Source organism: Pseudoprevotella muciniphila (assembly GCF_003265305.2).
In the GTDB taxonomy this organism is placed as follows: Bacteria; Bacteroidota; Bacteroidia; order Bacteroidales; family Bacteroidaceae; genus Alloprevotella; species Alloprevotella muciniphila.
The window spans coordinates 1,845,488-1,903,158 of sequence record NZ_CP033459.1; the positions used below are offsets into that span (position 1 = coordinate 1,845,488).

49 protein-coding genes (2 of these 49 running past the window's edge) are annotated in these 57,671 nt (G+C 47.2%); 20 read left to right on the plus strand and 29 right to left on the minus strand.

Annotation, left to right across the window (positions count from 1 at the left end):
* On the plus strand, positions 1 to 1,251 hold the 3' portion of the coding sequence (locus tag C7Y71_RS07450; RefSeq protein WP_111897944.1) for a LamG-like jellyroll fold domain-containing protein. Its footprint begins 1,209 nt before the window's first position; only the last 1,251 of its 2,460 coding nucleotides appear in the window; the start codon falls outside the window, past its left edge; the stop codon is at positions 1,249 to 1,251.
* Between the two features lie 79 nt (positions 1,252 to 1,330).
* Here the strand turns inward: C7Y71_RS07450 and C7Y71_RS07455 are convergent, their stop codons facing one another.
* The 5 genes from C7Y71_RS07455 to C7Y71_RS07475 all read right to left on the minus strand — a co-directional run bounded on the left by C7Y71_RS07455 (position 1,331) and on the right by C7Y71_RS07475 (position 6,173).
* Positions 1,331 to 3,376, minus strand: a complete 2,046-nt coding sequence (locus C7Y71_RS07455; protein WP_111897945.1) for a TonB-dependent receptor — start codon at positions 3,374 to 3,376, stop codon at positions 1,331 to 1,333.
* A gap of 68 nt (positions 3,377 to 3,444) precedes the next feature.
* A complete protein-coding gene (locus C7Y71_RS07460) occupies positions 3,445 to 4,245 on the minus strand; it encodes a helix-turn-helix domain-containing protein (RefSeq protein WP_146739369.1) in 801 nt (266 codons plus the stop codon).
* Between the two features lie 202 nt (positions 4,246 to 4,447).
* The gene (locus C7Y71_RS07465; RefSeq protein ID WP_111897947.1) at positions 4,448 to 5,074 is read right to left on the minus strand and encodes a DUF4878 domain-containing protein; all 627 of its coding nucleotides are present in this window, start codon (positions 5,072 to 5,074) and stop codon (positions 4,448 to 4,450) included.
* A 28-nt stretch (positions 5,075 to 5,102) separates the two neighbouring features.
* Positions 5,103 to 5,711 carry a YiiX/YebB-like N1pC/P60 family cysteine hydrolase gene (locus C7Y71_RS07470; protein ID WP_111897948.1) on the minus strand — a complete coding sequence of 203 codons (609 nt, stop codon included), beginning with the start codon at positions 5,709 to 5,711 and terminating at the stop codon, positions 5,103 to 5,105.
* 15 nt (positions 5,712 to 5,726) lie between these two features.
* Positions 5,727 to 6,173, minus strand: coding sequence for an SH3 domain-containing protein (locus C7Y71_RS07475; protein WP_111897949.1), 447 nt, complete (start codon positions 6,171 to 6,173; stop codon positions 5,727 to 5,729).
* A 175-nt stretch (positions 6,174 to 6,348) separates the two neighbouring features.
* Between C7Y71_RS07475 and C7Y71_RS07480 the strand changes: the two genes are divergently transcribed.
* On the plus strand, positions 6,349 to 7,842 hold the full coding sequence (locus C7Y71_RS07480; protein ID WP_193215868.1) for a beta-N-acetylhexosaminidase: 1,494 nt from the start codon (positions 6,349 to 6,351) through the stop codon (positions 7,840 to 7,842).
* 104 nt (positions 7,843 to 7,946) lie between these two features.
* Entirely contained in the window at positions 7,947 to 8,753 is an 807-nt protein-coding gene (locus tag C7Y71_RS07485; RefSeq protein WP_111897951.1) for a DUF3298 domain-containing protein, read from the plus strand.
* 93 nt (positions 8,754 to 8,846) lie between these two features.
* Here the strand turns inward: C7Y71_RS07485 and C7Y71_RS07490 are convergent, their stop codons facing one another.
* The 17 genes from C7Y71_RS07490 to ruvB form a co-directional block, all read right to left on the minus strand.
* Entirely contained in the window at positions 8,847 to 9,443 is a 597-nt protein-coding gene (locus C7Y71_RS07490) for a DUF3109 family protein (RefSeq protein ID WP_111897952.1), read from the minus strand.
* A gap of 45 nt (positions 9,444 to 9,488) precedes the next feature.
* Positions 9,489 to 10,151, minus strand: coding sequence for a uracil-DNA glycosylase (gene ung, locus C7Y71_RS07495; protein ID WP_111897953.1), 663 nt, complete (start codon positions 10,149 to 10,151; stop codon positions 9,489 to 9,491).
* Positions 10,152 to 10,166: 15 nt separating this feature from the next.
* Positions 10,167 to 12,059, minus strand: a complete 1,893-nt coding sequence (gene speA, locus C7Y71_RS07500; protein ID WP_111897954.1) for a biosynthetic arginine decarboxylase — start codon at positions 12,057 to 12,059, stop codon at positions 10,167 to 10,169.
* The gene (locus C7Y71_RS07505) at positions 12,056 to 12,592 is read right to left on the minus strand and encodes a shikimate kinase (protein WP_111897955.1); all 537 of its coding nucleotides are present in this window, start codon (positions 12,590 to 12,592) and stop codon (positions 12,056 to 12,058) included. Before C7Y71_RS07505 ends, speA begins: the two co-directional genes overlap by 4 nt.
* Positions 12,593 to 12,605: 13 nt before the next feature.
* Positions 12,606 to 14,930, minus strand: a complete 2,325-nt coding sequence (gene topA, locus C7Y71_RS07510) for a type I DNA topoisomerase (RefSeq protein ID WP_111897956.1) — start codon at positions 14,928 to 14,930, stop codon at positions 12,606 to 12,608.
* A gap of 195 nt (positions 14,931 to 15,125) precedes the next feature.
* A complete protein-coding gene (locus C7Y71_RS07515; RefSeq protein WP_111897957.1) occupies positions 15,126 to 15,575 on the minus strand; it encodes a GatB/YqeY domain-containing protein in 450 nt (149 codons plus the stop codon).
* Positions 15,576 to 15,597: 22 nt separating this feature from the next.
* Positions 15,598 to 16,821 carry a cell division protein FtsZ gene (gene ftsZ, locus C7Y71_RS07520; protein WP_111897958.1) on the minus strand — a complete coding sequence of 408 codons (1,224 nt, stop codon included), beginning with the start codon at positions 16,819 to 16,821 and terminating at the stop codon, positions 15,598 to 15,600.
* An 11-nt stretch (positions 16,822 to 16,832) separates the two neighbouring features.
* Positions 16,833 to 18,137: a cell division protein FtsZ gene (gene ftsZ / locus C7Y71_RS07525; RefSeq protein WP_226943599.1), complete on the minus strand. Its 1,305-nt coding sequence runs from the start codon at positions 18,135 to 18,137 to the stop codon at positions 16,833 to 16,835.
* A gap of 75 nt (positions 18,138 to 18,212) precedes the next feature.
* Complete coding sequence (gene ftsA / locus C7Y71_RS07530) at positions 18,213 to 19,808, minus strand: cell division protein FtsA (RefSeq protein WP_111897960.1); 1,596 nt, start codon at positions 19,806 to 19,808, stop codon at positions 18,213 to 18,215.
* A gap of 95 nt (positions 19,809 to 19,903) precedes the next feature.
* Positions 19,904 to 20,803 (minus strand): cell division protein FtsQ/DivIB, encoded by a 900-nt coding sequence (locus C7Y71_RS07535; RefSeq protein ID WP_111897961.1) that lies wholly within the window; start codon positions 20,801 to 20,803, stop codon positions 19,904 to 19,906.
* Positions 20,790 to 22,172 (minus strand): UDP-N-acetylmuramate--L-alanine ligase, encoded by a 1,383-nt coding sequence (gene murC, locus C7Y71_RS07540; RefSeq protein ID WP_111897962.1) that lies wholly within the window; start codon positions 22,170 to 22,172, stop codon positions 20,790 to 20,792. The genes C7Y71_RS07535 and murC overlap by 14 nt, the downstream gene beginning before the upstream one ends.
* Before the next feature lie 57 nt (positions 22,173 to 22,229).
* Positions 22,230 to 23,360, minus strand: coding sequence for an undecaprenyldiphospho-muramoylpentapeptide beta-N-acetylglucosaminyltransferase (gene murG / locus C7Y71_RS07545; RefSeq protein ID WP_111897963.1), 1,131 nt, complete (start codon positions 23,358 to 23,360; stop codon positions 22,230 to 22,232).
* A 232-nt stretch (positions 23,361 to 23,592) separates the two neighbouring features.
* Complete coding sequence (locus C7Y71_RS07550; RefSeq protein WP_226943415.1) at positions 23,593 to 24,045, minus strand: YqaA family protein; 453 nt, start codon at positions 24,043 to 24,045, stop codon at positions 23,593 to 23,595.
* A gap of 10 nt (positions 24,046 to 24,055) precedes the next feature.
* A complete protein-coding gene (locus C7Y71_RS07555; protein WP_111897965.1) occupies positions 24,056 to 24,973 on the minus strand; it encodes a hypothetical protein in 918 nt (305 codons plus the stop codon).
* A 34-nt stretch (positions 24,974 to 25,007) separates the two neighbouring features.
* On the minus strand, positions 25,008 to 26,279 hold the full coding sequence (gene purD / locus C7Y71_RS07560) for a phosphoribosylamine--glycine ligase (RefSeq protein WP_111897966.1): 1,272 nt from the start codon (positions 26,277 to 26,279) through the stop codon (positions 25,008 to 25,010).
* A gap of 36 nt (positions 26,280 to 26,315) precedes the next feature.
* A complete protein-coding gene (gene ybeY / locus C7Y71_RS07565; protein WP_111897967.1) occupies positions 26,316 to 26,738 on the minus strand; it encodes an rRNA maturation RNase YbeY in 423 nt (140 codons plus the stop codon).
* Between the two features lie 26 nt (positions 26,739 to 26,764).
* A complete protein-coding gene (gene ruvB, locus C7Y71_RS07570; protein ID WP_111897968.1) occupies positions 26,765 to 27,805 on the minus strand; it encodes a Holliday junction branch migration DNA helicase RuvB in 1,041 nt (346 codons plus the stop codon).
* 543 nt (positions 27,806 to 28,348) lie between these two features.
* On the opposite strand from ruvB, the gene C7Y71_RS07575 reads away from it, so the two are divergent.
* From C7Y71_RS07575 to C7Y71_RS07620, 10 genes are all read left to right on the plus strand, one after another.
* The gene (locus C7Y71_RS07575; protein WP_111897969.1) at positions 28,349 to 31,324 is read left to right on the plus strand and encodes a SusC/RagA family TonB-linked outer membrane protein; all 2,976 of its coding nucleotides are present in this window, start codon (positions 28,349 to 28,351) and stop codon (positions 31,322 to 31,324) included.
* Between the two features lie 66 nt (positions 31,325 to 31,390).
* Positions 31,391 to 32,884 (plus strand): RagB/SusD family nutrient uptake outer membrane protein, encoded by a 1,494-nt coding sequence (locus tag C7Y71_RS07580; protein ID WP_193215869.1) that lies wholly within the window; start codon positions 31,391 to 31,393, stop codon positions 32,882 to 32,884.
* A gap of 90 nt (positions 32,885 to 32,974) precedes the next feature.
* Positions 32,975 to 34,240: a hypothetical protein gene (locus C7Y71_RS07585; RefSeq protein ID WP_146739372.1), complete on the plus strand. Its 1,266-nt coding sequence runs from the start codon at positions 32,975 to 32,977 to the stop codon at positions 34,238 to 34,240.
* A 209-nt stretch (positions 34,241 to 34,449) separates the two neighbouring features.
* Positions 34,450 to 35,286 carry a sulfite exporter TauE/SafE family protein gene (locus C7Y71_RS07590; RefSeq protein ID WP_111897972.1) on the plus strand — a complete coding sequence of 279 codons (837 nt, stop codon included), beginning with the start codon at positions 34,450 to 34,452 and terminating at the stop codon, positions 35,284 to 35,286.
* Positions 35,287 to 35,323: 37 nt separating this feature from the next.
* Positions 35,324 to 35,698 (plus strand): DUF1634 domain-containing protein, encoded by a 375-nt coding sequence (locus C7Y71_RS07595; RefSeq protein WP_226943416.1) that lies wholly within the window; start codon positions 35,324 to 35,326, stop codon positions 35,696 to 35,698.
* Between the two features lie 36 nt (positions 35,699 to 35,734).
* Positions 35,735 to 36,799, plus strand: a complete 1,065-nt coding sequence (locus C7Y71_RS07600) for an EpsG family protein (protein ID WP_111897974.1) — start codon at positions 35,735 to 35,737, stop codon at positions 36,797 to 36,799.
* 29 nt (positions 36,800 to 36,828) lie between these two features.
* Positions 36,829 to 38,193, plus strand: coding sequence for a lipopolysaccharide biosynthesis protein (locus C7Y71_RS07605; RefSeq protein WP_111897975.1), 1,365 nt, complete (start codon positions 36,829 to 36,831; stop codon positions 38,191 to 38,193).
* Positions 38,194 to 38,202: 9 nt separating this feature from the next.
* A complete protein-coding gene (locus C7Y71_RS07610) occupies positions 38,203 to 39,072 on the plus strand; it encodes a glycosyltransferase family protein (RefSeq protein ID WP_146739373.1) in 870 nt (289 codons plus the stop codon).
* 245 nt (positions 39,073 to 39,317) lie between these two features.
* The gene (locus C7Y71_RS07615) at positions 39,318 to 40,022 is read left to right on the plus strand and encodes a glycosyltransferase (protein WP_111897978.1); all 705 of its coding nucleotides are present in this window, start codon (positions 39,318 to 39,320) and stop codon (positions 40,020 to 40,022) included.
* A gap of 49 nt (positions 40,023 to 40,071) precedes the next feature.
* Positions 40,072 to 41,205, plus strand: a complete 1,134-nt coding sequence (locus tag C7Y71_RS07620; RefSeq protein WP_111897979.1) for an N-acetyltransferase — start codon at positions 40,072 to 40,074, stop codon at positions 41,203 to 41,205.
* Between the two features lie 352 nt (positions 41,206 to 41,557).
* Here C7Y71_RS07620 and C7Y71_RS07625 read toward each other — a convergent pair whose 3' ends face one another.
* The 7 genes from C7Y71_RS07625 to dapB all read right to left on the minus strand — a co-directional run bounded on the left by C7Y71_RS07625 (position 41,558) and on the right by dapB (position 49,754).
* A complete protein-coding gene (locus C7Y71_RS07625; protein WP_111897980.1) occupies positions 41,558 to 43,147 on the minus strand; it encodes a S41 family peptidase in 1,590 nt (529 codons plus the stop codon).
* A gap of 10 nt (positions 43,148 to 43,157) precedes the next feature.
* Positions 43,158 to 43,616: a pantetheine-phosphate adenylyltransferase gene (coaD, locus tag C7Y71_RS07630; RefSeq protein ID WP_111897981.1), complete on the minus strand. Its 459-nt coding sequence runs from the start codon at positions 43,614 to 43,616 to the stop codon at positions 43,158 to 43,160.
* 12 nt (positions 43,617 to 43,628) lie between these two features.
* Positions 43,629 to 45,683 carry a DNA topoisomerase IV subunit B gene (locus C7Y71_RS07635; RefSeq protein ID WP_111897982.1) on the minus strand — a complete coding sequence of 685 codons (2,055 nt, stop codon included), beginning with the start codon at positions 45,681 to 45,683 and terminating at the stop codon, positions 43,629 to 43,631.
* Positions 45,684 to 45,895: 212 nt separating this feature from the next.
* Positions 45,896 to 46,519 carry a WbqC family protein gene (locus C7Y71_RS07640; RefSeq protein WP_111897983.1) on the minus strand — a complete coding sequence of 208 codons (624 nt, stop codon included), beginning with the start codon at positions 46,517 to 46,519 and terminating at the stop codon, positions 45,896 to 45,898.
* Positions 46,520 to 46,548: 29 nt separating this feature from the next.
* The gene (locus C7Y71_RS07645; RefSeq protein ID WP_193215870.1) at positions 46,549 to 47,406 is read right to left on the minus strand and encodes a DUF3667 domain-containing protein; all 858 of its coding nucleotides are present in this window, start codon (positions 47,404 to 47,406) and stop codon (positions 46,549 to 46,551) included.
* A gap of 48 nt (positions 47,407 to 47,454) precedes the next feature.
* The gene (locus tag C7Y71_RS07650) at positions 47,455 to 48,918 is read right to left on the minus strand and encodes a S26 family signal peptidase (RefSeq protein WP_111898079.1); all 1,464 of its coding nucleotides are present in this window, start codon (positions 48,916 to 48,918) and stop codon (positions 47,455 to 47,457) included.
* An 80-nt stretch (positions 48,919 to 48,998) separates the two neighbouring features.
* Positions 48,999 to 49,754 (minus strand): 4-hydroxy-tetrahydrodipicolinate reductase, encoded by a 756-nt coding sequence (gene dapB / locus C7Y71_RS07655; protein WP_111897985.1) that lies wholly within the window; start codon positions 49,752 to 49,754, stop codon positions 48,999 to 49,001.
* A gap of 119 nt (positions 49,755 to 49,873) precedes the next feature.
* Between dapB and C7Y71_RS07660 the strand changes: the two genes are divergently transcribed.
* From C7Y71_RS07660 to C7Y71_RS07690, 7 genes are all read left to right on the plus strand, one after another.
* Positions 49,874 to 50,413: a hypothetical protein gene (locus C7Y71_RS07660; protein WP_146739374.1), complete on the plus strand. Its 540-nt coding sequence runs from the start codon at positions 49,874 to 49,876 to the stop codon at positions 50,411 to 50,413.
* Between the two features lie 58 nt (positions 50,414 to 50,471).
* The gene (gene guaA / locus C7Y71_RS07665; protein WP_111897987.1) at positions 50,472 to 52,013 is read left to right on the plus strand and encodes a glutamine-hydrolyzing GMP synthase; all 1,542 of its coding nucleotides are present in this window, start codon (positions 50,472 to 50,474) and stop codon (positions 52,011 to 52,013) included.
* Between the two features lie 4 nt (positions 52,014 to 52,017).
* The gene (locus C7Y71_RS07670) at positions 52,018 to 52,566 is read left to right on the plus strand and encodes a hypothetical protein (protein WP_146739375.1); all 549 of its coding nucleotides are present in this window, start codon (positions 52,018 to 52,020) and stop codon (positions 52,564 to 52,566) included.
* A 15-nt stretch (positions 52,567 to 52,581) separates the two neighbouring features.
* On the plus strand, positions 52,582 to 53,868 hold the full coding sequence (locus C7Y71_RS07675) for a protein kinase domain-containing protein (RefSeq protein WP_111897989.1): 1,287 nt from the start codon (positions 52,582 to 52,584) through the stop codon (positions 53,866 to 53,868).
* 431 nt (positions 53,869 to 54,299) lie between these two features.
* Entirely contained in the window at positions 54,300 to 55,733 is a 1,434-nt protein-coding gene (locus tag C7Y71_RS07680; RefSeq protein ID WP_111897990.1) for a zinc ribbon domain-containing protein, read from the plus strand.
* Between the two features lie 40 nt (positions 55,734 to 55,773).
* Positions 55,774 to 56,820, plus strand: a complete 1,047-nt coding sequence (locus tag C7Y71_RS07685) for a hypothetical protein (RefSeq protein ID WP_146739376.1) — start codon at positions 55,774 to 55,776, stop codon at positions 56,818 to 56,820.
* Between the two features lie 97 nt (positions 56,821 to 56,917).
* Positions 56,918 to 57,671, plus strand: partial view of a hypothetical protein gene (locus tag C7Y71_RS07690; RefSeq protein ID WP_146739377.1) — the 5' portion only. The gene runs 404 nt beyond the window's last position; only the first 754 of its 1,158 coding nucleotides appear in the window; the start codon lies at positions 56,918 to 56,920; the stop codon falls past the right edge of the window.

Genomic DNA, 57,671 nt, shown 5'->3' on the forward strand with positions numbered 1-57,671 from the left:
GACAATGCGCTCATCTGTAATGTCACTGGTAGAACCATCGGGCCTAATGCTAAATCCGATGCTGATAAAAACGTGATACCTTCGGATATGAGTGGTATGTCGCTCTCAATAGGCTTAAATCTTAATGCCAAATTCGATGAGACCATGATTTGGAACTATACACACAGTTTCGACGAAATAGCCAAACATCGTAATGGTACAATCGCAATGCCGGGTCCTGATAAGAAACTCAATAATGATTTGATGTGGACTAATTTGGCTTGGTATCGGTATGATTACCCTGATGATTTGGGATTTGATTTTTATTCGCAAGATGAGTGGCGCAATATTATGGCGCGTTGTTACGATGGCTATACCGGTTACAAAATTCGCATATCTGTGAAAGATCACGATGGCTGGCAATCCACCATTGCTGATGCGAACAAACGTAAGATTTTTGCAGCCGACTTGGCAAAGGAGTCAAAGTACTATGATGGTGTGGAACTTGATATGGAGTGGATGGATGGCCTGCAAACTAACCTCGGACTGCTTGCCGATGAGATTCTCGCTGTTTTGCCCAAAGGTAAGACTTTCATGATTTCCCATCACCAATATGGTGCTTACCAATTTCCCAAAAACAAGATTAACAAACTTGATGGTTATACATTCCAGCAATATGGACCACAAGGCGGTTGGGAAAGTATAGGTGCTTTCAAAAATGGGTACAATGCCTTCATCAACTATGGATACCCAAAAGACAAAATATATCTCTCTTATGCAACGACGTTGACTAATGGATTTATAAATGGTAAATATGGACGTGCACCGATAGGATACAATTGGGGCATTATAGGTGAAGATTATGTACCTGCCACCAATGGGGAGCGTGAGAGTGGCACTTGGAGTGACAATAAAGGCACATATACATTCTATTTCAGCGGACCTGTGAACGTTTACAATCGTGCCAAGTTCGTGCGCGACAATCAGATTAAAGGCCTCTTCTATTGGGACTTGGTCAACGACCTCTCCCCAAGTCATAAATACTGTTTGGCACGTAATGCCAACTATGCACTCAACGCCAACGTCGATCCGCGTGTTGAAAGCGTTACACCTAACTATCCTACGGCTATAAACAAGGTTGTCCTTGACAAGAATGAAAAGGCTGTTTTAGACAATAATGCTGCAACATACGACCTGCAAGGGCGACGTATCAATCCTTCTGCTAATTATAGAGGGATTGTCATTCAGAATGGCAAGAAGATCATGAAATAATTCTGCTGTTCGATATAGTTTTAGAATTCGACATTCAGGGCTGATGATTTCTATGAAGCATCAGCCCTGAATATTGTCGTCATTGACTGGTAAGGATGCCTGCTGCCACTTTCTCAGCCTGTATTTTCTGGTTAACGTCACGATACTTTCTGCCGTGCGAAAACCTCCATGCGAACGAAAGGGAATAGTAATTGCCCTGGTCGGAGTTGCTGTATCGGGAGGTGCCGGTTACATAGCGGTTGAGGTTTCTTGTGTGAAATATTTCGGGGTGCGCCCGGAATGGGTTCTGACAGTGGAGACTTATGTGGAAAGGACCTTTGTGGTAGGATGCCATCAGTTGCATGCTGAACCCTTCATGCGCTTTCTTCTCGCCTTCCAGCCATCTGTATCCGCTCGAAGCATTAGCCGATAGTGTCCAATGTCCGAGGTGTGCGTCAATCATAATGTCTCCGATAAAAGCAGTGTAGTTATGATGATAGTCGAAACCTTTGTTGTCATCGTTCATCAAGGAAAGGACTCCGGTGATGGAAAGTTTGTCGCGGATGATGTCGTACTTGGCATACTGTCCTAATGCAAAAACGTTGATATGTCGTTGGTTGTATTGCGATGTAATGAAGATGTTATCGTCTGTCCGGGCAACGGATGTCATGTTGCACTTGTTGTTCAACCTGACAAATCCTTCTATCCAGGCATAGAAGCGTGGGATGGAATAAGTTAGCCGCAACGTGTTTTCTGTTCTGTGTACAGGTTTCAGGTTGGGATTACCCTTTGTCATTTCGTAGGCGTTAGCCCGCAGGGTAACATTGTTCACCTGTGCAATCTGCGACATGCGTTCATCGTATTGGAAAACATAATTGAGTTTCAGACTTTCGCTGATAGGGTAGAGCAGTGATAACCGGGGGCGTAAGGTACAATTCTGTTGCTTGTATATGCCTTGATGATAATATCTGAAGTTGCACTCCAAGCCTGCTGTATATTGCATTCTCCAAATCTTGCCTGCTATTTGGGAGAAGATGCGTTGTGAACTGTGTCGTTGGTCAGAAATGCCGAGCGCATCGCCTGTGTAGCGATTGCCGGTATAGTTCTGTGTGTAGTTTACACCTGCAGAAAACACGAAAGGCTTGAGCCGGTTTTCGTAATTGATTTCTGTTTGGAGCGACCATACGTTTCCAATCACATGATAAGCGTACGGACCGCCTTCATCCTGATAGCTGTCGGAGGTGGTGTGTATGTGGGAAATGGAGGTGTTAGCGGTAATGCTTTGGTGTCTTCGGAAATCCTTTGAATAGTAGAGGTTCAGTGTGGGTTGCCTACTGCGCTTGTTGCTCTCATAATGGGTCCCTTCTGTGCTGATGCCGCGAATGATACTGTTTTGTTTATAATGGTTAGGTCGCAAATCGCTTACATAAGAAAGGCTTGTTTGGAGCACGTATGAAGAATCTGAAAGCGTATATAATAGGCGCGACATCTGTGTGGTAGTTCTGTGTCTTATCCCCATGCTCTCTCTGTTTATGCTGTGAATACTGCCATCGTTGAAGAGGTAGTTTGTAGTTGAAGATGAATGCACACCACGCTCGTCATTATAATTGGCAGAGACGTCTGCTCCCCATTCACTCTTTCCAACATTGATTCTGCCATACACATTGTCCCAAAATTTTCTTGTTGTAAGTGCGTGCGTCAGATTTGTACCACCAGAATAACCAGAAACGGCGCGTTTTGTAACAATGTTGATAGCATATCCTACGTTCTCGCCATATTTCAGTCCGGGTGTATCGGAGTATTCTATGCGAACCACAGCCTTTATGTCAAGTGCAAGCATATCGTTCATTGTGGATGGCACGTTGTTTATCCGAATATCAACGCTACCCCTATTGTCAGCGGCAGAAATAGAACGGTTTTGGGGGATGACACGTATGCCAGGGAGATTCAGAAATTTCAGCAGCATATATGCATCCGATGAGGCATCTTTCTCCTTGTTGGTAGGATAGAACCATTGTTCTCCGTTTTTCTGCACAATGCGCTGACCCCTTACTATGGCAACGCTTTCCTTGCCATTGTCCTCTTGTGCTATAGAAGGGAAGACAATGCCAAGACTTAAAAGAAAAATGATTGAAAAGTGTTTCATTGCTTTACATCCGCTATAATTTCACAGATGCAAAGATGAGAAGGTGTATTTAATTCAAAGTAAAGAAATTACTGACATTTGTCTGACATTTTCCCTACAAGACGATATGCCCTCCCGCGAATACACTCTATCTGCAGTTGTGAGTTCTGCTCCAGAGTTGGTTTAAGCCTTCTGATTAGAGTGTATAGTGTTTCGGATGCGTCGGGTTTGTTTGGCCAAAGCGCGTTGCAGATAGTGGTTTTTTCAATCTGGTGTGAAGGATTGAGAATGAGCATCTGCATGAGTTGTTGTTGCAGAGGGGTAAAATGTATCTCTTTTCCTGTGTTGTCATAAAAATTTTTGGCGGTTTCATCGAAGAAAATACCGCCATAGTTCGTGTAATGCGTTAAGGGCGACGGAGAAAACGCTCTCATCTCTGACGCTTTTCTCCTGAATAGAAACATGCTGCTCCAAAGCATGGCAGAAAGCAACAACATCAGAGACAGCCGTTGGTCGCTCATGTTGAGTATGGAGAGCGCAGAACATTCAGCGCGATACACAACCTTTTGTTCAGGGGTGGATCTTACAACAATCTGGCTGTCCTTGCGCAATGCCTCTATGGATATGTGCGCACGAAACTGTCGGATGGTGTCTGGTGTAATGACGTCGTTTTGTTGCTCCGACAGTGTTTGTTTCAGTGCGAAGTCCAACTCTTCGTAGGCAAGTCCTTTTGCGGTGTTGAAACTGCTGATGGCGGTAACGAGGCTCGAAAGAATTAAGCACAGAACAACTATGACGGCGTGGCGGCGTTTCAGCTTACAGGCCAGAGGCTTGCGAGAGGGAGTGTCTAACCACGATTTGAGTATGATTTCAATTTTTCGTTTATACATTGTAACACATTTTAGGGGCGACTTTTCTTTATGTTTGACACGTTTCAACCCGACTTTCTATGCAAAGTTACACATTTTCCTCTAATCGCCTTACAATTATGGCCTTCAATTGCCAAAATATGAAGACTCCTGAAAGAACAAAAACTGCCCGAGAAAACTCTCAGGCAGTGTAGTAGTCTTTAGGTTTTATAGAAAGTTGTTCTTAGTCCTTGAGGGCCTTTTCAATGCCCTTACCGGCTTCTTCGATAGCCTTTCCGGCTTCCTTTCCAGCTTCTTCAATTTTTTTGCCGGCATCTTCAACAGCGTCCTTAGCCTTTTCAGCACCTTCTTCTACTTTGTTTTTAGTAGAGTCGCCTAAGGCGTCGCCAAGTTTATTCAAGGCCTCGAGGGTTTCTGCTGCATCGTTGTTGCTGCTCTTGCTTTTATTCTTGTTGCCGTCAATCATCCACTTGTCCTTCTCCCAAATAAGATTAAGTGTTTGGGTTTCTTTTTTACCTTTCTTGGTAGTGGTAGTTACTTCAACTGTTGCCGAATCGCCATTGATGGTTTCCTTTCCTATTTCATAATTTGCAATGGGGTCTGCTTCCTCGCCCATGCCGCCTTCCATAACCTTCTTAACCATGGTGACGGTCATGCTTCTGGCACTTTCCTGGGCTTTCTCATCGCCGGCATAGGCAAACGAAATGTGGGAAGCATAGGCTTCATAGTCTTTTTGAAGAAGCGCTTTGTAGGCAGCATCTACTGTTTCGCTCGGAGCGGGTTTAGTGTCGCAGGAAGCCACGATAAATGCAGTAGCTATAATCATTAATACACTGAGAATTTTTTTCATAACTGTTTGTTTTTAAAAGGGTTGATAATTAGAATTTTATAACTGTTTTAAGTTGTTTTGATTCTGCAAAGTCGTAGGGAATTCTCACGCCGTCGTGCATGAACCCCGGCAGTTGGTAGTCGTGTTTCTGAACATCGCAGACGTCTGTACCTTCGCACTTGTACACATATTCCACCAATTCGCTGCAATACATCTGTGTGGTGTCCCGGTCGTTATAGTCGTTGTCGAACAAAGTGTGCCGTTTGTAGATGGCATAAGCATGTCTTGCAGCGCGTTGGGCGATGTTGGCATCATGGTATCGTCTCACTTCTCCTGACGTAGCCCTGTCGCTTAGGAAGAATGTCTCAGGCTTGTCTAACTTCACTCTTGCCGGGTCGCCGTCGAAATCTGCTTCGCCCGGTACAGCGTGAACAATCATCAGCTGTCCGGCTGAATCGACTACGATGCCCACGTGAGAATAAGCGCCTCCGCCCATCATTACCGCATGACTCTCAATGGATGTGCCCTCTCGCAGAACGATGTCACCGCACTGTAAATCAGCACCTTGAGGCAGGATTGAATGTGGTGGTTCTTTAGAACACGACACAGCAACCAACAGAGAGATGCATACGGTTATCAGCCAACTTCTCTTTGTCATGCTCAGATTAGAGGACTATTTGTATCCAATACCCTCGCAACTCTTGCAGTGAGCTTTCCCTGTAAAATTACAGCATGAGTGGTATCCCTCTCCATTGCAGTCGGGGCATTTTCTGTTGAAGACACCGACACCCTTGCACGCCCTGCATTTTGTGGTAGGTGCCAGGTATTGCGAAGCCACCCAGCCCTCGTACCATTGGTTGTACCACCCTGTATAATACACATGGGTAAAACCATTTCTTTTTATGCCATCAGTACCGACCACCTCTCCTTTATAGAGTTGAGCCTTTAGCCCGTCGCTGCCGTATGCTCCCGTGCAGTCGAGCACCCGATAATGCTTGCCAGGCCCTGTGCGTACGTTCACATTTTGACCTGTACTCTTAAGGTAATATATTGCTTTTTGTGCATTGACAGAAAAGCACGTCAGCGTAAGTACGCACAACAACAAAAATACTCTTTTCATGACGGATGGTTTTAGTGTTAGTTTTGCAAAAATACAAAAAAAAGTAAATGGAATAGATTTTGAGTATATTTTTGAAGAAGTATGGACAGGAAATATTGTAAACAAACCACCTGTAATTATACCTCTTTCAGAAAGTTTCTTTAATTTTGCTAAAATCAACTTTATTCATACGAAAATGAAGCATTTTATAGTAATTACCTTTGCTTTGCTTACTGCTTTTGTAAGTATCTCTGCGCAACATGTTATCCCGACAGTAGAATCCTTCAGTGTCGGTGAAATCGGTGTTTATGCCTTTCCGAACCGCCCACTTAAACTATATACTCACCGTATTGCTCAGCGTGCGGAAAATGTACTGCTTACAGATGCAATTGGTGGAAAAGTGTTAAAGAAAAGTATGAAACCCACAACGGCAGATGTGGTATTGCTCTATGATGCAAATTGCGAGACAGAGGCTTATGGTATAAAAATATCCCGAAAGGGTATAAAGATAACGGCATCCACGCATAACGGCTTTGTCTATGCCTTACAAACTCTGCGACAGTTGAGAAATGCAGATGATACATACAATTTCTGCACAATAGTCGACCGCCCAAGGTTGAAATACAGGTCGTTTATGATAGATAGTGGACGCCAATACCATAAAATAAGTACTATAAAACGCCTTATAAACATTTGCTCTGCATTAAAGATGAATTATTTTCACTGGCATCTTACAGAGGGACAGGGTTGGCGCGTGGAAATAAAGCAATATCCACGTCTCACTTCAGTGGGTAGTAGTGTAGCGAATGGTGCAGAGCAGCAAGGCTTTTATTCGCAGGATGAAATACGCGACGTCGTGAAGTTTGCAGCTGACAGAGGTGTTACAGTAATACCCGAAATAGACATCCCGGGACATTTCGAAGCAGCACTGAAGGCTTATCCACAGTTGGGATGTCAGAACGATAGCGTTACAATTCCTGAAAGTGGACTTACAGACCAAGTGATGTGTGCAGGAAAAGCCAGTTCGTGGAAGTTTGTTACGGAAGTGCTTGATGAAGTCTGCAATTTGTTCCCATCCCCCTATATCCATCTTGGTGGTGACGAAGCCTCGAAGAAACGCTGGAAAATCTGTCCGGATTGTCAACAAAAAATCGTCGAAAACCACCTTGCTGACGAAAACGAACTACAGTTGTGGTTATCAGCACAAATGGCTAATTATCTGATGAAAAAAGGACGAACCGTTGTGTTTTGGGAAGATATTTTGCATACAGAAGGAGTCTCGTTACCAGATAATATATACATACAGTGGTGGAACTACCTAAGAGGCAAAGAAACAGGACTCAAAGCCGCCATGCGTGCTGGTCGTCCAGTTATTGCCAGTACGAATCTGCATTGCTACCTCAACTTTCCTGAAACACCATGGAAAGGATATGCCAAGAACCGAACTTTCTCCCTTCAGGATGCGTATCTGAATAATGCAGCCGATAAGGCAGCTGCAGATTTTCCTGACACAGTTGTCGGCATGGAAACATGTCTGTGGACAGACTACAATCTGATCGAGGAACAACTCGACGAACGCCTCTTCCCTCGTATTTATGCTATTGCAGAGCAGATGTGGTCGAGAGGTAAACGACTGGAATTTAACGATTTTCAAAAATTGATTCCTAGTGGAATATTTATTTTGAAATAACTTAAATCTTGGTAATCAAAGGGAAAAATAAATAAATACAAGTAAAAAAACAAAAAATTGATTAACTTTGCCTTCAATATCAACAATTTTTGATTGAAAAAATAATGAAATTTCTCCGAAAAGTTGCTGTAATGGCTTTAGTTGCGTTATGTTCAGGCACAACGGTGTCGTGCATTTCTGGTGAAGACATCAAGACCAACGAATATGAGGATTCCATTGTGGAAAACCGTGCGCAAAAGGATTATCTGGTAAAAATCTTCATAGAATATCCGGAAAACGGGCCGAAGCAGCAAGTGCAAGCCATCAGGAAATGGATTGGTTCAATGCTTGATGTGCGTCAAGACTCTGCTTTAATTGATGGTGAGAGTTTTGTAAAGCAATTTATCAAAAATAATAAGTTTGCAGACAATGTGGCTGCTGTTTATCCGCTGGGATACACTTACACCGTGGACTGCCGCAAGACGAGCGAAACCGACAGATATGTAACCTATGTCATTGAAACTACGCAGTTTAAGAGTGGTGTGCGCAAGACAATACAGATTGATGGCAAAACATTCCTGAAACCTGAGGGGAAGCAACTTAATTCGGCAGAAATATTCAATTCACAATATGAAAGGCAGTTGGCAAATGTCATCTGCAAAGGGCTGATAGAAGATTGTCAGGTACCAGATTTTGAAGGATTGATGCAGAAGTTGGGTAGTAGTTGCTTGGAACCAAGTACTCAGACAGTTCTGAATCTTCCCAAGGCTGACCCATGGATAGAGGACGACGTGATTGTCTTCCAATACCAGGAAGGCGAGATAGGCCCCTTTACGGCAGGTACACCAAAGGCACGCATTGATATGGACGATGTGGAGGAATACTTCTCACCATCATTCAAGAAAGCCTGGAAAACCGCAGCGCGCGACTGATTCCTGTTGATATAGGAGTAGGTAAGAAATAACAAAGAAGCAGGATGCCTTAGCGGTTGTCCTGCTTCCTCGTTATGGCGAATTTACATGTCGTTATTCTATCCAACCTTCTGCCTTTAGGACATCTACTGTGGCAAGCAACTCGTCGTACCACTCTTTGCCAAACCGGCGGATAAGCGGGTCTTTGAGGAACTGATAGAGTCGCAGGTTAAGTTCTTTTCCTTTTCGCACAGCAGCATGGCATACGCTCCAACGATGGTAATTGATGCCTGTGAGTCCGTTGGAAAGACGTTTTTCGCGTATAGGGTAGAGATAGCACGAAATGGGTTTTGACCAATGTGTCCTACCCTCTCTGAACGCTTTCTCGGTAGCGCAGAAGCAACAGCCTTCTTTATTGTAGCAAGTGAAGACACAGTCCTTGCCATGAACAATGCTCGTTACCAAGTCGCCTTCGGAGTCGTTGTATGCCACACCTTGACGGTCGATGACGGCTTGTGCAGAAGCAGACAAATCTGTCCATACTTCTTCGAGCACATTCTCCAATTCTCCCACTTCCTCCAACGTGAGCGGAGCACCACTCTCACCTTCCACACAGCATGCCCCACCGCAAGCATCGAGGTCGCAGCAGAAGTATTTTGTCAGTATGTCGGGCGAAAGAATCACATCGCCCACTTGGAGCATAGGAAGCATAGTTGCTGTTTTTACGGGTGTGAATTGCAGGGGGGTAGGGGTGGTTTACCAGTGGATGGGGTTTATACCATTGCGCACAAGGTAGTCGTTGGCTAACGTGAAGTGGTGATTGCCAAAAAATCCACGGTAGGCACTCAAGGGAGAAGGGTGTGCACTCTGTAGCACATAATGCTTATTTCCGTCGATGAATTCGCCCTTTTTTTGTGCATAACTGCCCCATAGGAGGAAAACGAGATGTTCGCGCTCTTCTGCCAATTTCCTAACTACTGCATCAGTGAATGTTTCCCATCCATGTCTTTGGTGTGAACCGGCAAGATGTGCCCGGACCGTCAGTGTGGCATTGAGAAGCAGCACACCCTGTTCTGCCCATCGGCGCAATGAGCCGCTCTTGGGAACGGGTATGCCCAGATCGCTTTCTATCTCCTTGAAGATGTTTTGAAGAGAAGGCGGAAAAGGTACGCCATCTGCCACCGAGAAACACAATCCCTCAGCCTGATCCGGTTCGTGATAAGGGTCCTGACCGAGGATAACCACCTTTGTCTTCTCGAAGGGACAAAGGTCGAAAGCGTTGAATATCAGTCTGCCTGGAGGGTAGCACGTTGTCGTCCTGTATTCGCTGTGAACAAATTGCACAAGTTCGGCAAAATAAGGTTTGCTGAACTCGGTGGCAAGACGTTGCTGCCATGAGGGATGAATCCTGACGTTCATAAAAGCAGGGGTTGTTTATTCTATATATGTATAGCCGTAGAGGCCACTCCTATAGTTAGAGATGAACTCCTTACCTTCCTCGTTGCTGATGCGCCCTTCCTTAACAGCCTTACTTACCCATTTTTCAAGGCGTCGCACGAGTTTCTTCGGGTCGTATTGCACATATTCCAACACATCGGCAACTGTTTCTCCGTCTATGGTTTGGTCGATGCTGTAGCCGTCGCCGTCAACAGTGATGTGTACGGCATTCGTATCGCCGAAGAGGTTGTGCATATTGCCGAGAATTTCCTGATACGCACCAACCAGGAACACTCCGATGTAGTAGTGTTCGCCTTCCTTGATCTCGTGCAGTGGTATGTAGTTTTTCTGTTGGTCGTGGTTTACGTAAGCCGCGATTTTTCCATCGCTGTCGCATGTAATGTCCTGAATGGTCGCGCTCCGTGTGGGTCTCTCGTTAAGGTGTGAGAGTGGCATGATGGGGAATATCTGGTCTATGCCCCAAGCGTCTGGCAACGACTGGAACAAACTGAAGTTGCAGAAGTATTTGTCTGCCATGAGGCTGTCGAGTGTGCGTAGTTCGTCGGGCACGTGCTTTTGGTGGTGTGTCAGTTCGTCTACTTCGCGCGTTACGCTCCAGTAGAGACTTTCTATCAGTGCTCTTGTGCGGAGGTCGATGATGCCATGTCGGAACAGGTCAAGCGCTTCGGCACGAATATCTTCTGCGTCGTGCCAGTCTTCAAGCATAGATCGCGGTGAGAGTTTGTCCCAAATCTCTGTGAGGTCCTTTACCAGTTGATGGTCGTTTTCGTCGGGCTGGAAGTCCTGGTCCATTTCAGCCAACCGCACACTTTCGAGCACATCGAGTACAAGGACGCTGTGGTGTGCAGTGAGCGAACGTCCTCCTTCGGTGATGATGTTAGGGTGGGGGATGTCATTCTTGTTGGCTGCATCCACGAAATTGTAAACACAGTCGTTTACATATTCCTGTATGCTATAATTCACCGAACTTTGACTGTTCGATGAACGTGTGCCATCATAATCCACTCCAAGTCCGCCGCCGCAGTCAACGAATTCGATATCCCATCCCATCTTGTGCAGTTGAACGTAGTACTGTGCTGCTTCGCGCATGGCTGTGTTGATACGTCGAATTTTCGTAATCTGGCTGCCGATGTGGAAGTGTATGAGTTTCAGACAGTCGTGCAGGTCGTGAGCATCGAGCCATTGCAGCGCGTTGAGCAGTTCGCTGCATGAGAGTCCGAATTTCGAAGCATCACCTCCGCTTTCTTCCCATTTGCCGCTACCGCTTGAAGCCAGTTTGATGCGTATGCCGAGGTTGGGCTTGACACCTATTTTTTCTGCTGCGTGCGCTATGATTTGAAGTTCTGGCAATTTTTCAATCACAAGAAAGACGCGCTTGCCCATCTTTTGTGCCAAGAGCGCGAGTTCCACATAGTTCTGGTCCTTATGCCCATTACAGATAATAGGGCTGTCGCTGTCCATGTTTGTGGCAAGTACAGCATGCAGTTCGGGCTTTGTTCCACATTCCAATCCAAGATTATAACGCTTGCCATGACTGATGATTTCTTCTACCACAGGGCGCATTTGGTTTACCTTGATGGGATAGATGATAAAATGGTCGGCTTTGAAGTTGTATTCCTTCGAGGCTTTCTCAAAGCAGGCGGCAGTTTTCTCAATGCGACTGTCCAGTATATCCGGAAAGCGTAGCAGGACTGGTGCACTGATGTCTCGTTCGGACAATTCATCGACCAACTCCTGAAGGTCAATCTGTGTTCCGCCTTTTTGAGGAGTGACGTATGCATGACCCTGATCGTTGATGCCAAAGTAGTTCACACCCCAGCCTTTCACGTTATAGAGTTCTTCGGAGTCTTCTTTGCGCCATTTTCTCATAGTGTGTTGCTGTTTTCGAGTTGTATAATTTGGTTGGAAATGCTTTGTATTTTGTCGAAACTGTCGAGAGGATTGACATCGATGATGTGTTTTGCCTGCTCGTAAAAAGGTTCACGATAAGCCAATTGGCTGATGATGTATGCCTCCAGTTCTTCTCGGCTCTTACCCTCAAGGAGCGGGCGCTTGCCCTTACTTACTTTAAGGTGTTCCAGTATGGTGTTTGGCGAGGCCTTCATAAAAAAAGTCTCGCCCACACTGTTCATGTATGCCATGTTATCGTAAAAGCACGGTGTGCCACCTCCACATGCCAGCACAATGTTTTCAAACTCTGCCACTTCGTGGAGCATACGTTTCTCAAGGTCGCGGAAAAACTCTTCGCCATCCTCTGCAAAGATGGCTGCAACCTTTCTGTGATAACGCTCCTCAATGTACCAATCGAGGTCGTAGAACATGCGTCCGGTGCGTTTGGCTAAATCGCGGCCCACAGTGGTCTTACCCACACACATATAGCCAATCAGGATGGTACTTCTCATAACGTGTACCCCTTTATTTCTTTCTTTTCTTTGCAGCCTTGCTCCCTTCTGCCTTGATGATGTCCATGCATTCAGTCAGTGTCAGTTCGGCTGCTTTATCGTGCTTATTCTTGGGAATTTTGTAGTTATTCCCTTTATAGGCAATGTATGGTCCCCATCTGCCCTTGAGCACTTCGAGTTCGGGCTCTTCCTCGAATTTCTTAATGTGTCGCTCCCGCTCTGCCTGTCTTTTTGCCTCAACCAGTTCGATGGAGCGTTCTAAAGTGATGTTCATGGCATCCTCTCCCTTGGGCACGCTGACATAAAGGTCTCCCATTTTTATGTATGGTCCGAAACGTCCGCTTCCGATGATGACAGTCTCTCCTTCGTAATCGCCTAAATTACGTGGCAGTTTGAACAGTTCGAGTGCCTCTTCGAGGGTGATGTCGTTCATCTTCTGGTCGCGTTTCAGGGGCGAGAACAGCGGTTTCTCTTCGTCGCTGGCTGTACCGATTTGTACGATAGGACCGAATTTTCCGATGCGTACGCTGACAGGACGGCCGGTTTTTGGATCTATGCCGAGGTCGCGTTCGCCAACACGTTTTTCTGAACGCTTGTTTCCCACTTCTTCCACTACAGGGTCAAAATCATTGTAAAAATGCTTTATCATCTTGCCCCAATCCTCCTTACCTTCAGCCACGGCATCAAATTGCTTTTCGATGTCGGCAGTGAAGTTGTAACTCATTATGTGTGGAAAGTTTTCGAGGAGGAAGTCGTTTACTATAGTACCGATGTCGGTGGGAACCAAGCGCCCTTTATTGCCTCCGACTACTTCTTTTTTCTTGCTTTCTTTTATTTTGCCCTGACGCAATGTCAGCATAGTGTATTCGCGCTTGGTGCCTTCGCTTTCTCCCCGAACCACATATTCTCGGTTTTGGATGGTAGTAATTGTAGGTGCATAAGTTGACGGACGCCCTATGCCGAGTTCTTCGAGTTTACGGACAAGAGAGGCTTCGTTGTATCTTGTAGGAGGTTGAGTGAAGCGTTCCACAGCCGTAATTTCCTTTTCTTCAAGGGTTTCACCTTTTGCCATAGCGGGCAGCATGCGTGTCTCACTTTCATTTTCAGAACCCTCATCGCGACTTTCACTATAAACTCTGAGGAAACCATCGAAAGTGATGACTTCGCCTGTAGCCGTAAATTCGCCATCGAACGGAGCATTGCTTTTAGGAAGGATGCTGACAGTGGTGCGTTCCACTTGTGCATCCGCCATCTGACAGGCAAGTGTGCGTTTGCGAATAAGGTCGTAGAGTCGCTTTTCTTGCTGTGTACCTGCTATAGTGTCTTTGTCGATATAAGTGGGTCGGATGGCTTCGTGTGCTTCCTGGGCTCCTTTTGAAGTGGCATGGTATCGACGTGCCTTATGGTATTCTGCGCCCATGCTTTCCTCAATGAGTTTTGCTGTTGTATTAATGCATAGCGAAGACAGATTCATCGAGTCCGTACGCATATATGTGATGTGTCCGGCTTCATAGAGACTCTGTGCCACGCGCATGGTCAGACTTACGGAAAAACCTAATTTTCTAGCAGCCTCCTGTTGCAGAGTGGAAGTAGTGAATGGTGGGGCAGGACTACGTTTCAAAGGCTTCTTCTGTATATCGGTGATAGCGAAGGACGCATCCTTACAGTTTTCCAGAAAATCTTCTACTTCGGCTTTTGTAGAGAATGAGTGACTATATGTTGCTTTCACTTCCTGGCCATCGGGAGTGGTAAAGATAGCCGAAACGCGATAGGACGCTTCGGGTTTGAACGTTTCAATTTCGCGCTCGCGCTCCACGATGATGCGTACAGCCACACTCTGCACACGTCCGGCAGAGAGGTTGGGCTTCACTTTCTTCCAGAGTATGGGTGAGAGTTTGAAACCTACCAATCGGTCGAGCACACGGCGAGCCTGCTGGGCGTCAACCAGGTTGAGGTCGATGTGGCGGGGATGACTGATGGCATGTTCTATGGCTTGTTTCGTAATCTCATGGAATACGATGCGTTTGGCTGTCTGCGGATCTAATTTCAAAACTTCCGCCAGATGCCAAGAAATGGCCTCTCCCTCACGGTCTTCATCGGAAGCCAGCCAAACACAATCGGCTTTCTTTGCTTCACTCTGAAGTTCGCGGACAGTAGTTTTTTTCTCTTCTGGAATCTCATATTGAGGTTGGAACGTCTTGAGGTCCACACCGAAATTCTTCTTCTTCAGATCCCTGATGTGTCCTTTTGAGGAAAGCACCTTATAGTCCTTGCCCAGAAATTTTTCTATCGTTTTCGCTTTTGCCGGCGACTCTACGATGACCAGATTTTTTGGCATATTCTTTTAAAATAGGAGTATTTTCGAGGTGCAAAGATAGTGCAAGCAAAGAAAATTGCAAAACCAAAAATTTTTTTATTGTTTCTAAGTCTATAAATCTGGCGACAAAAAATCGATGCAAAACAAAGACTCCATCGGATGAGTACCGATGGAATCTTAAATATTGACTTAGTGGGAAGGTTTCTTTGTGTCAGTTTATTCGCTGAGGAGTTTCTTCACGGTGTCGGCTATTGCTTTGCCGTCTGCCTTTCCTGCCAGTTGTTTTGATGCAACACCCATCACCTTTCCCATGTCGCGTGGCGATGTTGCGCCCACTTGTGCTATGATTTCCTTCAGCGTGGTTTCGAGTTCTTCCTGCGAGAGTTGCTTCGGGAGGTATTCCTTGATGCAGTCCACCTGTGCCTGCTCCTCTTCTGCCAGGTCGGGGCGTCCCTGACTGGCGTAGAGGGCAGCCGTGTCTTCGCCCTGCTTTACGAGTTTGGCTATGATTTTCAGGGCTGCGTCATCGGGTAATTCGTCGTTGGCACCGGGTGCAGTCTTTGCCTCGATGAAGAGTTTCTTTACGTTGCGCAATGCCATGAGACGAACCTTGTCTTTCGCCTTCATAGCGGAAATAATGTCTTTGCTTACTTGTTCGAATAGCATATTATCCTAATGTTTATGATTATTATTCATCCAGTTCTACAGTACCTTCGCTGAGTGCTTTGCTCGTCGCCATGATTTTGTTGTACTGCTGAACTGTTCTCTTGTGCGTAGAAGTGTTGTCAACCAGTCCGTTGAGTTCTTCGTCGTCCAGTTCGTTCAGGTTATAGATGAACGTCTGATAGTGCGGTCGCTTGTTTTCGCCTATGTTGCCATAGTATTTTCCTATAGCATCGATGTTGACGGGTTTGTAGGCGCTTCTGGGCTCCATAGGTTCTTCATCCATAAATCCGCTGGCGAGTATGGTAACTTTCACTTTATCGTGGAGGCTCTTGTCGGTGGCGATGCCGTATTTTGTCTCGATGTGAGTATCGAAATTCTTCATGAATTCGTCAATCTCCTTCATTTCCGACATTTGGAGCGTGTATTCCTCTTCATCGCTGAAAGTAACGCTCATGAGCAGTCGCGATGAGCGGTAGTAGTTGTTGTTGTTCAGTAGCGGGGAATGTATGGCTTCGTGTATGGCATGTGTCAGACGTCGCTCGCCTGAGCCGTAGCCTGTTGTCATAACCGAGATGCCGCCATTGCGCAGCACGAAGTCCACATCCCGGAAGTCGAGTAAGATTTTGCCGCGCATATTGATGATATCCATAATGCTGCGCACTGCTGTAGTCAGAACATCGTCGCTTCGCTTGAAGGCATCCATCAGCGACATGTTGTTGTAGATTTCAAACAGTCGCTCGTTGACGATGACTATCAGCGAATCAACGTATTTCCTCATTTCTTCGAGACCCGTTATGGCCTTCTCTATTTTCTTTTGCCGTTCGAAGATGAAAGGAAGTGTTACGACACCCACTGTGAGCAATCCCATGTTGTGCGCCTCTCGGGCAATCACAGGAGCTGCACCGGTGCCAGTACCACCGCCCATTCCAGCGGTGATGAACACCATCTTTGTGCCGTCGTTCATGCAGTCTCTTATCTTCTCTACATCCGCTTCAGCCAGTTTTCTTCCGCGTTCGGGCACACCTCCCGCACCAAGTCCTTCACCCAACTGCAGTTTTTCCGGTATGGGTGAGTCCTCCAATGCCTTCCGGTCGGTGTTGCAAACCAGATAGCGGACTCCTTCTATTTGTCCCTCGCGGAACATGTGTCCCACGGCATTATTACCACCGCCGCCAACGCCGATGACCTTTATGATGCTCTCTGTCTGTGCATTCGCTAAGTTGATGACCAGATCGTCTTCTTCCATATCCTTTATTTTTAGAAGGTGATTACTGAAGGCGTTTCTGAAGCAGATACCGCCTCTTCTGTGGCAACGCGTTCTGCCTCACGAGATTTTTGCTTGATATCGCTCAATTGTTCCTTTGTGCGCTTGTAGGTGGGTGTTAGTTCCACGAGGCTGATAATTTCTTCGTTGTTGAGATCGTTGAGCCCGAAGAGGAAAGTACGCGCCCTATTGCGTTGTTTGCGTGCATCGGTAGGTTTGTAGTACTTCTCGCGGCGCTCGAGGTATTCTTCCAAACGCTCCTGACGACGGCGCTCGTCATCCTCTTCCTCCAGTTCTTTCTTTAATTGCATGCCTTCCACTGCATTGATGCCGAAGCCTGTGGCAAGAATAGTAATTTTAATCTTCTTCTCCAAAGTGGGATCTGTGGCAAGTCCCCATTTTGTTTCAACATCGTCATGGAATTTCGACATGAATTCGTGGATTTCGTTCATTTCTTCCATCATCAGTGTGTCTTTGTCGCTTTCTGCTGCAAAAGAAATGAAAATCAGCACTTTCTTTGAATTGAAAATGTCGTTATTGTTGAGCAGAGGAGAGTGAAGAGCATCCTCTATGGCATGTGTTACGCGGCCTTCGCCTTCGCCGTAACCTGTTGACATGATGGCTACACCGCCATCGCGTAATACGGTGCAAACATCTTGAAAATCAAGGTTGATGATGCCGTGCATCGTGATGATTTCGGCGATACTTCTGGCAGCGATGCTCAGCGTGTTGTCCGCCTTCTCGAATGCACTCAGCACATTCAAGTCGGGATAGATTTCGCGGAGACGTTCGTTGTTGATGACTAAAAGAGCGTCAACGTATTTGGCTATTTCTTCCACACCGTCGAGTGCTTGGTCTATCTTTTTAAAGCCTTCGAAAAGGAAGGGGATGGTTACGATGCCCACTGTCAAGATGCCTTTTTCCTTAGCACGTTGAGCAATGACAGGAGCAGCACCTGTTCCCGTTCCTCCACCCATGCCTGCAGTGATGAAAGCCATCTTGGTGCCATCGCTGAGCATATTGTCTATCTCGTTGATGCTTTCTTCGGCTGCTTGACGTGCACGTGCAGGACGATTTCCTGCACCCAGACCTTCTTTGCCCAACTGCAGTGTGTTGGGAACGGGCGAGTCGGCAAGCGCTTTGCTATCGGTGTTGCACAATACGAAGTTCACATCGTGAATGCCTTCGCGGTACATGTGGTTTACGGCATTTCCTCCACCTCCGCCAACACCGATAACCTTGATGATGCTGGGCGAAGAACTCAGCCCCTTAACGTCAATTAAGCCATCGGAAGGCATTTTATTTTTCTTTTCTTTATCTTGCATTGTTGTATTCGTTTTGTTGTGGTGAATGATGATATCCCCATAGAGGTATTATATTTCTTCGTCTTCCGAAGTGACTTTATTTATCGTGTCTTTGATCCTTTGCCAGAATGAGGGTTTCTCCTCTTTCCTTTCTTCTTCTTCTTTAGAATTAGAAGTATTTTCAGTCTCTCTGGTGGGATCCACTATCACAACCTTAGGTTTATCTTCTTGTTCTTTAGTTTCATCACTTGAAGTAGAAGGTCCTATAGTGGTGTTTTCACCTGTCGGAGTTGCTTGTTCTTTAGTAATTCCTTGAGCGACTAATCCTTTTTCGGCCCTTTCTCTCATGAATTTTTCAAATTCTTCATCGGTCATAGTTTCTTTACCAGACGAAGTAGAACTTTCTTCTGTAGGTTGAGTATTGGGTTTTGCTGGTTCAACAGGTGTTGTTGACTCTTGAATAGGCTCCTTTACTGTGAAAAGTTCCGTTTCTTTACCAATTTCGCCACCATCGCAGTTCTCTGTACCCTTGTCGAGCATAGCTATGACAGAATTGTAACTGAAGTCGGTGTTGAAGTCTGTAATCGACTTGTTCACGCGATATTGCAGTGTCATCTTCTGCTCTACGCGTACTTTGTCGAACTTGGGCATAACAATTTTGAAAGCCTCGGTAATGGCAGATGTGTTAGACACACCACCGCATACCACTATGCCTGCTACCAATTCGCCCGGACGGAGTTTTGAAATCTCCACTTGGTGGTTCACGTTGGCAATAATCTCTTCCAAACGCGCACTGACGATATTCTTCAACTCATTGATAGGGAAACTGCGTCCGTCCTCCAGAACGATAATCTCCGAAGAGTTCTCATCAATCTCTTCTATGGCGAAATCGTGTTTAAGTTTCAGGTTTTCTGCTTCTTCGAGGCTGATTTGAAGAGTCTGTGCGATATCGTTTGTGATATTCCATCCGCCTATGGGCAGTATGGCTGCATGGCGAAGGATGTTGCCTTTGAATACTGCAACACTCGTGGTCTGTGCACCCATATCGACGAATACACAACCGCTCTGGCGCTCGTTGTCTTTCAGTGTGGCATTAGCAAGCGCCAGGAATGAAACGGGTATTTCTATCACGTTAATGCCTATGTTATAGAACACATCCTCAATCTGCTTACGCACAGAGGCACGCGTAACTACGTTCAGAAATTGCCCTTTCAGATTGGAGGTCAGCGTACCCACAGGCTCTGTGCTTGACATGGTGCCCAACTGGTACTCTTGTTCGATGACATCAATGATTTCGTAACCCGCAGGCGCAGTTTGGATATTCTCGTCACGAAGTTCATCAATCATATCCTCTGTAACCTTCGTGGTCTCGGGAAAGGTTCGGTTTATGCAGTTGAGAAGGGTGTGCATACCCATACCGCCAATGCCCACGTAGGCCTTTGAGATTTGCCTGTTCAGTCGTTTCTCAAGTTTGTCTTTAATCGACTTGATGCATTGCGTCATCTTGTCGATGTTGAGAATTCTACCTTTGCGGATGAAACTTCCGCTCTCCTCTTGTGCAATGGCTAAAATCTGGATGGCGCCATCGGGCTGCTTTGTTCCTGCAACAGCCGTAATCTTCGATGAACCTATTTCCAGTGCCACTGTGAATTTTTCGTTTGCCATAGTTTTCCTTTTTTAGTTTTATTTTTTTCTAATTATTCCAGTCTTTTTCAGTTTCCAAACAAGGAGGATGCTGTCGGTCTGTACAGAAAGCAATTTTATGCCTTTTTGGGTTCCTTCTTGGCTGCGTTACCCTTTGCTTCAGGCTTTGTGGCAGGTGTGTTCTGCTCGGGTTGTTCGGTCTTTTTCTCCTCTTGTGCTTTTGCTTTCTCAGACTCGGTGTCCTTGAGGTTATCCTGCTTCACACCTCTTACTTGCGAGGGGTATTCTATGTTGATTATCTTATATTTGTTCCAACCCACTGTGGGAAGAATCTTTTTGTAGAACGACTTGAGATTTCTGAATTTTACCTCCAAATCATTGACAGAGCCGAGTTGAATGATATGATTTCCAACGCGTGGCACCAAGGATATGTCGCCCAGTGAGTCCACGTTGGCTTGAACAATCTGATCATTCCAGAAACCATCGTCGCGCAGGAAAATACCTAATTTCACGAGCGATTTCTTTGCAAAGTCGCGACTGACGTTGCCTGTTGCCGTAATAAGGTCGGCAGTGTATCCCATCGACTGCATAGCCCTCCCTTTGTCATCGATGTAGTAGTCGTCGCCATTGTCTGCCATAATGCGCATGATGGGTAGTCGCTGCGAAACGAAGATGTGGAACACACCATCGGGTGTCTTGTAGCAGGTAACGTCTTTAACGAAGGGATTTTTCTTCAGAAGCGTAGCGACTGGTTCGTTGCTGATGCTTTCAAGCGATTTGCCCTCCAATGTCATGTTTCCCTCTTGCATCAGTCGGCGAACCTCTTTTTTATCGATGAAACCAATATGTGCGCTGTCAACTATCTGTATATCCACGCTTTTGCAGATTTCGCCAGATTTCTGTCGTGCCACATTGATGAAAATATAAGCCAGATAGCCCACAATGACCAAACCGATGAAAATCTTCATCACCAGCCACCATTTGTCGAATCTCGAATTAGTACTACTTCCCGACATCTTCTTTCTCTTTTAGAATGTCAGTAAATTCAGCCATATAGTTGTCCACATCACCTGCTCCAAGAACAACGAGCACATCGAAGTCGCGCGAGCGCAAAATTTCGGGCAGTTGCTCCTTGTGCACGAGTTCTTTTTTCATATCCGGTCGCAACTCGTTGTAGATTATCTCGCTCGTGATACCTGGAATGGGCTCTTCTCGGGCAGGATAGATGTCGCATAGCAACACTTCGTCCACCAGCGACAGACTTTCTGCAAATTCCTTGTAGAAATCGCGTGTGCGGGTGAAGAGGTGAGGCTGGAAAATTGCCGTAATCTTCCTGTCGTTGAACACTTCTTTAATAGAGAGGATGCTCTGTCGTATCTCTTCCGGATGGTGCGCATAGTCCGACAGCAGAACGTGGCGGGAGTTCTTTATCTTGAAGTCGAACCTGCGGTCAACTCCTCCAAAAGTCGCCATGGCACTGCGAATTTCGTCGGCACTGCAGCCTGCAATCTGTGCCAAAGCCATGGAGGCTATCCCGTTGTCGATGTTGATACTGACAGGAACGCCCAATTCTACATTGCGTATATTTTCAATGGGTGATATAAGGTCGAACACGATGCGTCCATTGCCGATGCGTATGTTTTCGGCGTGGAAATCGCCTTCAGTGCGGCTATAATCGTATCGGCGGACTCCCTCTTGCAGGCGCTCCTCCATTTCAAGTCCGCGATGTACAATCAACGCACCACCAGGTTGGATGAGGCTACTGTAATGAGAAAAACTTTCAAGGTAAGCCTCCTTTGTGCCGTAGATGTCGAGGTGGTCGGCATCTGTGGCTGTGATGATGGAGGCGTAGGGGTGCAGATGGTGGAACGAGCGGTCGAATTCGTCGGCTTCTATCACTACGTAGGGTGATGTGGCAGATAACAGGTAGTTTGTGCCGTAGTTCTTCGTGATGCCACCGAGGAAAGCATTGCAGCCCACTTGGCTTTCGTGCAGCAGATGTGCTGTCATGGCAGACGTGGTAGTCTTTCCGTGGGTGCCGGCGCAGCAGAGACCACGCATCTGACGTGTCAGCGTGCCGAGCACTTGTGCGCGTTTCTGGATGTCGAAGTTGTTGGAGCGGAAGTATGTCAGTTCGGTATGGTCGCTTGGAATGGCAGGCGTGTAAACCACGAGCGTGTGCTCCTTGTCGCGGCAGGCTGCAGGTATTTGGTTTACGTCGTCCTCATAGTGAATCAAGGCGCCTTCCTTGCAGAGTTCTTCGGTCAGAGGGGACGGTGTGCGGTCATAGCCACCCACAGTGATGCCTTTTGAGAGGAAATATCGCACAAGGGCACTCATTCCGATGCCGCCTGCGCCAATGAAATATGTCGATTTGATATCCACGGTGTTTCTTTTGATGTTAGGATGTGATAGAATGGTGATTGGTACCAATACCCTTTATTAGTCCTGTGTCGCTTTGCGTGACAGGGCGAGTTCGATGGCGATGTCAGCGATGTCGGACGCTGCATTGGGTTTGGCGAGTTGAAGGATGTTCTTACCCAAAGTGGAGAGTCTCTCTGTGTCCTCCACTGTGTTGATGGCATTGGCTATCAACTTGCGTCGGGCGTCGGCATCCTTCACGTAGATGGCTGCATCTTGCTCCACCAAGGCGAGCGCGTTTTTCGTCTGATGGTCTTCTGCTACATTGGGAGAAGGCACCAGAATGCATGGCTTACCCAGCATACAGAGTTCGCTGATGCTGCTTGCTCCTGCTCGCGAAATGACGAGGTCGGCGGCAGCGTATGCCATGCGCATGTCGGAAATGAATGCGTTGGCATACAGATTGTCAGGTTGCTTCATTTCTGAGAGTTGCTTCTCTATTTTTTCGCTGTAGTACTTACCTGTCTGCCAGATAATCTGAACATTTTTCTGTTGACGGATGAGCGAAATGCTGCCCAATACGCTGTCGTTCAGTGTTTTAGCGCCCAGTGAACCTCCCACGATGAGAATGGTCCGCTTCGTGGGATCTAACCCAAAAGATTTTACCGCTTCTTCGCGCGACACACTTTGGTCGAGCAAGTTCTGTCGGACAGGATTGCCCGTGAAAACGATGCTCTCTGCCGGGAAGAAACGCTCCATGCCGCTATATGCCACGCAGATACGGTCTGCCTTCTTGGCAAGCAACTTATTTGTTACGCCTGCGTAGGAATTTTGCTCCTGAATGAGCGTGGGAATTCCCAATTTTGTGGCTTGGTCGAGGGTGGGGCCACTCGCATAGCCACCCACGCCGATAGCGATGTCGGGTGCAAACTTGCGGAGGATTTTCCGTGCCTGACGACGGCTACGCATCAGGTTCCAGATCACCTTGATGTTCTTCAGCATGTTCTTGCGGTCGAAACCTTGCACGGGAAGCCCCTTAATTTCGTAACCTGCGTCTGGAACGCGTTGCATTTCCATTCTGCCGAGAGCACCGACAAAAAGAATTTCTGTGTCGGGGCGTTTCTCACGAATGGCATTAGCGATGGATATTGCAGGGAAGATATGACCTCCCGTGCCACCCCCACTGATGATGACTTTCAAATTTTTACTCATATTTTCCTTTTTCCTTTTTTCCTTTTTTTGCTATCTCGACAGATAGCGTACAAAATTAGCACTTTTTTGCTAACAATCAGCACAATAAATGCAAAAAATTTTTGATATTTTTTTAACAGAGCACTAAATGAAAGATAAGCACCTTGTGAAATTTTTGGAAAAAAGTAGGAAACTTTGTCGAAAAATACAAAAAATCCCCATTTCATCGGGATTTTTCTGTAAAAGCAAATTTTTACCCCATCATGTCGGAAAGGAAAAGCACCACAAGATAGCGTGCCATCTTTCCCGCCGCAAATGCCGCTATGCAGCGCCATAGGTTTACGCGCATCAGCCCGAGCGAGACTGTTATCACGCTGCCCAAAAGTGGAATCCAGGCCAACAAACCGCTCCAGGCACCGTGTTTCTGTACGATTTCTATGCCATGCTCCATCTTTTCGGGTTTTATGTGGAGCAAGCGCCCAATCCATTTCGGATTGCCAAGAGTGCCTACCCAATAGTTGAACACAGCCCCAAGCGTATTGCCCAGACTACCCCAGATGAACAGTTCTGTGGCACTCACGCCGCATTGGTGCAAACCCACCATGACCACTTCGGAAGCAAATGGCGCCACAGAGCCTGCAAGTAGGGCAGCCACGAACATGCCTGGTCCGCCTATGCTGATTAAGAATTGTATGAATGCTTCCACTGTGGTGTTTTTATACCCTGGTGTAGATGGTGAGAATGACTGCGATGGCGAGTGTGCAGATGAAATACCAATTAACCAGCGTGCCGCGCGAGAGAGTAAGGTGATGCCCTATGATGGGTGCACTCGCTGCAATGAAGAGCCGCATAAAGCCATCGAAATGATGTGGCAAGAAGATTATCATCAGCAATAGTGCCACATTCTGTATGAAAATAGTGTAGATAAACATGCGTGTCTGCAGTTTGTCCTGATAGTATGTGCGGATATAGTCGAGCATCGATATAGAGGTATAGATAGCAGTGAAAATCAGCACGATGACCTCTTTGCGGGTGAGACCTGCATAACTGATGCCTCGCGGTGCCATCGCTGCAAGGAAGAAATCGAAGGCGCCTTCTGTCGTGCTCATGCAGAAATGCCATACAAAACAGAGCCAATAGGGTGTGAGCACACCGAGCAATGTAGCCACGAACGAACGCCATGTGAGCGAACGCAGTTGTATGCCCATCGAAAATATCATGAAAGGAATAATATAGAGCAGGGGCGGAAAGAACAGACTGCCGATACCCAGCACCACAAAAGCATGATACGCCAAGCCCTGACTCTTGCGACTTTGGAAAGTATAGCAAAGGATGATGTTGGCTATGACGAAGCAAAGTGTCGCTAACATGGCAGGCGACCAGTCCTGCAGGAAGGCGGCAATGGTCATCAAGACGATGAACGTGGTGCTCGCCATTCTGTTGCGCTGCCTGATGAGTGTGGCGCGATGGTTCCATTCCATAACAGCCACAGTGGTCACCATCGTTACCACCCAGCCCGTCCAGCGCGACCAGTGCGTGATGTCGCCGAAGAGCCAGAACATAGAGCCGATGACGCAGGCAACGGGCAAGGTTATCTGCGAATTGACTACGGCGTAGCGGATGCTGTATCTCATATAGAAGGGTGGTAGAATTTTGCGATAAAATGGACTATTTTGTTACATCCTTGCCTATGTCTCGGCGGTAGTATTTACCTTCGAATGAAATCTGAGCGGCACCTTTCAGCGACTTTTCAAGTGCTTCGTCAAGAGTGTTGCCATAACTGCTTACGGCAATCACGCGTCCGCCTGCCGTGACGAGGTGCCCGTCTTTCAGTGCTGTACCTGCGTGGAACACCACACTGCCTTCCACTTCTGCATTTTCGATGGAATACCCCTTGTTGTAGTTGCCAGGGTATCCACCACTGACAAGCATGACACATGCCACACTGCGGGGGTCGAAAGCAATGGCCTTCGTGTCGAGATTGCCGGCTGCAACACCTTCGAAGAGTTCCACAATGTCGCTCTCCAGGCGCAGCATCACGCTCTCCGTCTCAGGGTCGCCCATGCGGCAGTTGTATTCTATCACCTTCGGCTGCCCGTCGCAGTTGATGAGTCCGAAGAAGATAAAACCTTTATAGCCGATGCCTTCGCACTTCAATCCCTCTACTGTGGGGCGTATGATTTGGTCCTCCACCTTCTGCATCCATGTCTTGTCGGCAAAAGGCACAGGCGAAACAGAACCCATACCACCGGTGTTCAGTCCGGTATCGCCCTCACCGATGCGCTTGTAGTCCTTTGCTTCCGGAAGAATCTTATAGTGAGTGCCATCAGTCAGCGCAAACACACTGCACTCTATGCCGCTGAGAAACTCCTCTATCACTACGCGCGCTGACGCTTCGCCAAACATGCCGCCAAGCATCTCCTTGAGTTCTGTCTTGGCAGTGTCGTGGTCGGGCAGGATGAGTACCCCCTTGCCTGCACAAAGTCCATCGGCTTTCAGCACGATGGGTGGTGTGAGGGTGTTGATATAGTCGCACGCAACGGCATATTCCGTGCCGTCGAAAGTGCGGTAGGCGGCAGTAGGTATGCCGTGGCGCTGCATGAAGCCCTTAGCAAAGTCTTTTGAGCCCTCAAGTTGGGCGCCAGCCTTGCTTGGGCCGATGAATGCCACATCGCGAAGCAGGTCGTGGTGGCTGAAATAGTCTCCCAGACCATCCACAAGAGGCACTTCCGGTCCCACTACCACCATATCAATTTCCTGGTCGATGACAAACTGTGCTATGCCGTCGAAATCGCTGACGGAGAGGTTCACGTTGGTGCCTGTGGCAGACGTGCCGGCATTTCCAGGTGCGATGAACAGTTGTTCCGTTTTCTTGCTCTGTGCAATTTTCCAAGCCAGGGCATGTTCGCGTCCCCCGCTACCTAATAATAGTATTTTCATTCGTTTCCTTTTTTATAAACAACCGATATCGGTTATTTATTGGTGTAAATTCATTAATTTCAGGGCTTTGTTCTCGGCAGTCTCCATTATTTCCCGCTCTCCTGGTCCTTTGTCGTTGAGACCGCAGAGGTGGAGGATGCCGTGGATGATGACGCGGTGCAACTCTTCTTCGTAGGCTGTGCCCTGCTGCTCGCTGTTGCTGCGCACAGTGTCGAGACTGATGAAGAGGTCGCCACTGATGACGTCGCCCTCGCTGTCGTCGAAAGTGATGATGTCTGTGTAATAGTCGTGCTGAAGATATTGTCGGTTCACCTCGAGTATCTTGTCGTCACTGACGAAGATATATGCCACATCGCCCACCTTTTTGCCGTAAGTAGCAGCCACGCTGCGTATCCACCTCGTTGTGTCGCGGCGCTTTAATTTGGGAATGGCAATGTCTATGCTTTGATAACTGATCATGGTTTTGCAGAGGGTGGTGGGTTGTCCTAAAAGAGACTGCCTTGTATTGGTTCGCCGTTGAACCTGTTGCGGTGCAGGTGTTCGTATGCCAGGTCGGTAACTTCCCTGCCTCGCGGTGTGCGACGGATAAAGCCTTCCTTGATGAGGAATGGTTCATACACTTCCTCCAGCGTGCCGGGGTCTTCACCGATGGCAGTGGCGATGGTACCCAAGCCCACGGGCCCGCCTTTGAATTTATCGATGATGGTTGTGAGAATCTTGTTGTCGATTTCATCGAGACCATATTTGTCGATATTGAGTGCCTCCAAGGCATATTGTGCAATGTCTGTCTCGATGTTGCCCGTTCCCTTCACCTGTGCAAAGTCGCGCACACGGCGCAGCAGGGCATTGGCTATACGCGGTGTTCCGCGGCTTCGCCCGGCTATCTCTGCCGCTGCTTCGTCGGTGATAGGTACACCGAGGATGTGTGCCGACCGGGTCACGATGTGGCAGAGCGTGTCGGCATCGTAGTATTCCAGGTGCATGTTGATGCCGAAACGCGCGCGCAGTGGTGCTGTAAGCAGTCCGCTGCGTGTGGTGGCGCCTATCAGTGTAAACGGATTTAGGTCTATCTGTATGGAGCGTGCTGCCGGACCGCGGTCTATCATGATATCGATACGGTAATCCTCCATGGCAGAATAGAGGTATTCCTCCACCACGGGCTGCAACCGGTGAATTTCGTCGATGAAGAGCACGTCGTTGGGCTCCAGGGAGGTGAGAAGACCTGCCAAATCGCCGGGCTTATCGAGCACCGGTCCACTGGTGAGTTTGAAACCTACGCCGAGTTCGTTGGCTATAATGTTAGATAGTGTAGTCTTTCCCAGTCCCGGCGGACCATGTAGCAGTGTGTGGTCGAGCGGCTCGCGTCGCATCTTTGCGGCTTCCACAAAAACGCTCAGGTTACTCACCACGCTCTTCTGACCTGAAAAGTCGCTGAAGGACAAAGGGCGCAAGGCGTTCTCGAACTCCCTGTCGGTTGAGGGGGGTGAACCCTGCTGGCTGTGTATGTCGAAGGTGTCGTTTTGCATTGAACCGCAAAACTACAAAAAAATAGTGGTTTATATAGGCATTTTGAAGAAGAATTCACCACATTGTATATAGAAACAGTATATACTATAGATGCTATAATTATTATAGAAAAATACTAACATGTTTATTGCTTAAAAGTGTAAAAATGTTTGCACAATTTTACGAAATTTGTGTAATTTCAGTGTTTTTTATTTAAAAAATTGATAAAAAGTTAACTTTTGTTTGCACTTTTATAATTTTTTAGATATATTTGCAATTCATTCCACCCGTTTAACAACTTTTAAGGAGCGGTTATCTTTGGGAATCAGAGGAAAGAATTACAAAAATAAAACGTTTGACATACACAGCAAGTGCGCGTGGATTTGATGTTCTGCGTTTCGTAAAGCCAAATGAGCCGAACGGTGGTTGCTTTATGCTCGCCATGGCGAGAAAAACGTTTGTTTAAATTAAAAACGAAGGCTCTGATAAGTGCATGAAAATATGAGAATTAATATATTATTATAAATAAGGAGTACAATTCACACATTATAAACCAATACATTATGAAACAGAAATTGATGCTGTTTGCGGCCTTTCTCTTTATGAGTATAGGTCTTGCGTCTGCCCAGATTTCAACGGTAACTGGCGAAGTAGTCAGTTCTCATGACGGGCAGCCGGTACCAGGTGCGTCAGTTACTGTAAAAGGGACACAAGTTTCCTCTTTCACGGCAACTGATGGTACCTTCGTGATCCATAAAGTTCCTGCAGAGGCGAAAGCCCTCGTTATTTCATGCATCGGCATGAAGAGCACGGAAGTAACCATTGCAGAACATGTTAGTGTAAGGCTCGAGCCAATCGCTTCAGGTGAAGGTCCTGCGGTCGTTATCGGTTATGGTACGGCAAAGAAAGTGGGCACCGTAGTTGGTTCCGTAACCAAAGTGGTTACTGACCAGGTGAAGATTACCCCTGCTACCACTGCGATGGACGCCCTTCAGGGTAAGGCTGCCAACGTGCAGATTCTCAGCAGTTCGGGCGATGCCGGTGCGATGAATCAGGTCTCCACCACCATCCGTGGTGTCGGTTCGCTCACAGCAGGCAACGAGCCGCTCTTCGTAGTGGATGGTTCGCCTGTGGCTTCGTCCGTGTTCTACAAGATGAACCCTGCCGACATTGAGAGCTACACCGTCCTTCGCGACGCTTCCGCTACCTCTATCTACGGTTCGCGTGCTGCCAATGGTGTAATCTACGTTACTACAAAGAAAGGTTCACGCTATGAGAAGGCTACCGTAACAATCGGACAGTCGTTCGGTTGGTCACAACTCGCACGTAAGGTGGGTAACCCTATGAATAGTTCGCAGCTTCTCGACTACCAGCTGAAGAACGGTATCATTACGGGTGAAGAATACAACAATTATAAGGTACAGAACACCAATACGGATTGGGGAAAATACTTCTTCGACAACGCTGCTCCGATGTCGCAAACGACAGTAAGCATTAGCGGCGGTAACGAAAGAACGACCTACTACACTTCTTTCTCTTATTTGGACAAGGACGGTTTGACCCCTCGTTCATTATACAAACGATACACTCTGCGCCAGAACCTCGACTCACGTCCGCTGAACTGGTTGCACTATGGTGTGAACCTCGGCTTGAGTTACGACGAGCGTAACTCTGACGCTTACAACTCGACAGATAACTTCTCGCTGACTTCCGGTGTACTCGCAGGAACGCTTTATCCGCCTTATTATGATCCTTACAATGAAGATGGTTCGAAAGCGGATATCATTCCATTCGTCAATACATACAATTATTATTTGAGATATAAATACAATCCCGGCAAGAGCAACGAAGCCCGCATCAACGGTACAGCATTCTTGGAACTCACGCCGCTGAACGGTCTGACCGTCCGCTCACAACTGGGTCTTGACGGTGCTGATACACGCCGTAACACCTACAACATGCCTTCAAGCCCGATGAATACTGAAGAAGGACAGGGTTGGTCATACAAGAGTTTCGACCGCTTCTCTATGTGGACCATTACGAACACCATCGAGTATAAGTTCAAGATTGGCGAAAAGCACAACTTCACACTTCTTGCCGGTCATGAAGGTATCAAATACACCAACGATGGTTTCAGTGCTGACGTAGAAGGTCTGAGAGATGACCGTCTCCTTGAATTCGGAAGTGCTGCAGAAGCAAGTCTCAGCGATATGTCATCTTATACGGCGAAGTATGAATACCTCTCATTCTTCGGTCGTATTGACTATGGCTTCTCCAACAAGTATTTTGCCAATTTCACCATCCGTAACGACCGCTGCAGCCGCTTCGGTAAGAACAACCGTTCTGCTACATTCCTCAGCGGTGGTCTGATGTGGAACATGAAAGCAGAAAACTTCTTGAAGAACGTTGACTGGCTCGATGATCTCAAACTTAAAGCAAGTGTTGGTTCCACGGGTAACTCTGGTATTGGTAATTATGCAAGTCTCGGTACAGTAGGTACCGCACGTTACAACGGCAATCCCAACGCGTGGGTACTCAGCGCGCCCGGTAATGCTGACCTCGGTTGGGAAAAGCAAATACAATGGAACTTCGGTGTTACTGCACGCCTTTGGAACCGTATCAACCTTGAAGCCAACTACTATATCCGTCAGACCAAGGACATGCTCATGGAAGTTCCTGTACCATGGATTACCGGTTTCTCAGATAATAATCTTAACATAGGTGAAATGAAAAACAGCGGTATCGAATTCACTTTCGATGCTGATGTGGTACGCAGCAAAGGCTATGGCTTCAACCTGAACCTCTATGGTAACATTTCGTACAACAAGAACGAAATCACAAAGTTGTTCTATGGTTTGAATGAATGGATTATTCCGCAGACTGGTCTTGCATACGTAGTAGGTAAATCAGTGAACTACTATATGCCAGTACGCGCAGGTATCGACCCTGCAGATGGTCAGATTATGTGGTATGTACCGGATGAAAACGGCAAATTGACAGGTGAGACCACAAAAGTCTTCAATGAAGATGCTCTCAATGTAAACACTGGCAAACCTCGTTTCGCACCATGGACCGGTGGTTTCGGTCTCCGTGCTGCATGGCAAGGCTTTACCCTCAATGCAGACTTTGCATTCGTGCTTGGCAAGTGGATGCAGGATAATATCCAGTACTTCACACGCAACAGCCAGCAGGCTGCTGCCGGAGGCTTCAATCAGGATAAGGATATGCTCAATGCCTGGACAAAGCCCGGCGACATTACAGACGTGCCCCGCTTCGGTGTAGGCAACTATTTCGACACTTCTCTGCTTCAGAACGCTTCATTCTGCCGCCTGAAGAATCTGTCTCTCTCATACGACCTGCCCAAGGCTTGGATGGAGGCTACACGCTTCCTGACAAATGTTCGAATCACAGGAGCTATCCGCAACGCGTTCACTATCACCAAATGGAAAGGTTCTGACCCGGAACTTGATACTAACAGTGCTAAAACCCAGTTCCCGAACACTCGCGAATATACCATTGGCATAGAGGTTACTTTCTAAAAACAGAAAGTGAACCCGAACATGGGTCTTCAGAAAACAAAAACAATAAAGCAAAAAAAGAACAAAATGAAAACAAGTATATTAAAAGCAGTTCTTTGGGGCACTCTGGCATTGCCGGCACTCACCGCTTGCGAAATGGACCAGTTTCCCACGGACAGTATTCCTAACGAGGAGTCGTGGCAGGTATATCAGGATGCCGTGAACTTCAATCAGGGTCTTTATAGATATCTGCAAAGTGTAAGTTCTGTCGGATGGTATATGTCCGACATCCAGATGGACTACTTCCAGCCGGGAAAGGGATATGGCAACCGTATGGGTATGACTTACCGCTGGGAATTCCTCGCCACGGAAGACGATATGGAAAGCGTATGGTCCACCGCATACTCAGCAATAACCAATGCCAACAACTTCATCAACAATTACAGGAGTATCATCACGCCTGAAACTTCGGAAGACGAGGCTACGGCTCTTGAACAGTTTGCAGGTGAAGCCTATTTCATCCGTGCATACGCTTACTACGTACTGGCAACCCGCTTCTGCAAGGACTACAATGCCGCAACGGCACAGACTGACCTCGGTTTGCCAATTATGGAAACTGTTGACATCAATGCCCGTCCCGCACGTTCCACTATGCAGGAAACGTGGGATTTTATCAAGGGTGACCTTGACAAGGCTGACTCACTGATTACAGAGACTGATCCTACCGGTACTCATATTTCTCTGCCAGTTGTTGATGCCATGCGTGCACGCGTAGCCCTGCAGATGGACAACTACAGCGATGCTGTGAATTATGCCAAGCAACTCGTAGAGAATGACTACTTCGCACTTGCTTCTGACTCTGCTTCGTTTGCCAACCTTTGGATTAATGACGAAGGCGACGAAATCATTTTTGAACCGGCAGAAGATAATCAAGTGCGCCACACTTGGGGAGGTTTCTTCCAGTACAATGTGTCTCAGAGTGCTTTCTCGCCCGACTGGATTCCTTCACAGACCACTTACGATATGTATGAGGACGGTGACCTCCGTAAGTCGCAATGGTTTATGCAGGCAGACAAGGTTATTGAGAGCGATGTAGAATCTACGGCAGGTATCATGCTCTTCGCCAAGTATCCCGGTAATCCCGCACTCTTGAAAGCAGGTGAATCCACTCTGACCACCCGTGCCAACGCACCTAAGATGATCCGTGTCGCCGAAATGTACCTTATCCTTGCCGAGGCTTACGCACAGCAAGGTGATAACGAGAATGCGCGCAAATACCTCAACGATCTGCTCTCTTCCCGCGGTGCTTCAGAAGTTGAAGCCAGCGGTAACATACTCGCTGCCGTTAAGCAGGAATGGAAGAAAGAATTCATTGGCGAAGGTATGCGTATGACCTGCCTCAAGCGCTGGGGAGAAGGCTTCAGGCGTAATCCTGCTGCACAGGACGAATCTCTTATTGTGATGACCACTCCGGAATTGGGCGTGGCAGCCAATATCGCTGCAAGCAATATGCGTTGGGTATGGGAAATTCCTCAGAACGACCTTACCACCAATAAGAACCTCGTACCAAACTGGCAGTAATAAGCGACTGAAGGCGGGAGAGGAGCGCCTGAAAAGAGATTGCAATGCTCCCGCCTATATAAATAATCAAATCATAAAAACAAAAACGATATGAAAAAATATATAATGTCATTGGCAGTGGTTCTTCTCGCTGCGTTCGGACTGACATCATGTCACGACGATTTTAATGACACTCCGGAATATCCGTTTAACAATACTTACGGCGTTTGGCAGTCGCTTAATGCTGACAACGGCACGAACAACTATTACGTGGTTTGCACCAAGAGAAGCACAGGCGAAGATATCATCTACGTGGTTCGCCAGAACATAGCAACAGGCGAGGTACGCACCCTCTTTGTAGGCGATGTAGAACAATATGACAAGACCATCGGTCTGCTCACTGCAAGCGCACCGACATCCTATTTCGGTGATGGCGAAAACGGCACCGACTCGCTTGAAACAGTGGCTTATTTAGCAGTGCAGAGCAATGGTGTAACGAGAACACTGCAACTTATTGATGAAACTGGCATTGAGGTAATACAGGAAGTTACCCCGACGAACGTTCTGCCTACCATTGCAGGCTATTGGGATGCGTATGATGATGAAACAGGCAACATGATTATTCTCGACCTCTATGAGGACAGCACAGCCGTGGTTAATCTCAATGTAGGTGACAACTATGCCCTTGCTGATTATGAATATGGAAATGGACAGGGCTCGGTAACTGACGAGAATGGCAATACCGCTACACTCGCATTCAACAAAGACTATCAACTCGTGGCAACTGCGAACGGTGCAACTATGGTGGTAGATCCTTACACCAGCGAATCGCAGCCCGAACAGTTCGAGGCAGCAGGTTCTGCACTCATCGTTTGCCCGCAATGGACAGAAATCGAAGAACCGGCACGAGTACAGATTGAGGTTTCTACATCTATACCTAACCACTACCGTCTTGTTTCACCATTCTATGCAATGGAGCCCGACTATGCAGATGAAGGCTACCATATCGAGTTCTATTATGATGCAGCAACAGGCGAATTCACAATGGATGAAGGCATGTACTACATTGGTGAGAAATATCAAGGTAACGATGTATTCTTGTACTACTATCCTTCAACCTATCCACAATATAATTATCTTGAGAACGAAGGTAATGTCTTCGTGATTACCTCATTGTGGGGTCATGGAAATTCACTTTGGTCGCCAATGCCTATCACATTCATGTGGGACGATGGTTTCCCCGGTGCAGAAGCAACTCCGAAACTCCAGCCCGCGAAGAAGGCTCCAAGACGCCAGATGAAGAGAAGTCTCGGCAAGAAGGTGAAGACAATTTCTCCGAAAGTGCTCGACACACCTGTAAATATTACAGTGAAATAAGATTGTCGAACAGATAAATATCAAGCAAAGAGGTGAACGCTCATCGGAGGTGTTCACCTCTTTACGCATATTCAGGCAAACAGGTCGGAGTATTCGGAGTGTTCGGAGTGTTCTGAATAATCAGAGTGTTCCGATTTGTACTTCTCTTTAACAACTTTCTTTACTGTCGTCGGGCAGTTAAGATAGGTTTTTGTAATTTTGCAGCCGAAATGACAGTATTTGAATTCTCTATCATCCTCCTCATCGGTGCTTACTGCGCCGGTCTGCTCGGTTCGCTTACGGGGCTTGGCGGGGGCGTGATAGTCATTCCGTTGCTCACGCTCTGCCTTGGTGTGAACTTCCAGTATGCCATTGGCGGTGCGTTGGTGGCAAGCATAGCCACGAGCAGCGGGTCGGGCAGTGCCTACGTCAAGGAGGGCATTACGAACATCCGCCTCGGCATGTTCCTCGAGATAGCCACCAGTTTGGGTGCAGTGATAGGCGCTTTGGTGGCTGTATGGCTCAATAACAATATCATTGCCGTTATCTTCGGCATTGTCTTGATCATGACCGCCGTGAACCAGCAGCGCCGCAAGTCGGACCACGAAGGCGTGAAGGGTTCGGAAATGGCGCGCAGACTGAAACTATATGGCGAATACCCGCTCAAGGACGGCACGCTGAAGCCCTATGAACTCACTAATGTGGGAGGTGGGTTCAGCATGATGGTTGTGGCAGGTGCGCTCAGCGGCATACTCGGCATAGGCAGTGGGGTGCTGAAGGTGTTGGCGATGGACAATATCATGAAGGTTCCTTTCAAGGTGAGTACCACGACGAGCAACTTCATGATAGGTGTAACGGCTGTAACGAGTGCCGTTATCTACCTGCAACGCGGCAATATAGAGCCTGGCATCGCTTTTCCGGTGCTTATAGGCGTGCTGGCAGGGGCTTTGACAGGGGCGCGCCTACTCAAACGTCTTGATGTCAGCCTGCTGCGCAGAATCTTCAGCGTAGCCATCGTCCTTGTGGCAATCAACATGATATACAACGGTTTTTCCGGTAAGTTCTGACGAAAGGATACATCCATAAGAAAACAGAAAAGAAATTTTGGCACAAAAACGCGACATAAAGAAACTTATAGGAAACACCCTGCGATGGGGCGTAACGATAGCCTGCGCCATAGCCCTTGTCGGTGGCGGCATCTATCTCTTTCAGCATGGGGGCGACCCTGTGAAGGATTACAGCCTTTTCGATGCCTCACATCCCGACTATTCTACGTTGGGGGGCATCTTTGGCGGGTTCTTTAACTTCAAGGCAGCGGGTATCATACAGGTGGGCGTCATAGCCCTGCTCCTCACACCCATCATGCGCGTGCTCCTCTCGCTCATCGATTTCCTGCATGAGCGCGACTGGCTCTATGCTTTCATTACGAGTGTGGTGCTCGCCATTATCTTCGTCAACAGTATCTCCTCGCCAACATAAAGTAAGAAAGAAACTACAAACTCTCAACTTTCAACTATGTACGTCGCCATCTACCTCTCCATCATGGTCATCGTTGCTTTCCTTGGTTTCGCGGAAAGCGACGAGGATGAAGGTGTGGCACTGAGGCGGAAGTACATCATTTACGGGGTTATAGTTCTCCTGCTCACATTCCTGGCGGGATTGCGACCGATAGGCATTGACAACGACGGTGAAGCATACGTCCGTTATTTCAACGGGTTAATAGACTACGACTTCGAGGTGGAATTGTCGTTCGACATGATTGCCGCCATCTCAAAATTCATATCCGACTCGCCCGTTGTGCTTTTCCTGATCTATGCCCTCCTTGCCATACCCCTGAAGGGCTTCGCCATAACGCGCCTCACGAAGTTCGTCTTTGTCAGCCTGATGGTGTGGATGTCAAACTTCTTCATCTTGCAGGACGTCACGCAGATACGTGCTGCCGTAGCAACGGCATCCTTTCTGATGGGACTTCATTTCTACCTGAAAAAGCAGTGGCCCGTCTTCCTTTTGTTTGTAGCCGTTTCCATATTTTTTCATACCTCTGCGGTGCTTTTCCTGATGGTGCTGTTCTTCAGCAACAAACCGCTGTCAAATATGGCGCGTTGGATATTGGCAGTGCCGCCAATTATAGGTATGGCAATGGCGCTGATGAAAGTTGACCTTGTCGTGGCGCTGCCTATAGACTATGTGCAGAACAAGGTCGAGATTTACGAAGAACTGCGCGACACGGGAGTTATGGGCGATGAAATCAATGTGTTGAACATCGTTTTCCTGCTCAGGATAATGACCTACTACTTCCTGCTGTGGAAGTACAAGGTGGTGGAAGAGCAGGGCAAGTATGTGTCGCTCTTCCTGAAACTCTATATGTTCTCGCTCTTCTTCTTTACGGCGCTCGCCTTCTTCCCCGTGGCAGCCTTCCGTGTGAGCGAAATGTTCGGTGTGGTGGAAATCGTGTTGTTGCCCTGTGTGATTTATGCTTTCGAACAGAAGTTTGCAGGAAAACTCTTTATCACAATATATGCCTTTGCATACGTTATATATAATATATTCGTTGGCGAATTGCTCGATCTGACGATGTAAATCGAGGAGAATAGCACAAGAGTTTTACCATGACACGAACCCTGCAAAGCCTGAAAGCAAAACTGCCCAAAGATGGTCGCAGCAGAAAAATGCTGAAGAACATCATTGCCGGCTTTTTCATCAAGGGATGGTCCGGGGTGGTACACCTGCTTTCGGTGCCGCTCCTGATAGCCGTGTTGGGCGACTATGTGAACGGGCTCTGGATGATTCTCAGCACCATACTCCTTCAGATGGATGCCTTTGACCTCGGGCTGGGTAATAGTCTGCGCAACCGCCTGGCGGAATACGTGGCGAAGGACGAATGGGAACACGCCAGGCAGGCCGTAACGACCACGCTCTGTCTGATAACCATGATTATGATACCATTGGTCATCATCCTTGAGGTGGCACTCCTCTTTGGTGCAGATGGCTATGAATTGCTGAATGCGAATCCGGCAAAGGTAAACGACCTCAATGCCACGCTCCATGTATTCGTCATTTTTCTCGGGTGCAACTTCATAATGAAGAACATAGGCAGCATCTATCTCGGACTGCAACTGCCGGCAGTCAACAATTTCCTTGTCGTCATGGGGCAGACCCTCGGCATAGCAGGTGTGTTCATTCTGATGTTGGTGAATAAGGATGTAACCCTCTTGCAGGTTTGTCTCTGCTGCGCAGGAGCACCCGTGTTGACTTATCTGCTGGCGTTCCCTGTTACTTTCATAAGATACCCGCAGTTGCGGCCCCGAATTGGCGCATTCCGGCGCTCCATGGTGCGTCATCTCTTCTCGAAGGGCGTCAACTTCTTCGTGCTTCAGGCCTCGGGAAACATCATCTTCCTTGCAGCATCGCCTATCATAGCAAACCTCGTCAATCCTGCTGCCGTAACACCTTTTCAGGTGTCGAACAGGTATTTCTCCGTGGTGCTGATGATACTCTATGTGATTTTTGCGCCCATGTGGTCCGCTACGACCGACGCCTTCACGCGGCGCGACTTCGGCTGGATAAAGTCGAGCATGCACAAGTTGCGCCTTGTGGTCCTCTGTTTGTTGGCGTTGTTGGTGTTTATGGTCATCGTATCGCCCTACGTTTACAGGCTTTGGGTAGGCAGTGCGGTAGCTGGTAGCATCGACTTCTCGCTGACCATACTCATGGGCATCTACACCTTCGTACTCATCTACAGTCTCTATTACGCCAACGCGCTCTACGGTATCGGGCGCATCAGGATGCAGACGTACGTTACCCTTGCCGAAGCCGTCTGCTTCGTGCCGCTTGCGCTCATTCTGGGCAGGACGATGGGGCTTAACGGCATTGTTATCACGCTGATTTTCGTCAACATTCCCTGTGCCATTACCAACAGAATACAATACGAAAAGATTATGTCGGGTAAGGCGCGTGGCATCTGGTTTAAGTAAATGAAGTCTATGACAAAATCGCAAGTAATATATCAGTACCGTTTGCTGGGAGTGGTTACGCTATACAATCCCGACTGCACAGAAGCCGCAGAAAATATAAAGCGGTATATCACCGACCTGGACATGCTCATCGTATGGGACAACTCCCCTCTGGAGAATAATCTCAAGGCAGAAGTTCTGAATCTTCTCGGCGATGAGGCAGAAAAGGTGGTTTGGCACGGAGACGGTCAGAACACATGTATCGCTCCCGCTATCAACTTTGCGATGAAGTATGCAAAGGAAAAGAGCTTTGACCTGCTTCTCATCATGGACCAGGACAGCAGGTGGAAAAAATTTTCTGACTATCGGAAGGAAGTGGAGGCACTATACCAAAAACAAGCTATGGTGTTCGCGCCATACGTAGAAGGTTGTGATACATTCGAGATAACAAACCCGGAACAAAAACGCCTGCTTTTTATCAATTCTGGCACCATCATACCCACAAAAATCCTCGAAGTCATCGGTGAAATTGACGAAAAAGCCTTCCCCCTCGATGCCATTGACTACGACATGGCTCTCAGTGTGAGAGAAAAGGGGTATGAAGTAGTCTGTCTAACAAATCTCAGGTTAATCCACACCTTAGGCCAGCCGCAACGCATGGGACTTTTCAAAATCCGTACCAATAACTATAACAGTGAGAGGCTCTACGGCATTGTGCGCTCGCACGTGATATGCTATCGCAAACATCGTGCACAGGCTGTGAAAGAATACAGGAGAACTTTCTTTAAGAAATTTTATTTCTACATTCCCATGCGGATACTGTTGGCTGAGCCTGAAAAACTGAGCAGATTAAAAGCGCACATAAAGGGCTTAATAAGTGGCTATAAGTATCCTTTATGAGAAAATAGTCCCCATTTCTTTGTTTTTTTAGTTGCAAAATGCTTACCTTTGCGGGCGTTTTGCGCTTTGCTGCACCGAAAAAACTTCGGATAGACAAAATAATAGACGAAACAGGCGTTTTTTTGTACGGACAACAAAATAAATACGTTAAACTTCGTTAATAAATATATGAAGTATCTTTTGAAAGATTTGCCTTCCATTGTTTCTTTTTGAGAGATGAGTGGATTTGCATATTAGTAGAAATTATGATATCAGTTTGTGTAGCAACACTGAATGGAGAGAAATACATCAAGCAACAGCTTTCCTCCATCATCAGCCAGCTGGGCGAGGGTGATGAGGTGATACTGTCGGACGATGGTTCGACAGACGGCACTCTCGAAGAGGTGAAATCCCTCGGTTCGCCTCTCATCCGTGTGGTGGAAGGTCCAAGAAAAGGTGTAATAAAAAACTTTGAAAATGCCATAAAGCAGAGTCAGGGTGATTACATCTTTCTTGCGGACCAGGATGATGTCTGGATGGAAAACAAAGTGGAGGTCATGCTCCGTGAGCTTGAGAACGCCACTTGTGTGGTCAGCGACTGCGTTGTGGTGGACGAAGAACTCTCCGTGATATCAGATTCTTTCTACAAGGTCAACGGCACGCGTTTCGGACGGTTCTACAATACCGTTTGTAAGAATGGCTACCTCGGTTGCTGCATGGCTTTCAGAAGAGAACTGATTTCCAAGGCACTGCCCATTCCTGATGAAATAGCAACGCACGACGGGTGGTTTGGAAACGTAGCAGCCTATTTCTACACAGTGAAATTTATTGATGACAAACTCATACTGTTTCGGCGTCATCCCGGAAACAATTCAACAACGGCTTCTGCAAGCAAAAATGGTTTATTTAAGCGATTAGGCTTCCGGTGGGATATTATCAAGAACATTCGGAAACTGAAGCGCAGCAAATAAAGTTGTCCACTCAGGATAAAAGTAGGTAGCGTACTAATTTTTGCATATCATGTCAGTCGAAATAAGAAAAGTAACTACAAAGAAAGAACTCAAACGTTTCATCCGTTTCAATTACGAACTCTATAAGGGTAATCCTTATAGTGTGCCTGACCTCTATGAGGACATCAGAGACACATTCTCCAAAGAAAAGAATGCTGCACTCGAGTTCTGCGAGGCAGAGTATTTCCTTGCATATAGGGAAGGGAAAATCGTGGGGCGCGTGGCTGCCATCATCAACAAGCGTGCGAACGAAGCATGGAACCAGAAAATCGTTCGTTTCGGATGGATTGACTTTATCGACGACCTTGAAGTAAGTACGGCACTCATCGACACAGTGAAACAGTGGGGACGCGAACGTGGTATGACCGAAATACAGGGACCGCTCGGCTTTACCGACATGGACGCAGAAGGTATGCTCGTCGAGGGCTTCGACCAAATCTCCACCATGGCCACCATTTACAATTACGACTATTATCCCCGCCATATCGAGCAGATGGGGATGGAAAAAGCCGCCGACTGGGTGGAGATGAAACTCTACGTGCCCGATGCCATACCCGAAAAACATCAGCGCATAGCGAAAATTGTGTGCGAAAAATACGGTCTGCATATCGTAAAACTCAACAGCAAGAAGAAAATACGAGAATCGGGCATAGCACACGAGATTTTCCGTCTCATCAACGAAGCCTTCAAACCACTCTTCGGCTACAGCGAGATGACAGAAAAGCAAATCGACCAATATGTCAAGACTTATCTGCCCATACTAGACCTCCGCATGGTTACCCTTGTGCAGAACGACAAGGACGAACTTGTGGCTGTCGGCATCTCGATGGCGTCGCTCTCCGTGGCCCTGCAAAAGGCGAAAGGCAAACTCTTCCCCTTCGGATGGTGGCACCTCGCTAAAGCGCTCTTCTGGAAACGCCCGGACAACCTTGACCTGCTTCTCGTGGCTGTGCGACCTGACTATCAGAAAAAAGGCGCCAATGCTTTGCTTTTCACCGACCTTATCCCCGTCTATCAGAAGATGGGTTTCAGATATGCCGAGAGCAATCCTGAACTGGAAAGCAATGCTAATGTGCAAAACCAATGGCAGTACTTCGATAGCGAAGTGCACAAACGCCGCCGTTGCTTCAAACAGGAACTCTGAGTAAAATACGTAGCGGGTATATAATGTGCAGAAAAATGTGAAGTTTAAACATAAAACCTGCGTTTCAGTAAGTAAAAATAGTTGTTGGACGAAAGCATACCAATTACACGCAACTATAGAAGTCTCTCAAAGACGTAACAAAAACAAAGTTCTACCTCAATAAGAAAATCCTGCCCTATAAGGACAGGATTTCTTTGAGTTGTTCCACTCCGATTCGAACGGGGACAGACAGTACCAAAAACTGTAGTGCTACCATTACACCATGGAACAATCCGTTGCTTTTGCGCTGCAAAATTAGTCAATCATTATTTATTGACCAAATTTTACGCAATTATTTTTACTTATATCACTTTTATTCCCCCTCTGTTTCAAGCACTTCGAGGGCTTTTTTCACGATGTCGCTGTTTTTGTTGAGCAGTTTGAAATATTCGTTGCGATCCCAGATGTCGTAGGCGATGAGGGCCTTGAGGTTGGTCTTGAGGTCGCGCTGTGTCTTGTTCCATTCCTCTTCGCTTTCGGGCTCTATGCCTTTGGCTTTCGCCTTTGCCCTGATGGAGTCCGACAACGACTGAGGTACTTCGTAGAAGTCGATATAGTCGATGAACTCGGGGTAGGCGGCTTTGAGTTCGTTGCGGTGCTGGTCGCTGAAACGCAGCACTTCGGAGGTGATGATATCGGTGCGACGTAACTTCATGTGATACTTCGTAACTTTCGTGGTGTCGAGCGGTACGAAATAGTCGGGCATGATACCGCCACCGCCATACACTTTCCTGCCTTTTCCGAAGGTTTCGTACACCTGTGTGCTGTCGAGGTGGATGCTGTCGAGCGAGATGAGTTCGCCGTGGTCATAGCGCTCTTCGAAGTCCTTGTAGTAGTCCTCCTTCTTGCCTTTCTCGTAAGGTTTCTGTATGCAGCGACCCGTGGGTGTGTAGTAGTGGGCTATGGTGAGGCGTATCATTGAGCCGTCGTTGAGTGGCACAGGACGCTGTACAAGGCCTTTCCCAAATGTTCTTCTTCCCACGATAATGCCACGGTCGTAGTCCTGCACGGCACCGCTTACAATTTCGGAAGCAGACGCTGTGGTTTCGTCCACAAGAATGGCAAGTCCGCCTTCCTGAAACACGCCTCCACCCTTGCTCATTAGATTGGTCCGAGACTGTACACGCCCTTCAGTATAGACCACGAGTTTTTGTTCCGGAAGGAAATGGCTCGCGATATCTACTGCTGCATCAAGGTAGCCACCGCCATTGGCCTGAAGGTCGAAAATGAGTTTTGTCATGCCCTGTTTCTGCAGGTCCTTGATGGCTTTTTTTACTTCATCTGCAGAAGTGGCTCCGAAGCGATCGAGGTGGATGTAGCCTATGCCGGGCTTAATCATATAGTAGGCATCGAGTGTGGGTGTGGGTATCTGACCGCGTATGAGTTTGAACGTCATGATTTTGTTCACTCCCCTGCGCACTACTTTCAGCACAGCCTTCGTGCCTTCTTCGCCGCGCAGGTTCTTCATGATGGTGTCGCGCTTCATTTTCACGCCTGCGAGGGTGATGCCGTTCACTTCGGTGATACGGTCGCCGGGCAGTATGCCTGCTTTCTCACTCGGTCCGCCTTTCACCACCTGCATCACGACGAGGGTGTCGTCGAGCATGTTGAACTGAACGCCTATACCGCCGAAGCCGCCTTGCATGCTTTCGTTCATGCGGCGCGTTTCTTCAGCATTGGTATAACTACTATGGGGGTCGAGTTTTTCAAGCATACCATTGATGGCATCCTCTGCCGTCTTCTCTGCCGAGATAGAGTCCACATAGAACATGTTTATAAATGCGTATGCCTGGGCTATCTTGTTGATTTGGTTTTCATCTACAGGCATTCTGCCGGGACGGAACTGTGCGTTTCCGATGGCACATATTGCCATTGCTATAAGCAAAAGGAAGTATTTCTTCATCTGTGTTGTATTATTCTGGTTTATTAAGTTCTGGCAAGAACCGGCTCACGTCCCTTCCGTAAGAGATGAGTTCGCGTACCACACTTGAGGAGATGGCGGCATGTTGAGGTTCGGTGAGCAACAGCACGGTCTCCACACCACCGAGTTTCTTGTTCATGGCAGCCACGTCGCGCTCGTATTCAAAGTCCTTTACTGAACGCAACCCGCGGAGGATGAACTGTGCGCCGATTCGTTTGGCGAGGTCGATGGTGAGGTCGTCATAACTCATTACCTTGATGCGCGGTTCGTCTCTGTAAAGTTCGCTGATAAATTGCACGCGACTCTCTGTAGGATAGAGCGGACGCTTCCTGTCGTTGATGCCAACGCCGATGACTATTTCGTCGAAGAGCGGCAGTCCCCGTTTCACGATGCTGTCGTGTCCCACGGTGAAAGGGTCGAACGAACCCGGGAATATGGCGATTTTCTTCATGTTTGCTGTGTGTCAGTTGTTTTCGCCTTGGAAGTCCTCCTCTGCAAGGTCTTCTTCCACTACAAGGTTGTTGATAATGAAGTTCTGGCGCTCCATGGTGTTTTTGCCCATGTAGTACTCCAGGAGTTCCTTTACCTGGTCACTCTTGTGGAGCGTTACTTTCTCAAGGCGCATTTCGGGACCTATAAACCCACGGAACTCATCAGGCGATATTTCTCCAAGTCCTTTGAAGCGCGTGATTTCAGGGTCGGGCGACAGGCGCTCTATGGCAGCCTGCTTTTCCTCGTCGTTGTAGCAATAAACAGTCTCGAACTCCGAGCGGTTGTCGCTTTGTGACTTTTTCAATATGGCCGCTCCTGCCGCTTTGTCGTCCACTGCAGCCTTCTTAGCGTCGCGTATTTTTTTCTTCTTATTGCGCACACGGAAGAGTGGTGTCTGAAGGATATAGACGTGACCCTTCTTGATGAGGTCAGGGAAGAACTGCAGGAAGAAGGTAATCATGAGCAGGCGTATGTGCATGCCATCCACGTCGGCATCGGTAGCCACGATGACCTTGTTGTAACGTAAGCCGTCGAGTCCGTCCTCTATGTTGAGTGCGGCTTGCAGGAGGTTGAACTCCTCGTTCTCATAGACCACTTTCTTGGTCAACCCGTAGCAGTTGAGAGGTTTGCCTCTCAGCGAGAACACCGCCTGCGTGTTGACATCGCGGCTCTTGGTGATACTGCCGCTGGCAGAGTCGCCCTCGGTGATGAAGATGCTCGAGAGGTTGCGCACATCGTTTTCTTCGGTCAGTTCTTCGCCCTTCTTCTGTTTTGGCGCAGGGTCGTTGTAGTGCACACGGCAGTCGCGCAGTTTCCTGTTGTGCAGGTTGGCTTTCTTGGCACGTTCGCGTGCCAGTTTCGTTACGCCCGCTATGGCTTTGCGCTCTTTCTCGCTCTCCACTATTTTCTGCTGGATGACTTCTGCCACGTCGAGGTTTTTGTGGAGATAATTGTCCACCTGTTCCTTGATGAAATCCCCCACGAACTTATTGACTGATACCCCGCTGAGTTGGAAAGGACGTCCGTTCTTGTCCTTGTCGGGTGCCATGGTTAGCGAACCGAGTTTTATTTTCGTCTGACTCTCGAACATGGGTTCTATGACGCGTATGGCTATGGCTGCCACGAGCCCGTTGCGCACATCCTGCACCTCCCAATTCTTGCCGAAGTACTCTTTGATGGTCCTTGCCACATGTTCCTTGAATGCGCTTTGGTGCGTACCGCCCTGTGTAGTGTGCTGTCCGTTGACGAAACTGTAGTATTCCTCGCCGTATTGCGCCGTATGTGTGAAGGCTATTTCTATGCCATCGCCCTTGAGGTGGATGATGTTGTAAAGGCTCGGTTCTGTCATATTGTCGTTGAGGAGGTCCTCGAGACCATTACGACTGACTATGCGGTGGCCGTTATTGTAGATGTTGAGTCCGGTGTTGAGATAGGTGTAGTTCCGGAGCATGTTGCTGACGAATTCCGGTTGGAACTTGTAGTTGAGGAAGAGTGTGTTGTCGGGTTCGAAGTAGATGTATGTACCATCTTCCTCTTCCGTTTTACCCGTTACGTCGTTCACTATTTTGCCCCGCTCGAACGTTACTTCACGCATCTCGCCACTGCGGTGGCTTCGTGCGATGAACTTGCTCGAGAGTGCATTGACGGCTTTCAGGCCTACGCCGTTGAGACCGACACTTGCGGTGTAGTTGTCGTTGTCGAACTTACCGCCGGTGTTGAGTTGCGACACGGCGTCCACGAGTTTGCCGAGTGGTATGCCGCGCCCGAAGTCGCGCACGCTGGCAGAGCGCTGGTCTGTGATATCTACATCAATACGCTTTCCGAATCCTTCGTTGAATTCGTCGATACTGTTGTCTATGGTTTCCTTGAGTAGCACATATATGCCATCTTCGGCATGGCTGCCGTCGCCAAGACGCCCGATGTACATACCGGCGCGTGCCCGCACGTGCTCCATGTCGTCGAGGTGGACGATATGTTCCTCTGTGTAGTCGTTAGTGTTTTTTTGTATCTCCTTTTCTTCTTCCATTTCCGGTGGTTTGCATTCTTTTTGCGCGCATTTTCGGCATTGCGCTATAAATCGTGCAAATTTACGATTTTTTTGGGAATGAATGATATTTGAAAGTCGAAAGTTTGGCAATCAGGCTGTTCTTTGCTATGTTCGTCGCTTTCAGCAATGCCAGTCAGAAGCGCACCTAAATAACTTAAAAATCATTCAAGCCTAATTTATAGAATACTCCTTTATCTTATCCAACTATTACGGAGCACGATTCGGCTTTCAGGTCCCATGTTGAAGAGAAGGTCAACAATGCTGAGATTGGGCAGGAAGCCGTATTTTTCCTGGAACACCTGATAATAGGGGGCCGGCTTGAAATGCTGGTCGTTCCACTTTACTTTCGGGCGGATGAGTTCACGCAGATCGATGTCGCTCTCTTCGGGATGGACATAGTGGTCGCTTATCTGTTTGTGGGGGCTTATGCTCAGTAGGTCGCAGACAAGATTTTCCATAGCCTCGTTGAAATCCACTAAACATTCAAAGTCCTGGTCATAAACAGCCTTAAAGTCATCTGCATAATAGGCAAAGTAGGGACTGTTGTCGTAGGCACTGACAAGGGCGTGCCAATGCTCGCTACGCCATTTGCCATGATTGCTGATGAGCACCTCGCCGGTCCGGATTTTTTCGCCGCCATTGTGCTTTACAGGTATGCTGAGCGAAAGCGGACCTTGTGCAGTGGCTATCGTGCAGCGGTTGCGGTAAGTCTGCTTGACAAAATGATCGTGGCGTTCCTCAATGATAGGCATGCCGCTGTATAGTTTCGTGTAGTACTGAACAGGTGCCAGATAAGCGGAAGAAAGGATAATCATTCAGTGGTTTTGTGCTAATGGATTATTAGTCAATGCGTATATTCTATGACAAAAATGACTATGATTGCACTAATGAGTAATGTATAGAAAATAATCAGGTTGAGTATTAATGCTGCCAAGGTTCTCAGTGAAGTGCTTATCCAACTGCGTTGATATAGTTGCTTGTAACTATATATACGTATGAGTATGATGAATACAAGCAAGAAAGGGACTATTCCCTTTAAGAAATGAAAACAGAGTGCATCAATGATTGAGATAATGAGTCCCTGGTTACCGATATATACTTCCGAGTAGAATGTTTCTACGACGTTTAAGCGGCGTGGCTTGTCTGCACTTTTATGTTTTTCCGGCTTTGTCCTCCATGAGAAAAACAGCCACACGGAAAGCACGCTCAGGGCAGAAAGCGAAAGGTAATATACAAGTTTATGTTCGTTTACCCAAGCAAATGCTTTGTTTAAAATGTTTATGGTATTTTCAATTTCTACACCTCCGTCTAAATTAAAGTGGATATCTGATAAAGAAGAGCCGCTAACGAAATTCTCGATCAAAACGAGGATGATGACCAAGATAGCCATCATCTTGAATGGTGGAAAGTACAGGCCCCGCTTGCCGTCGATGTAGTCGCCTATCATATACCCAGGACGCCAAAAGAGGTCGCGGAGGGTTCGGAACATGGGACGATTGCCCATGCCCCAGATGTCGAGAAAAGAATGCCAAGCACTCTTCACAGTCAAGCGCTGGTACAGATTGTCGAGTCCGCACTGTGGACAAAAGCGGCCGACAAAATGATGGCCACAACTGCTGCAGCAACGTCGTGTTTCATCATTGTCAACCTTAACTACGCATTCTTTTTGCTTTTCTGCAATTTGCTGCAATGAAGATTTCAATTTTGAAACAATGGGCATAGAAATACTAAAAGACAGGTCTATTCTTCATTATTTCATGTTCCCTACCCAGTTGAAGAGACGGTTCCATCGGATTTTTCCGTCAAAGAGACCATAGTCGGGGTCGAGCGACATCCAGATGAAGAGCGGTTTTCCCACGATGTGGTCTTCAGGCACGAAACCCCAGAAACGCGAGTCGGCGCTGCAGTCGCGATTGTCGCCCATCATCCAGTAATAGTCCAACTTGAAGGTGTATTCGGTAGCCGCTTTGTCATTGATATAAATCTTTCCGCCTTTCACTTCGAGTTTGTTGCCTTCGTAGGAGCGGATGCAGCGTTCGTAGATGGGCAGGTTGTCGAGTGTCAGATTGATTTTTTCGCCTTTTTTAGGTATCCATAGTGGACCATAGTTGGCAGTGCTCCAGCGTGTTATCTTGTTCTGTGGGTAGAGCCAGTTGCTTTCAGGAGCCGACGCTGTTATCTGGCTGATGAACCCGCGGTTCACGAGTTCATCCTTTGCTTTGAGCGTGAGTGGCAGATGCTGTGTGGCAGTGCCTTCGGCAGTAGCAGATGTGTATTGCAGATCCTCGTTCGAGATGCCGAGTTCTTTCTTGGTGTCGTCGTCGAGAAATTGTTTCCATAACACATCATACGCATATTGCACATTCTCAGCGTCGGGATTGAGCTTGCCGTCAAGATAAATTTTGTTGTCCTTGATTTGGAGTGTCTGTCCGGGGAGGCCCACGCAACGCTTCACATAGTTTTCGCGGCGGTCAGTGGGGCGGCTAACCACTTGCCCGAATTCTTGCGGATTTTCGGCAATGAAGTGCTTACCCATGTTGTAAACCTTCATGAATATGGCTTGCTGCTCTTCGTAACTCATGTCGCCCCTGAGGGTGTCGGTAGCCGACTGGCTGCCTATCTCGTAGCACAAGCGATAGTAGTCCATATTCTGTCTGTTGAGTGCTACAGTATCTCCAGACGGATAATTAAATACCACGATATCATTGAGTTCGGGCTTGCCGAAGCCTTTCACACGTCGGTAGTCCCAGTGTGGCTTTTCGAGGTAAGACTTTGTGCCAGTCACGGGCATCGTGTGTTGCGTGAGTGGCATATAGAGCGGTGTTTGCGGAATGCGCGGACCGTATGATAATTTCGACACGAGCAGGTAGTCGCCTGTCAGTAGTGATTTTTCGAGCGACGACGAGGGGATGACGTAGTTTTGGAAAAAGAACTGGTTGAGGAAATACACAGCAACGAGGGCAAACACTATGGCATCCACCCAACTCATGACCATCCTCAACTTTGAATTCTTCGTCTTGCGCCACCATGTCCAGGGTATTTTCTTCGTGATATAGACATCGATGATGAAAGGCACCACGAGCAGTCCCCACCAAGAGCCCACCCAATAGCAGAAGGCGAGGTAAAGCACTGTTACTATGCTGCAGTTGATGATGCGCTGTTTCAGCGTGCGTTCTTTCTTCGGTGCTTTGTTTTCTTGTTTTTTCGATGACATCTTGCTATCGTGGGAATTACCTGCAGTAGGTATTTCTATTTTCTTGTCTGTACTCATGAGTCAGTGTGGGTATTTTCGGATTAAAAATCGAAGAGGTCATCGGTGGAAAGCAGACCTTCGTGTTCTGCAGTAAATTCTGCCGCAAGGACTGCGCCGAGAGCAAATCCGCGGCGGTTGTGTGCGCTGTGAGTGATGCTGATCAAATCCTCTTTGCTGTCGTAGTTGATGGTGTGTATACCTGGCACTTCGCCACGGCGCACAGCATCGATGCGCACTTTGTCGTCGGGGCATTCTGTCGAACCTGTCTTTGTGCCATTGGCATTGTAGGTGATGCCGAGTTGCCAGCCATTCTTGCGGTCGAGGCCATCAACCACTTGTTCAGCAAGCGTTATGGCCGTGCCGCTTGGTGCATCGAGTTTGTGGATGTGATGCGTCTCTTGCATACTCACGGCATATTGCGGGAAGCGGTTCATGATTTCCGCCAGTTTCTTGTTCACTGCACTGAAAATGGCAACTCCAAGACTGAAATTGCTTGCCCAGAACAACGTGTGCCCCTCTTCGTTGCAGAGCCGTTCCACGTCAGCCTTGTGTTCAGTCATCCAACCCGTACTACCACTTACCACCTTTACTCCCTGCTCAAATGCCTTCAGATAATTGCCGTAGGCTGCAGTGGGGGAAGTGAATTCTATGGCTACTTCTGCGCTTCGGAAGGCGTCGCTGTCGAAGTCGGCAGTGTTGTCTATATCGATGATGCTTACAATCTCGTGGCCGCGGCTGATGGCTATTTCTTCTATCATCTTGCCCATCTTGCCGTAACCGATAAGTGCTATTTTCATATTTGTCAAATTTTTTGCAAAATTACGCTTTTAAAATAAAGTAGCAAATAGAAGAAAAATGTTTACCTTTGCAGACTATAAAAAACAACGAATACAAACTCTAAACTATCGTTATTCTTATGAAAAAGATATTTATAATTCTGGTTAGTGCTTTTGCTTTTTCAGCGGCTATGCCAGTTTATGCTGAAACGGTTAATAATCAAGTTGTTGCAGTGCAGCAGGACGATGAGCCCGTCACAAGGGAGATTCTCGTTGGAAACTGGGATGTGCAGGGCGAAGAAATGCAGACCACGTTTAGTTTCAACTCCAATGGTAAACTTCTGGTGAACATGTCGCAGACTTCCAAAGAAGAAGGTATAGAGATAACTGTAAGGGTAGACATCAAGAATATAGATTGGAATGTGGAACTGGGCAAACTCATCCTGAAATTCGACAAGGCTGAAATAAACGTTGATCTTGATTTGCCGCCAATGCTTGCAGGTTACAAGGACATGTTGCTTAGTGAGTTCGATAGTCAGAAACAAGAACTTCTTGATGAAATGAAAAAACTCGGTGAAACACCCATCGAAGTGGAAATGTTAGATCAGGACACGCTCCGCGTTACTCTTTCTAATAAAGAAGACGAAGAGCCCAACATTTTTGTAAGAATCAAAGACTGAAGTATTGGTTATAGAATGCTCCTATAGAACATCTCAATAAAGAAGAAAACCTAAACGCATGACGCAAAAAATTATCATTCTCGATTTCGGATCGCAAACCACCCAACTCATCGGTCGTCGCGTGCGCGAACTCGACACTTTCTGTGAAATTCTACCCTACAACAAATTTCCTTACGATGATCCCGCCGTTATCGGTGTCATCCTCAGCGGTTCGCCCTTCAGTGTGTACGACGAGAATAGTTTCAAACTTGAATTCGACCGTCTGCGCGGACATTATCCCATACTTGGCATTTGCTATGGCGCACAACTCATGGCGCAGACTTTCGGCGGGAAAGTGGAACCCTCCGGCACGCGCGAATACGGACGTGCTAACCTTGAGCATGTAGATGCAGGAAATCCCCTTTTCAAAGGCTTCGACCAACATTCTCAAGTGTGGATGAGCCACGGAGACACCATCACGGCATTGCCTGAAGATTTCGAATGTGTAGCATCTACAAAAGAAGTGAAATATGCCGCTTATCAGGCGAAAGGCGAAAAACTATGGGGTGTGCAATTCCACCCGGAGGTATTCCATTCTCTGCAAGGCTCACTCCTGCTGCGCAACTTCGTGGTAGATATCTGTGGTGGAAAGCAAGACTGGAGTCCGGCATCATTTGTGGATACCACTGTGGCAGAACTTAAGGCACAGTTGGGCAACGACCGCGTCATTCTCGGACTGAGCGGAGGAGTGGACAGCAGTGTGGCTGCCGTACTCCTCAACAAGGCGATAGGGAAAAACCTTACCTGCATCTTCGTGGATCACGGCATGCTCCGTAAAAACGAATTCCACGATGTACTTCGCGACTATGAGTCGCTTGGACTCAACGTAATTGGAGTAGATGCCAGCGAGAAGTTTTTCAGCGAATTAGCAGGCGTAACAGAGCCTGAGAAGAAACGCAAGATTATCGGCAAAGGCTTTATCGACGTGTTTGAGGCTGAGGCAAAGAAAATTACCGATGCCAAGTGGCTTGCTCAAGGCACCATCTATCCCGACCGCATAGAGAGCATGAATATCACGGGCAAAGTCATCAAGAGCCATCACAATGTTGGAGGATTGCCCGAAAAGATGCACCTCAGCCTCTGCGAGCCGCTCAAATGGCTCTTCAAGGACGAGGTGAGGCGTGTGGGACGTCAGATGCAAATGCCCGAGCACCTCATCAGCCGTCATCCCTTCCCGGGTCCCGGACTCGCCGTGCGCATACTTGGCGATATCACCCCCGAGAAAGTGCGGGTGCTGCAAGAGGCTGATGACATCTTTATCCGCGGTCTGCGTGAATGGACCTGCGAAGATGGAGAAACACTCTACAATAAAGTATGGCAGGCCGGAGTTATCCTCCTGCCCATACAGAGTGTGGGAGTGATGGGTGATGAGCGTACCTACGAAAAGGCGGTAGCGCTGCGAGCCGTTACCAGCACAGATGCCATGACAGCCGACTGGGCACACCTCCCCTACGAATTTATGGCAAAAGTGTCGAACGAGATTATCAACAAGGTAAAAGGCGTGAACCGCGTCTGCTACGACATCTCGTCGAAACCGCCTGCAACCATCGAGTGGGAATAATAATATGAGGTTTTCTCCCTTTATAGTAGGATTGCTGAAAGAGAAATTCGGCAATGACATTCGCGTTTCGCGCGATTGTGAACTGTTGACGCTTGACATAGAGAGTGTAACGGGTGAGCACCTTGGTGTCAACAGCATGAAGCGGTTGCTGGGGTTTATTGACGATGAGCGTAACACGCGCCAGTCCACGCTCGATGTAATATCACGCTATCTGGGATATCCGGACTGGGACACATTGCGGTTGCAGGATGAGAGCAGCAGCAACTCTACGTTCGACGACCGTGACGAGTATTTGGCTTGCAATTTTGAAAAAGGACAACGGCTCGTGGTTACTTATCCTCACAATCGCGAAATTACGATGGAATATGTGGGGGAGAATCATTTTAGTGTGATTGAAAGTAAGAACAGCAAGTTGCTTAAGGGAGACTTACTGACTCTGACACATATCGTTCGCGGCTATCCGTTACTTGTCTCCGAAGTAATCAGGGACGGCGAAAATATGGGAAGTTATACAGCAGGTAAGGCACAGGGAATAAATTTTATCCTATTCTAAAGTTCTGAAAACTAAGTGGACAGTACTTCGTCGTTTACTGAAGAACAGCAAGTTTTTCCACATGCCGAACGCTTGCAAGTAGGTGGCACCACATGTGAGTGCTACCGTGTGAAGTTATATGGTAAACTACACTTTCTGAAGCGACTTAAGCCACAGTTACGAACAAATCCGAAATATGCTGCTGTTCTGCAAAAGGAGTTTGAGACTGGCTATAACTTGGACCATCCTCATTTAGTACGATATGTAGGAAAAACTGCCGATGGTGTCTTGATGGACTATGTTGATGGTGAAACACTCGGTCAGTTCGTCAGCCTTCACCCCGATTATTTCCGTAACCGCAAGAATGCCAACCGCTTTGTACATCAACTCCTCAGTGTCGTAGGCTATCTTCACGAGCGGCAGATAGTACATTTGGACCTTAAACCCGAAAATATCCTGATAACGCGTGTTGGCAATGATGTCAAACTCATTGACCTGGGTTTCTGCTATACCGACAGCTATACCGATACGATGGGGCGAACAGACAAGTATGCCGCACCAGAGCAGAAAGACGGGTCATCGCAAGTGGATGCCCGCACAGACATCTATACTATCGGACGCATTCTCCAAATCCTCCCTTGCGCAGACTTCTACAAGGGCATTATCAGGCGGTGCACAGCACAAGAACCCGAAAAGAGGTTCCAGTCTGTCGATGAAATAGAGCAAACTATTTGGTTGAAGCCTCTGAAGCGACGCATCCTATTGTCAGTAGGCATTTTGCTTACAGTAGTTCTTCTGCTTATCTTTTTTTGGAACCGTTCTCAAGATACCTCTGTTCCTTCAGAAAGCACCCACCAAAGTTCGCTTGCTGATACGGTAAATCCGGCAGTTTCATCAACTATAAATAAAGGCGGAGTGACGTTGTCTGATGTCAAATCAGCAACAGCGCAAAGGGTCAAGGAAGCCACGGACACCACACCTGCTACCGAAAAAAAGACAGACGCCTCACCAGTAATCTCTTATACACTACCTCCCCTTCCTGATTCTGAAATAGAAAAACGTATAAGATCCACCATCACCCCGATTTTTCAACGCGTAATGGGTTCTCTTCGCAACGCTGAATGGAACGATAATACCCGAAAAATATATTATGGCCGTATAAGACCTCTGAATGAACAGTGCGGCAGTAAAATCCAAGTATTATGGACAGACCTCTCCAGGCATTACGACATTGATGAAAGGAATTTCTATCAGAAATATAGCCAGGAACTCATCGCCCTGCAAAACGACCTTTACGAGCGTATGGTCAGCAACGGCAAGTAATTGAAGGAATTCCAAATGGATTAAATGGATGATTGCTTTTTCGACTTGATTACTTATTTTTGCGGTGTAATAAGTCGAAAAAGTCGCTCACAAATTTGCGTTTCTGTTAAAGACTTCTTATATTTACGGTGTCGTGTTAATACCGCGACAGACATAATTAGGAAGCGTTTAGTTATTCCGTATCTGTGAATCTCGACAACTCACTGTAAGGAAGGAATGCTGAAAACGTCATCTTTGAGTTAGTGTATATGCATATTATATATATACAACTTAAGGTGTGAGCGACTTTTCTTATTCTCCTTACAGGCAGTCGAGAGCCTTCAGATAGAATACGTTAAGTTGGCTCACACTTTCTGTTTTTAGGAGTTAAACTAAATCGACATATAAATAGGAAAAAAACAAATGTAAAAATCCTAAAATAAAAGTTGATTATGGCACTTATAAGATGTACAGAGTGTGGACACGAAATATCGGACAGAGCACCAGTGTGCCCTCAGTGTGGTTTTCCGATTATGAAAAATAACTTTTGTGCTGAATGTGGGCAACGTTTACCTGAAGGTGCGACAGAATGTCCCGATTGCGGATGCCCGATACAACAGGACGCGGATTCTTATAGTCCACAGACAAGCCATGAGCCATCTTCCGGGAACAAAAAGAAAAAGTATGCCTTAGTGTTGGTTTCAGGCGCATTGCTGCTAATTCTCCTTTTAGGTGGAGGTTATTATTTCTATCAGAAAAATCGGAATAGTGAATTTTACTCTACCCTAAATGAAGACAAAAGTCTTGTTGACCAAAACAATAATGTTTCTGCAGGCGACACTATTGCTGACGGGCAGTATTGCTATAAAGGCGATTGGGAATCGGATAAATACGGAGCGCAGCCCTGCAAATTGGTGTTTGAAAAGAAAGACGGCAAATTGAGGCATTGCAGATACACAAACTTAAAACATGATTCCCGTATAAAACTCAAAGGTACCATTCAGAATGATACATTACACTTCGTTGGCACTATACGTGGCAAACAGTTGGTTATAGACCTTAAAATCACAGATAGTGGCAACGCTCTGGTTGGAGAAGGGGCAGACTATGCGAACGGAGATAAGGCAAAACTCAAATTGACTATATCAGAAGATGTAGAAGATCTGGCTGCCAATCTTAAAAGTGATGACTCATTCGAAGCAGAGCCGGAATGGAATATGGCAGAGATTGATGCCACGCAGAATGACGCGTATGAAGATTATTCAGGAACAAATGAATATGATAACAGTGCTGTAAGTAACGCAGTTGTTGTAAGTAAGGGAGATTACGGCTATGATAACGCTTCTTCATCCGCTCCGCAATGGGTGCAAGGCACTTGGCGGCATGACGTAACGGCTCCCATGGTGGGAATGGTGGCTTCTTACACATTAGAGGTCTGCGGCAACACAATGACGTTCTATCGAAATGGAGAAATGCAATACAGCGATAACTTTACCTATCAAGACGGGCGACTTGTGGGACAGCATGGCTCATTCTCCGTAAATGAAAGGTCGCATCGGCTCGCTGACGGATCAGGTAGATATGACAAGGTTGGCGGTGGGGGTTCCAATCGTTCAGGCAGTATGCAGTTCTCCACATCTTATGATGTCATTGGCTATCTCTCTGGAAAAACTTACCGTGAAGCAAGCACAGGAGGAATGCTTCAGATACGACAAGAAGGATGCTATGTCAACGGACAGTGTATGACCGGAGCACCAAGAGTCAGTAACTTTTCTTCCACAAGTGCAGTTGTCCGGGCTTCAACCATTCCGAGCGGCAGTATCACCTTTTATGTAGATATAGTAAACAACACCATTACCGACAGCTTCGGGAATAGGTACTATTAAAGATGTCCCAAAAATCAAACCAATTAAATACCAGAAAACGATGATGAAGAAAACATTAGCCATAGTCTTTTTCTCTTTTATGGCACTTACAGCGATGGCGCAGGGGAAAAGCCCGGTGCGTCGGCAATTACCTAACATTGAAAACCAACTTAATGACACACGTCTTAAGGAACTTCACAGACGTGCGGCAAAAATATATGCAAGCACCAATGACCGTAATGTGTGGGAGGGAGGATATGCCTCAAAATGGGCAAATAAAGGTGGGCAGCTTATGCTTCTCAACTATATATATGCTGCTGATGAAGCACGTTTTGAAGAGAAGGACAATGATTACCAATGCCTTTATCACCAATCAGAATGGGAGCAAGTATGCACTGCGATGTTAGAGAACTACTTTAAGTCGCGCCAACGCAGTCTGCCGACTACCCAACCTGCGCGCTATAATGCAGTGGAAAAGGAGATAGAAGCACTTGCCGAGTTTGTTGGTTCTGTTTTAGATTATGAATATGAGTATCAATATGTGGAAGCAAGCGAAGTTGAAAGGAAACTCAACCGATATTTGACCCTGTGGCTCACCCGCGAGACTTATGCCAAAGCACCCCAGTCCGCTCTTGCTGCTCTGCAAGACGAAAGGCAGGCTTGGGAAGATTTGAGAGATTGTGTCTTATCCACTTGTGCCGACAACTTGACATGTACACGGTGGGGAGGGAATACCCTGGCAGGCAGTTTCTATCATAATGCGGTCTCGCAAAGTCAAAAAAAAGTAGATGATTTTCGTAAGGCATCTATCAAGCGTTTCTCTGCAATCATAGGTGCGGGAAATTTCAATGAACATGCCGCAGACCAACCAACAATCAGTAATCCGCAAGAACTTTTGAATACTTTTAAGGGCTATTTCGCAGATAGTGATTTCGAGGGTGATGATTGGACAATAAACGAAGTAACAGAAAACACCAAAGCCACTATCGCAGCGTATGAAAAATTCGAAGTATGCCAGAAGCGTGTGGAGGAGGCTCTGCCGGAAAATATGCGTGCGGCTTATGCCAAAGAGACGAGGGCTTATCTTAATCTGATTGATTTCGAGTGAAAACGATAAAAACTAAAAGGATAAGTCATCGCCCATTATATCACAGGTCATTCCTGGATAATTAACAACGAGACCCTTTAAAATCATACGATTTACAATGAAGAAAATTCTTTTCTTTGCAACAGTTCCCTTTATAGCATTGACGATGCTGTTACAAGGTTGTCGTTCTGCGGGTCAGCAGTCGCCTAAATCGGAGGCTACTGAGGTTGCTGATTCGGGTGGCGACACAACGGATGTCGGAATAGTGGATAATGACTTTCTGTCTCAAGAAGAGGAAGTAAAGCGTCCTGTTCGCCTGCAGTTACCGGATATTGAGAACCAATTTACCGATGCACGCCTTAAGGAACTTCACCGAAAAGCAGCAAAAAAATATGCAGATGAAAAGAACTTCAACGAGTGGGAGGATTCTGCAGAATGGGTAAATCTTGATGAACAACTGATGCTTCTCAACTATTTCTATGCTGCGGATAAATCTTGTTATAAAGAAACAGATGACACTTTTCAACCAAGTTTGTACCAGCCTACAGAATGGGAGCAAGTTTGCACTGCTATGTTGATGAGTTGCTTTAAGTCGCGCCATCGCAGTTTGCCAAATGCACTGCCTGCGCGTTTTAAAGTGGTAGAAAAGGAAGTGAATGCCATTTTAGAGAACATAGGTTTCCTTTTCTCTATTGAAAATCCTCGTTGTGTAGCCCAGGAGGGTTGTTATGTTTCAAAGATGCTTCGCCAATATCAGTACTTGTATCTCGCACGTGAAACCAATGCAAAGGCACCTAAATCAGCCATTAGTGCATTGCAAGAAGAATCTCGAGCTTGGGAGGAATTAAGATCTTCTCTATTCAGCACTTATT

Bases quoted from the DNA above. Each gene is read 5' to 3' on its own strand.
- C7Y71_RS07455 (WP_111897945.1), bottom strand. From the start codon at position 3,376: ATGAAACACTTTTCAATCATTTTTCTTTTAAGTCTTGGCATTGTCTTC.
- C7Y71_RS07460 (WP_146739369.1), bottom strand. From the start codon at position 4,245: ATGTATAAACGAAAAATTGAAATCATACTCAAATCGTGGTTAGACACT.
- C7Y71_RS07465 (WP_111897947.1), bottom strand. From the start codon at position 5,074: ATGAAAAAAATTCTCAGTGTATTAATGATTATAGCTACTGCATTTATC.
- C7Y71_RS07470 (WP_111897948.1), bottom strand. From the start codon at position 5,711: ATGACAAAGAGAAGTTGGCTGATAACCGTATGCATCTCTCTGTTGGTT.
- C7Y71_RS07475 (WP_111897949.1), bottom strand. From the start codon at position 6,173: ATGAAAAGAGTATTTTTGTTGTTGTGCGTACTTACGCTGACGTGCTTT.
- C7Y71_RS07480 (WP_193215868.1), top strand. From the start codon at position 6,349: ATGAAGCATTTTATAGTAATTACCTTTGCTTTGCTTACTGCTTTTGTA.
- C7Y71_RS07485 (WP_111897951.1), top strand. From the start codon at position 7,947: ATGAAATTTCTCCGAAAAGTTGCTGTAATGGCTTTAGTTGCGTTATGT.
- C7Y71_RS07490 (WP_111897952.1), bottom strand. From the start codon at position 9,443: ATGCTTCCTATGCTCCAAGTGGGCGATGTGATTCTTTCGCCCGACATA.
- ung (WP_111897953.1), bottom strand. From the start codon at position 10,151: ATGAACGTCAGGATTCATCCCTCATGGCAGCAACGTCTTGCCACCGAG.
- speA (WP_111897954.1), bottom strand. From the start codon at position 12,059: ATGAGAAAATGGCGCAAAGAAGACTCCGAAGAACTCTATAACGTGAAA.
- C7Y71_RS07505 (WP_111897955.1), bottom strand. From the start codon at position 12,592: ATGAGAAGTACCATCCTGATTGGCTATATGTGTGTGGGTAAGACCACT.
- topA (WP_111897956.1), bottom strand. From the start codon at position 14,930: ATGCCAAAAAATCTGGTCATCGTAGAGTCGCCGGCAAAAGCGAAAACG.
- C7Y71_RS07515 (WP_111897957.1), bottom strand. From the start codon at position 15,575: ATGCTATTCGAACAAGTAAGCAAAGACATTATTTCCGCTATGAAGGCG.
- ftsZ (WP_111897958.1), bottom strand. From the start codon at position 16,821: ATGGAAGAAGACGATCTGGTCATCAACTTAGCGAATGCACAGACAGAG.
- ftsZ (WP_226943599.1), bottom strand. From the start codon at position 18,137: ATGCCTTCCGATGGCTTAATTGACGTTAAGGGGCTGAGTTCTTCGCCC.
- ftsA (WP_111897960.1), bottom strand. From the start codon at position 19,808: ATGGCAAACGAAAAATTCACAGTGGCACTGGAAATAGGTTCATCGAAG.
- C7Y71_RS07535 (WP_111897961.1), bottom strand. From the start codon at position 20,803: ATGTCGGGAAGTAGTACTAATTCGAGATTCGACAAATGGTGGCTGGTG.
- murG (WP_111897963.1), bottom strand. From the start codon at position 23,360: ATGAGTAAAAATTTGAAAGTCATCATCAGTGGGGGTGGCACGGGAGGT.
- C7Y71_RS07555 (WP_111897965.1), bottom strand. From the start codon at position 24,973: ATGAGATACAGCATCCGCTACGCCGTAGTCAATTCGCAGATAACCTTG.
- purD (WP_111897966.1), bottom strand. From the start codon at position 26,279: ATGAAAATACTATTATTAGGTAGCGGGGGACGCGAACATGCCCTGGCT.
- ybeY (WP_111897967.1), bottom strand. From the start codon at position 26,738: ATGATCAGTTATCAAAGCATAGACATTGCCATTCCCAAATTAAAGCGC.
- ruvB (WP_111897968.1), bottom strand. From the start codon at position 27,805: ATGCAAAACGACACCTTCGACATACACAGCCAGCAGGGTTCACCCCCC.
- C7Y71_RS07575 (WP_111897969.1), top strand. From the start codon at position 28,349: ATGAAACAGAAATTGATGCTGTTTGCGGCCTTTCTCTTTATGAGTATA.
- C7Y71_RS07580 (WP_193215869.1), top strand. From the start codon at position 31,391: ATGAAAACAAGTATATTAAAAGCAGTTCTTTGGGGCACTCTGGCATTG.
- C7Y71_RS07585 (WP_146739372.1), top strand. From the start codon at position 32,975: ATGAAAAAATATATAATGTCATTGGCAGTGGTTCTTCTCGCTGCGTTC.
- C7Y71_RS07590 (WP_111897972.1), top strand. From the start codon at position 34,450: ATGACAGTATTTGAATTCTCTATCATCCTCCTCATCGGTGCTTACTGC.
- C7Y71_RS07600 (WP_111897974.1), top strand. From the start codon at position 35,735: ATGTACGTCGCCATCTACCTCTCCATCATGGTCATCGTTGCTTTCCTT.
- C7Y71_RS07605 (WP_111897975.1), top strand. From the start codon at position 36,829: ATGACACGAACCCTGCAAAGCCTGAAAGCAAAACTGCCCAAAGATGGT.
- C7Y71_RS07610 (WP_146739373.1), top strand. From the start codon at position 38,203: ATGACAAAATCGCAAGTAATATATCAGTACCGTTTGCTGGGAGTGGTT.
- C7Y71_RS07615 (WP_111897978.1), top strand. From the start codon at position 39,318: ATGATATCAGTTTGTGTAGCAACACTGAATGGAGAGAAATACATCAAG.
- C7Y71_RS07620 (WP_111897979.1), top strand. From the start codon at position 40,072: ATGTCAGTCGAAATAAGAAAAGTAACTACAAAGAAAGAACTCAAACGT.
- C7Y71_RS07625 (WP_111897980.1), bottom strand. From the start codon at position 43,147: ATGAAGAAATACTTCCTTTTGCTTATAGCAATGGCAATATGTGCCATC.
- coaD (WP_111897981.1), bottom strand. From the start codon at position 43,616: ATGAAGAAAATCGCCATATTCCCGGGTTCGTTCGACCCTTTCACCGTG.
- C7Y71_RS07635 (WP_111897982.1), bottom strand. From the start codon at position 45,683: ATGGAAGAAGAAAAGGAGATACAAAAAAACACTAACGACTACACAGAG.
- C7Y71_RS07640 (WP_111897983.1), bottom strand. From the start codon at position 46,519: ATGATTATCCTTTCTTCCGCTTATCTGGCACCTGTTCAGTACTACACG.
- C7Y71_RS07650 (WP_111898079.1), bottom strand. From the start codon at position 48,918: ATGTCATCGAAAAAACAAGAAAACAAAGCACCGAAGAAAGAACGCACG.
- dapB (WP_111897985.1), bottom strand. From the start codon at position 49,754: ATGAAAATAGCACTTATCGGTTACGGCAAGATGGGCAAGATGATAGAA.
- C7Y71_RS07660 (WP_146739374.1), top strand. From the start codon at position 49,874: ATGAAAAAGATATTTATAATTCTGGTTAGTGCTTTTGCTTTTTCAGCG.
- guaA (WP_111897987.1), top strand. From the start codon at position 50,472: ATGACGCAAAAAATTATCATTCTCGATTTCGGATCGCAAACCACCCAA.
- C7Y71_RS07670 (WP_146739375.1), top strand. From the start codon at position 52,018: ATGAGGTTTTCTCCCTTTATAGTAGGATTGCTGAAAGAGAAATTCGGC.
- C7Y71_RS07680 (WP_111897990.1), top strand. From the start codon at position 54,300: ATGGCACTTATAAGATGTACAGAGTGTGGACACGAAATATCGGACAGA.
- C7Y71_RS07685 (WP_146739376.1), top strand. From the start codon at position 55,774: ATGATGAAGAAAACATTAGCCATAGTCTTTTTCTCTTTTATGGCACTT.